Origin of the sequence: Aquibium microcysteis (genome assembly GCF_014495845.1) — a bacterium.
Taxonomy (GTDB): Bacteria; Pseudomonadota; Alphaproteobacteria; order Rhizobiales; family Rhizobiaceae; genus Aquibium; species Aquibium microcysteis.
The window spans coordinates 232672-288985 of sequence record NZ_CP061080.1 but is presented as its reverse complement, the minus strand read 5'-3'; the positions used below and the strand labels follow the sequence as shown (position 1 = coordinate 288985).

The 56314-nt window shown below is 66.2% G+C and carries 54 protein-coding genes and 1 pseudogene (1 of these 55 cut by a window edge); 22 read left to right on the top strand and 33 right to left on the bottom strand.

Translation table 11 applies throughout. The annotated features are described in order from the left end of the window. The 4 genes from IAI54_RS01325 to nirK form a co-directional block, all read right to left on the bottom strand. Positions 1-6, bottom strand: partial view of an NnrS family protein gene (locus IAI54_RS01325; RefSeq protein WP_187970649.1) — the beginning only. 1230 nt of this gene lie to the left of the window's left edge; 6 of the gene's 1236 nt are visible here — the first part of the coding sequence; the start codon lies at positions 4-6; its stop codon lies off the left edge, out of view. Beyond that, entirely contained in the window at positions 3-377 is a 375-nt protein-coding gene (locus tag IAI54_RS01320; RefSeq protein ID WP_187970648.1) for a hypothetical protein, read from the bottom strand. Before IAI54_RS01320 ends, IAI54_RS01325 begins: the two co-directional genes overlap by 4 nt. A gap of 11 nt (positions 378-388) precedes the next feature. After that, positions 389-1282 carry a formylglycine-generating enzyme family protein gene (locus tag IAI54_RS01315; protein WP_187970647.1) on the bottom strand — a complete coding sequence of 298 codons (894 nt, stop codon included), beginning with the start codon at positions 1280-1282 and terminating at the stop codon, positions 389-391. 67 nt (positions 1283-1349) lie between these two features. Beyond that, entirely contained in the window at positions 1350-2453 is a 1104-nt protein-coding gene (gene nirK / locus IAI54_RS01310) for a copper-containing nitrite reductase (RefSeq protein ID WP_187970646.1), read from the bottom strand. 432 nt (positions 2454-2885) lie between these two features. On the opposite strand from nirK, the gene IAI54_RS01305 reads away from it, so the two are divergent. Continuing rightward, the gene (locus IAI54_RS01305; RefSeq protein ID WP_187970645.1) at positions 2886-4592 is read left to right on the top strand and encodes a sensor histidine kinase; all 1707 of its coding nucleotides are present in this window, start codon (positions 2886-2888) and stop codon (positions 4590-4592) included. 233 nt (positions 4593-4825) lie between these two features. After that, positions 4826-5332 (top strand): YciE/YciF ferroxidase family protein, encoded by a 507-nt coding sequence (locus IAI54_RS01300; RefSeq protein WP_187970644.1) that lies wholly within the window; start codon positions 4826-4828, stop codon positions 5330-5332. 630 nt (positions 5333-5962) lie between these two features. Here the strand turns inward: IAI54_RS01300 and IAI54_RS01295 are convergent. The 4 genes and pseudogenes from IAI54_RS01295 to IAI54_RS01280 form a co-directional block, all read right to left on the bottom strand. Beyond that, positions 5963-8869 carry a bifunctional diguanylate cyclase/phosphodiesterase gene (locus tag IAI54_RS01295; protein ID WP_187970643.1) on the bottom strand — a complete coding sequence of 969 codons (2907 nt, stop codon included), beginning with the start codon at positions 8867-8869 and terminating at the stop codon, positions 5963-5965. Positions 8870-9104: 235 nt separating this feature from the next. After that, complete coding sequence (locus IAI54_RS01290) at positions 9105-9464, bottom strand: ATP-binding protein (RefSeq protein WP_187970642.1); 360 nt, start codon at positions 9462-9464, stop codon at positions 9105-9107. 10 nt (positions 9465-9474) lie between these two features. Further along, complete coding sequence (locus IAI54_RS01285; protein ID WP_187970641.1) at positions 9475-10167, bottom strand: histidine kinase dimerization/phosphoacceptor domain -containing protein; 693 nt, start codon at positions 10165-10167, stop codon at positions 9475-9477. A gap of 887 nt (positions 10168-11054) precedes the next feature. Then, positions 11055-11811 (bottom strand): annotated as a pseudogene (locus IAI54_RS01280) (IS5 family transposase). Between the two features lie 164 nt (positions 11812-11975). On the opposite strand from IAI54_RS01280, the gene IAI54_RS01275 reads away from it, so the two are divergent. Both IAI54_RS01275 and IAI54_RS01270 read left to right on the top strand, forming a co-directional pair. Further along, complete coding sequence (locus IAI54_RS01275) at positions 11976-13568, top strand: PcfJ domain-containing protein (RefSeq protein ID WP_187970640.1); 1593 nt, start codon at positions 11976-11978, stop codon at positions 13566-13568. Further along, a complete protein-coding gene (locus tag IAI54_RS01270; protein WP_187970639.1) occupies positions 13543-13785 on the top strand; it encodes a hypothetical protein in 243 nt (80 codons plus the stop codon). The genes IAI54_RS01275 and IAI54_RS01270 overlap by 26 nt, the downstream gene beginning before the upstream one ends. A gap of 498 nt (positions 13786-14283) precedes the next feature. On the opposite strand, the gene chrA is transcribed toward IAI54_RS01270, so the two are convergent. The 6 genes from chrA to IAI54_RS01240 all read right to left on the bottom strand — a co-directional run bounded on the left by chrA (position 14284) and on the right by IAI54_RS01240 (position 19404). Beyond that, on the bottom strand, positions 14284-15687 hold the full coding sequence (gene chrA, locus IAI54_RS01265; RefSeq protein ID WP_187970638.1) for a chromate efflux transporter: 1404 nt from the start codon (positions 15685-15687) through the stop codon (positions 14284-14286). Further along, complete coding sequence (locus IAI54_RS01260) at positions 15684-16508, bottom strand: chromate resistance protein ChrB domain-containing protein (protein WP_187970637.1); 825 nt, start codon at positions 16506-16508, stop codon at positions 15684-15686. The genes chrA and IAI54_RS01260 overlap by 4 nt, the downstream gene beginning before the upstream one ends. A gap of 115 nt (positions 16509-16623) precedes the next feature. Then, positions 16624-17340, bottom strand: a complete 717-nt coding sequence (locus IAI54_RS01255; RefSeq protein ID WP_420838285.1) for a HoxN/HupN/NixA family nickel/cobalt transporter — start codon at positions 17338-17340, stop codon at positions 16624-16626. Continuing rightward, positions 17340-17780, bottom strand: coding sequence for a YqaA family protein (locus tag IAI54_RS01250; RefSeq protein ID WP_187970636.1), 441 nt, complete (start codon positions 17778-17780; stop codon positions 17340-17342). The genes IAI54_RS01255 and IAI54_RS01250 overlap by 1 nt, the downstream gene beginning before the upstream one ends. A gap of 29 nt (positions 17781-17809) precedes the next feature. Beyond that, positions 17810-19129 carry an MFS transporter gene (locus tag IAI54_RS01245; protein ID WP_187970635.1) on the bottom strand — a complete coding sequence of 440 codons (1320 nt, stop codon included), beginning with the start codon at positions 19127-19129 and terminating at the stop codon, positions 17810-17812. Next, positions 19129-19404: a metal-sensing transcriptional repressor gene (locus tag IAI54_RS01240; RefSeq protein WP_187970634.1), complete on the bottom strand. Its 276-nt coding sequence runs from the start codon at positions 19402-19404 to the stop codon at positions 19129-19131. The genes IAI54_RS01245 and IAI54_RS01240 overlap by 1 nt, the downstream gene beginning before the upstream one ends. A gap of 93 nt (positions 19405-19497) precedes the next feature. On the opposite strand from IAI54_RS01240, the gene IAI54_RS01235 reads away from it, so the two are divergent. From IAI54_RS01235 to IAI54_RS01225, 3 genes are all read left to right on the top strand, one after another. Further along, positions 19498-19869: a hypothetical protein gene (locus tag IAI54_RS01235; RefSeq protein WP_187970633.1), complete on the top strand. Its 372-nt coding sequence runs from the start codon at positions 19498-19500 to the stop codon at positions 19867-19869. Between the two features lie 114 nt (positions 19870-19983). After that, positions 19984-20658 carry a HupE/UreJ family protein gene (locus IAI54_RS01230; protein WP_210321260.1) on the top strand — a complete coding sequence of 225 codons (675 nt, stop codon included), beginning with the start codon at positions 19984-19986 and terminating at the stop codon, positions 20656-20658. A gap of 16 nt (positions 20659-20674) precedes the next feature. Beyond that, positions 20675-21322 carry a transmembrane anchor protein gene (locus IAI54_RS01225; RefSeq protein ID WP_187970631.1) on the top strand — a complete coding sequence of 216 codons (648 nt, stop codon included), beginning with the start codon at positions 20675-20677 and terminating at the stop codon, positions 21320-21322. Here IAI54_RS01225 and IAI54_RS01220 read toward each other — a convergent pair. After that, entirely contained in the window at positions 21306-21632 is a 327-nt protein-coding gene (locus IAI54_RS01220; RefSeq protein ID WP_187970630.1) for a helix-turn-helix domain-containing protein, read from the bottom strand. The genes IAI54_RS01225 and IAI54_RS01220 overlap by 17 nt on opposite strands. Before the next feature lie 330 nt (positions 21633-21962). On the opposite strand from IAI54_RS01220, the gene IAI54_RS01215 reads away from it, so the two are divergent. Further along, the gene (locus tag IAI54_RS01215) at positions 21963-22469 is read left to right on the top strand and encodes a cytochrome b (protein WP_187970629.1); all 507 of its coding nucleotides are present in this window, start codon (positions 21963-21965) and stop codon (positions 22467-22469) included. Here IAI54_RS01215 and IAI54_RS01210 read toward each other — a convergent pair. From IAI54_RS01210 to copM, 3 genes are read right to left on the bottom strand one after another with little or no spacing between them, the layout of a single operon-like run. Next, positions 22438-22917, bottom strand: coding sequence for a c-type cytochrome (locus IAI54_RS01210; protein ID WP_187970628.1), 480 nt, complete (start codon positions 22915-22917; stop codon positions 22438-22440). The genes IAI54_RS01215 and IAI54_RS01210 overlap by 32 nt on opposite strands. 49 nt (positions 22918-22966) lie before the next feature. Continuing rightward, the gene (locus IAI54_RS01205) at positions 22967-23593 is read right to left on the bottom strand and encodes a class I SAM-dependent methyltransferase (RefSeq protein ID WP_187970627.1); all 627 of its coding nucleotides are present in this window, start codon (positions 23591-23593) and stop codon (positions 22967-22969) included. Between the two features lie 11 nt (positions 23594-23604). Continuing rightward, positions 23605-24015 carry a CopM family metallochaperone gene (copM, locus tag IAI54_RS01200; RefSeq protein ID WP_187970626.1) on the bottom strand — a complete coding sequence of 137 codons (411 nt, stop codon included), beginning with the start codon at positions 24013-24015 and terminating at the stop codon, positions 23605-23607. A 189-nt stretch (positions 24016-24204) separates the two neighbouring features. Here copM and IAI54_RS01195 point away from each other — a divergent pair, with 189 nt between their 5' ends. The 9 genes from IAI54_RS01195 to IAI54_RS01155 all read left to right on the top strand — a co-directional run bounded on the left by IAI54_RS01195 (position 24205) and on the right by IAI54_RS01155 (position 32729). Then, a complete protein-coding gene (locus tag IAI54_RS01195; RefSeq protein ID WP_187970625.1) occupies positions 24205-26691 on the top strand; it encodes a heavy metal translocating P-type ATPase in 2487 nt (828 codons plus the stop codon). A 21-nt stretch (positions 26692-26712) separates the two neighbouring features. Further along, positions 26713-27111 (top strand): Cu(I)-responsive transcriptional regulator, encoded by a 399-nt coding sequence (cueR, locus tag IAI54_RS01190; RefSeq protein ID WP_126700827.1) that lies wholly within the window; start codon positions 26713-26715, stop codon positions 27109-27111. Positions 27112-27137: 26 nt separating this feature from the next. Further along, positions 27138-27632: a hypothetical protein gene (locus IAI54_RS01185; protein ID WP_235679216.1), complete on the top strand. Its 495-nt coding sequence runs from the start codon at positions 27138-27140 to the stop codon at positions 27630-27632. Between the two features lie 89 nt (positions 27633-27721). Beyond that, entirely contained in the window at positions 27722-28129 is a 408-nt protein-coding gene (locus IAI54_RS01180; protein WP_187970624.1) for a hypothetical protein, read from the top strand. Between the two features lie 316 nt (positions 28130-28445). Then, the gene (locus IAI54_RS01175; RefSeq protein ID WP_187970623.1) at positions 28446-29897 is read left to right on the top strand and encodes a TolC family protein; all 1452 of its coding nucleotides are present in this window, start codon (positions 28446-28448) and stop codon (positions 29895-29897) included. A 16-nt stretch (positions 29898-29913) separates the two neighbouring features. After that, positions 29914-31275: a multicopper oxidase family protein gene (locus IAI54_RS01170; RefSeq protein ID WP_187970622.1), complete on the top strand. Its 1362-nt coding sequence runs from the start codon at positions 29914-29916 to the stop codon at positions 31273-31275. A gap of 35 nt (positions 31276-31310) precedes the next feature. Then, the gene (locus tag IAI54_RS01165) at positions 31311-31790 is read left to right on the top strand and encodes a cupredoxin domain-containing protein (RefSeq protein WP_187970621.1); all 480 of its coding nucleotides are present in this window, start codon (positions 31311-31313) and stop codon (positions 31788-31790) included. An 18-nt stretch (positions 31791-31808) separates the two neighbouring features. Then, positions 31809-32093 carry a copper-binding protein gene (locus IAI54_RS01160; RefSeq protein WP_187970620.1) on the top strand — a complete coding sequence of 95 codons (285 nt, stop codon included), beginning with the start codon at positions 31809-31811 and terminating at the stop codon, positions 32091-32093. Between the two features lie 180 nt (positions 32094-32273). Then, positions 32274-32729: a DUF411 domain-containing protein gene (locus tag IAI54_RS01155; protein ID WP_187970619.1), complete on the top strand. Its 456-nt coding sequence runs from the start codon at positions 32274-32276 to the stop codon at positions 32727-32729. On the opposite strand, the gene IAI54_RS01150 is transcribed toward IAI54_RS01155, so the two are convergent. Beyond that, positions 32720-35218 (bottom strand): heavy metal translocating P-type ATPase, encoded by a 2499-nt coding sequence (locus IAI54_RS01150; RefSeq protein ID WP_187970618.1) that lies wholly within the window; start codon positions 35216-35218, stop codon positions 32720-32722. The two genes, IAI54_RS01155 and IAI54_RS01150, sit on opposite strands and share 10 nt — an antisense overlap. 158 nt (positions 35219-35376) lie before the next feature. Here IAI54_RS01150 and IAI54_RS01145 point away from each other — a divergent pair, with 158 nt between their 5' ends. The 4 genes from IAI54_RS01145 (at position 35377) to IAI54_RS01130 (ending at position 39636) form a co-directional block, all read left to right on the top strand. Beyond that, a complete protein-coding gene (locus tag IAI54_RS01145) occupies positions 35377-35571 on the top strand; it encodes a heavy-metal-associated domain-containing protein (RefSeq protein ID WP_126700834.1) in 195 nt (64 codons plus the stop codon). A gap of 66 nt (positions 35572-35637) precedes the next feature. Continuing rightward, on the top strand, positions 35638-36399 hold the full coding sequence (locus IAI54_RS01140) for a glutaredoxin family protein (RefSeq protein WP_210321196.1): 762 nt from the start codon (positions 35638-35640) through the stop codon (positions 36397-36399). A gap of 1 nt (position 36400) precedes the next feature. Next, positions 36401-36898 carry a DUF305 domain-containing protein gene (locus IAI54_RS01135; RefSeq protein WP_187970617.1) on the top strand — a complete coding sequence of 166 codons (498 nt, stop codon included), beginning with the start codon at positions 36401-36403 and terminating at the stop codon, positions 36896-36898. 1232 nt (positions 36899-38130) lie between these two features. Continuing rightward, the gene (locus IAI54_RS01130; protein ID WP_187970616.1) at positions 38131-39636 is read left to right on the top strand and encodes a site-specific integrase; all 1506 of its coding nucleotides are present in this window, start codon (positions 38131-38133) and stop codon (positions 39634-39636) included. Between the two features lie 321 nt (positions 39637-39957). Here IAI54_RS01130 and IAI54_RS01125 read toward each other — a convergent pair whose 3' ends face one another. The 12 genes from IAI54_RS01125 to IAI54_RS01070 are packed head-to-tail and all read right to left on the bottom strand — an operon-like array spanning position 39958 to position 53209. Beyond that, positions 39958-40845, bottom strand: coding sequence for an SMP-30/gluconolactonase/LRE family protein (locus IAI54_RS01125; protein ID WP_187970615.1), 888 nt, complete (start codon positions 40843-40845; stop codon positions 39958-39960). Next, positions 40842-42008: an acyl-CoA dehydrogenase family protein gene (locus IAI54_RS01120; protein WP_187970614.1), complete on the bottom strand. Its 1167-nt coding sequence runs from the start codon at positions 42006-42008 to the stop codon at positions 40842-40844. Before IAI54_RS01120 ends, IAI54_RS01125 begins: the two co-directional genes overlap by 4 nt. After that, positions 42005-42832, bottom strand: coding sequence for an oxepin-CoA hydrolase, alternative type (locus tag IAI54_RS01115; protein WP_187970613.1), 828 nt, complete (start codon positions 42830-42832; stop codon positions 42005-42007). Before IAI54_RS01115 ends, IAI54_RS01120 begins: the two co-directional genes overlap by 4 nt. A 12-nt stretch (positions 42833-42844) precedes the next feature. After that, complete coding sequence (locus tag IAI54_RS01110) at positions 42845-44083, bottom strand: CaiB/BaiF CoA transferase family protein (RefSeq protein ID WP_187970612.1); 1239 nt, start codon at positions 44081-44083, stop codon at positions 42845-42847. Further along, on the bottom strand, positions 44076-45599 hold the full coding sequence (locus tag IAI54_RS01105) for a tripartite tricarboxylate transporter permease (RefSeq protein WP_187970611.1): 1524 nt from the start codon (positions 45597-45599) through the stop codon (positions 44076-44078). Before IAI54_RS01105 ends, IAI54_RS01110 begins: the two co-directional genes overlap by 8 nt. 1 nt (position 45600) lies before the next feature. Next, on the bottom strand, positions 45601-46047 hold the full coding sequence (locus IAI54_RS01100) for a tripartite tricarboxylate transporter TctB family protein (RefSeq protein WP_187970610.1): 447 nt from the start codon (positions 46045-46047) through the stop codon (positions 45601-45603). Positions 46048-46085: 38 nt separating this feature from the next. After that, positions 46086-47330, bottom strand: a complete 1245-nt coding sequence (locus tag IAI54_RS01095; protein WP_187970609.1) for an SDR family oxidoreductase — start codon at positions 47328-47330, stop codon at positions 46086-46088. Between the two features lie 25 nt (positions 47331-47355). Beyond that, on the bottom strand, positions 47356-48108 hold the full coding sequence (locus tag IAI54_RS01090; RefSeq protein ID WP_187970608.1) for an SDR family NAD(P)-dependent oxidoreductase: 753 nt from the start codon (positions 48106-48108) through the stop codon (positions 47356-47358). Further along, complete coding sequence (locus tag IAI54_RS01085; protein ID WP_187970607.1) at positions 48098-49102, bottom strand: acyl-CoA dehydrogenase family protein; 1005 nt, start codon at positions 49100-49102, stop codon at positions 48098-48100. Before IAI54_RS01085 ends, IAI54_RS01090 begins: the two co-directional genes overlap by 11 nt. Positions 49103-49105: 3 nt before the next feature. Beyond that, positions 49106-50299 carry an acyl-CoA dehydrogenase family protein gene (locus IAI54_RS01080; protein WP_187970606.1) on the bottom strand — a complete coding sequence of 398 codons (1194 nt, stop codon included), beginning with the start codon at positions 50297-50299 and terminating at the stop codon, positions 49106-49108. Then, the gene (locus IAI54_RS01075; protein WP_235679215.1) at positions 50296-52497 is read right to left on the bottom strand and encodes an acetate--CoA ligase family protein; all 2202 of its coding nucleotides are present in this window, start codon (positions 52495-52497) and stop codon (positions 50296-50298) included. The genes IAI54_RS01080 and IAI54_RS01075 overlap by 4 nt, the downstream gene beginning before the upstream one ends. Beyond that, positions 52436-53209 carry an enoyl-CoA hydratase/isomerase family protein gene (locus IAI54_RS01070; protein WP_187970605.1) on the bottom strand — a complete coding sequence of 258 codons (774 nt, stop codon included), beginning with the start codon at positions 53207-53209 and terminating at the stop codon, positions 52436-52438. Before IAI54_RS01070 ends, IAI54_RS01075 begins: the two co-directional genes overlap by 62 nt. Positions 53210-53399: 190 nt before the next feature. Here IAI54_RS01070 and IAI54_RS01065 point away from each other — a divergent pair, with 190 nt between their 5' ends. After that, positions 53400-54374, top strand: a complete 975-nt coding sequence (locus IAI54_RS01065; RefSeq protein ID WP_235679214.1) for a Bug family tripartite tricarboxylate transporter substrate binding protein — start codon at positions 53400-53402, stop codon at positions 54372-54374. A 192-nt stretch (positions 54375-54566) separates the two neighbouring features. Here IAI54_RS01065 and IAI54_RS01060 read toward each other — a convergent pair whose 3' ends face one another. After that, entirely contained in the window at positions 54567-55178 is a 612-nt protein-coding gene (locus IAI54_RS01060; protein ID WP_235679213.1) for a TetR/AcrR family transcriptional regulator, read from the bottom strand. A 159-nt stretch (positions 55179-55337) separates the two neighbouring features. Next, entirely contained in the window at positions 55338-56279 is a 942-nt protein-coding gene (locus tag IAI54_RS01055) for a LysR family transcriptional regulator (RefSeq protein ID WP_187970604.1), read from the bottom strand. Positions 56280-56314: the final 35 nt, after the last annotated feature.

The window sequence follows — 56314 nt, the reverse complement described above, 5'->3', positions numbered from 1 at the left end:
CATCATGCGTTCCTCTGTCCGGCTGCCCGGATGGCAGCTGTCGCCCCGTAGGCGGCGAAGTCGGCGACGTCCTGGAACAGGCCCGCGATCTCGTGGAACGCGCTGCGGTCCGGTTCGTCCGGCATGAGGTCGTCCAGTTCGCCCAGAAGGGCGAGAACGATCACGATCGCATCGCGCATCTTCGTCGCGTCGGCGAGACCGCCCGCGCGCCGCACGAGTTCCTCTTCCAGGCTTGCCCGGTCGAGCACGTCGTTGGCGGCCTCGCGGCAGTTGCAGTCGAGGCCTGCCTCGGCCATGCCGCGCCGCAGCCGCTCGACGACGGATTCGTGGCCCGCGGGCAAGGTTTCGGCGAGCGAGGCCCGCATTCTCGTTCTCATGGAATGATCCTTCAGGCGGCGTCGTGCGTGGCGGGCCGGAAAGCTGCGCGAAGCCATTTCTCAGCCCTGGCAATCATCGAATCCTCGTCGCGGACGAGACGGAAGCCGAGGTTCTCCGGCGGCGTGCCGACGGCGCAGCCGCCGCTCTTTCCGTCGCGGACGAAGTTCGACATGGTGGCCCGGTGCCGCCCTTCGAGCACGTGTACCCCGCAGTTGTCGGTGACGCTTTCGAGCGAGCCGTCGGCCGCAATCGTGGTCCGCGCGTAGCAAGTCGACGTCCATTCCCAGACATTGCCGCCGAAGTCTTCGATGCCGCGCGTGTTCGGGCCGTAGTGGCCGCGCCGCTTCGGTTCCGGATCGGCGGGGCGCTTCGCCGCCGCCTCCTCGCGGTATCGCCGCAGCCACCGCACGGAAGGATTGGAGGCATCATCGGCCGCCGCCGAAAAGGACTCCCCGCCGAAGCGTTCGGCTGCGTAGGTCGCGGCCTCGATCGCCGACGGCAGCCGCCAGGCCTGACCCGTGGCTTTCGAATACCACCGAGCATAGGCTTCGGCGTCCAGGAAGCTGACCCCGGTGACGGGCACATCCTGATGGGTCGAGGCGGCGTCCGCCGGATCGCACGCGCCATCGGCGACGCAGAGGCCGTAGTCGGCCAGGCTCACCTGCTGCTGCATGACATGGAAAGCCGGCACGGCCGTCTTCTCGACGGGGGCTGCCGCCGGGGTTCCGCCCGCGAGGAACTCGCCGGGCAACGGGTAGTCGAGGACCGTCTCCGCGATCTCGATCATCGGGCGCACCTCGAGCGGGATTCCTTTCCGGGCTTCGCCGTTCATCCCGATTATGGCCGCAGGCACCGCAAGGGCTGCTACCGCGCCGACCGCCGCTTCGTAGAGGTGGAGATGCATGACGGGTTCCTCGAACGGCGGTCCGGAATGTCCGAACCGCCGCGTGCCAGGGTTAAGGTGCCGAGGCTCAGTTCACCGGGATCGGACCGGGCGCCTCGACCTGCTTCATCAGGTCGTCGTCCCATTCGCCCTCGACCAGGAAGTGCGCGGTCGCTCCCAGTTCCACGGCCTCGATGAGGTTGTGGTTCACGTAGGCGTACACGCCCGGCTGCAGGAAGGTGTAGAGCGCCGCTCCCGCCGAGCCGCCGCGGATGAACCAGGTTTCCAGGTCCTTGGCGGGCGGGTTCGCGAACTTGCCCTCTTCCCAGACGTAGTCGCCATGGCCGCCGATCAGGTGTGGACGCGTGTCCCGGTTCGCCTGGCTGTGGACGATCAGCACGGTCTCGCCGACCTTCGACTTCATGGCTTTGTCGCCAGTCAGCGCGCCCTTCGCTCCGTTGAAGACGACGTGGGTGGGGATCAGGCCCTTCATCACCTCGAGCGTGTCGGCGTAAGAGTCGCCGTGGCTCTCATAGGTCTTGAAGTTGCCGTCTTCGTCGCGGGGAACGTAAAAGTCGTTCTCGCCGATGTAGAAGACCTGGTCATACCGGACCGGCTCGCCCTTTTCGTTCTTCAGGCCGTCGCGCGGCAGCACCATGATCGTGCCGCTCATGCCCGACACGACGTGCCAGGGGATCATTGGGCCTTCGGGGGCGCAATGGTAGACAAAGGTGCCGCTGCGCGTCGCCTTGAAGCGCAGCTTCACCTGCTCGCCGGGATTGATGTAGGTCAGCGCGCCTCCACCCAGTGCGCCCGTGGCGGCGTGGAAATCTATGTTGTGTGGCATCGAGTTCGTCGCGGGGTTGATCAACGTCAGTTCGACATAGTCGCCCTCGTGCACGACCATCATCGGGCCGGGCATCGAACCGTTGAAGGTCATTGCCTGGAACTCGGTCCCTTCGTCGTCGATGACGACCATCTTCTCGACGATCGGCATAGTGAACTCGACGACCTTCGGCCCGCCCGTGGCGACCTGCTCATGGGTATGCACGAAGGGCGGCGCGACAAGCGTGACCCTCTCGCGCGGAAGCGTGGCGATTTCGGTTTCGTTGGCCGCGGCTGCGAGCGGCGGCATCGCGGCCAGCATGGCGGCCGCGGCCGCTCCCAGAAGTGCCTGGCGACGCGTGAACATTTGGGTTCTCCTTCTTCGATCCATCGTTGTCGATGAGGAGAAGCTACGGCGCGCCTGCCCGACCTTCTTTGTGCGCCAACAAACTCGCAACACATTTATCGCGGGGAACGCTTTAGAGAAGTCTGATGAATACTGGTATTCGTATCCATCCTGGTGACGTTACGGGTCAGGTCGTTCTAGGTCGCATCGCTCAATGTGCTTGCGGGGGATACGGCGGGAAGCGTCGGTGGAGAACATGACAGGGACCAGAGCGCAGACGTTCCCCAGAGGGTGCAGGCTCAACGGCTGGACGTGACCTACCGTCGCGAACTAGCGTGGCCTCCCTCTGCCGGCGCGCGTGGACCCGCACATAGCATTGTCTCGAGGGCGGGCGTATACGCTCATGACGGCAATGTCGGAGGTGGTAACCACTTCGGCGGGATCGGGAGGACGATGGACGCATCGCGCATATTTGCAGAGGTGGGGGAGCGAACGGGTCTGGGCGTTTTCGCCTGGTCGATGCTCGGAGAAACGGAGGCCTTTTGCTCGCCCCAGGCCAGGAAGATATTCGCCGCAGACGTCCGCGACGGCGAAGCGCTGAAGGCGTTGCTCGATCACCAAGACGGCGAGCGGCTCTCTGCCGCGCTGGGAACGCTCGGTGATTTCTCGCTCGACCTCAGACTGAAGAACGCACGCTGGATTGCGTTGAACGTCGTCTGTCGGTCGGAAGACGACCGCCGTGTTTTCGTCGGGACTGTCGCCGATATCACGCATCGCGTTGCCCGCCACTCGACAAGGGCGGCGGGTGAAGATCTCTATAGGACGCTGGCAGAAAATTCTCCCGCCATGCTGTGGATGGGAGATGAGACGGGCAAATGCGTCTTCCTGAACTCCGCGCTTCGCGAGTTCTGGGGCATCGATCCGCAGGACCTTTCGACGTTCGACTGGTCGTCAACCACACATCCGGACGACGTTCAGAAGCTGGCAACGCCCTTCCTGCAGGCGATGGCCGACCAGGCATCCTTCAAGGTCGAGGCCCGCTATAGGCGGGCGGACGGTGTATATCGCACGATGAGGACCGAAGCTCGCCCGCGTTTCGATCCGCTTGACGGGTCCTTCCTGGGGATGAGCGGCATCAACATAGACATCACGGAAAGGCTGGAGGCAGAGCAGCAGGTCGCGGAAAGCACCCGGCTGAGAAACGCCATCATGCTGGTCTCTCCGGATGCGATTGTGTCGGTCGATGAACAGGGACGCTTCCTGGATCTCAACGCCGGCGCCGAGCGCATCTTCGGGCACGCCCGATCGTCCGTCATCGGCAAACCCATGGAAGACCTTATCGTGCCGGAAGCTCACAGAGCGAGGCACGTCGAGGGGATGAAGCGATATCTCGAGACAGGCCAGACGCAAATCCTCAACCGACGTGTAGAGATGTCCGCATTGCGTTCCGACGGATCGGAATTTCCTGCCGAGATCGCCGTGGTAAGGATTCCCGACAGCGACCCCGCCGTCTTCACGGCGTTCATCCGGGACATCAGCGCGCGGAAGGCTGCAGAAGAACACAACCGCATGCTGATGGGTGAATTGAACCATCGCACGAAAAACATCCTGTCCGTCGTTCAGGCCGTTGCCCGCCAGACGGCGCGACACGCCGCCCCGGAAGATTTCAATCGGACCTTCAACTCGAGGCTTCTGGGACTTGCTGCCAGCAACGATCTGCTCGTGAAATACGACTGGGCAGGCGTGGATGTCGCGGAGCTGCTCGCGGCGCAACTGAGCTACCTGAACGACGCCGTCGGGACGCGCCTGATCCTGAGGGGAAGCGCTGTCAGGATCGAACCCAAGGCCGCGCAAACCCTCGGCATGGCAATTCACGAGCTGTCCACGAACAGCCTCAAATATGGAGCCCTCGGACAGTCGGAGGGCCGTGTGGATCTCCACTGGACAATCTCGCACGAGTCGGGGGCGCCACGCCTCACGATGTGCTGGCGGGAAACGGGGCTGGTGGGGGTCGTCGCTCCGGCGAAAAAGGGATTTGGCCACTCTGTGATTGTCGACATGGCGGGTGCGGCGCTGGACGCCGATGTGGAGGTGGAGTTCGCGGACTCCGGTTTCCAGTGGACGCTCCGGACCCGTTCGTCGGAGGCTCTGATCCGCTGACTTCCGGCCGTAGACGGCAACGCAACCGGCTGGCCTGCCGGGCTTGTTGATGCGATTCCACTAGACGAGGCTTTTCGCGCGCCCTGCGTCACCGATCCGAAACGCTTCGCCGCAACAATTGAATTGTTTGGATGGGGACGGAACGGCATCGACGGCGCTTCGTTTAAACCGCAGCGATCACGTCCTCGTGAGCGCGGGGACCCAACACGGAACTTCGCGAAAGGGACATCGACATGGCCAAGGAAAAGACGCTCGAAGACCTCTTCCACGACACGCTGAAAGACATCTACTACGCCGAACGGAAAATCCTGAAGGCGCTGCCGAAGATGAAGCGCGCTGCCCAGTCGGACCAGCTGAAGGCCGCCTTCGAAAAGCATCATCAGGAAACTGAAGGCCAGATCGAGCGCCTTCAGCAGGTGTTCGAGCTCATGGGCAAGCGCGCCCAGGGTAAGACCTGTGACGCCATCGAGGGCATCATCTCCGAGGGCGAGGAAATCATGGACGAGTTCAAGGGCACGGCCGCACTCGACGCGGGCCTAATCTCCTCCGCGCAGGCCGTCGAGCACTACGAGATCACCCGCTACGGCACGCTCAAGCGCTGGGCCACGGAGCTTGGAATGACGGATGCTGCAAAGCTTCTCGACGCGACGCTGCAGGAAGAGTCCAAGACCGACGTCGACCTGACGAAACTCGCCGACTCATCCGCCAATGACAGGGCGAAAGCACGCAAGGCAGCTTGAGCCACCTACGACCCGGGAGATTGCCTCCCGGGTCGCTTCGTTTATGCTTCGGTGGCATTCTATGCATCCCCCGGCACTGCAACAGACCACCCGCGCTGGTGACAGGCTCGCGCCCGAAGTTCTCCAGCCCTTCTGCTCGTGAAGCAGGCAGCCGACCTTCGGATCGTTCCTCTATGGCGTTTCATCCCCCAATTCCGGAGATCGCCGGCGCCTCGCCGGACCAGGATTCATCAGGGCATTCGCAGCACACGCTTGGAAGCCGAAGGGGATCTCGCTCCCACCGTCAAGCCGGGGCAGACAGCCACTGTGAGTCCTGTACGCCCTCCATAGCGTGAGCGGCCGGACCACATCCTCCTCTTGCTCAGGTTGAATGGATCGCCTTCGGCCAAGACATCGAGGCGTCATGGTCAGCAGGGCGCGCAGTGCGTGTCGAGCACGAACGCCATCCGCCTCTTCGTCAGCACGGGCCGCCGACGCTTCTTGCGGCCGTAATCCCGCCTCTCTCTCCGGCGGGCAATCGGAGTCCCGCAGCAGTTTGGTGGACTTCATTGGCACGTTGGCGATGCTGAACAGCAAGGGGCGGATTGTACCGGGGGCGGATAACCACTGATCGCTGGCGCCCTTACCCGGCTACGCCCTGCGCAGATGCTTTGGTCTTGGTCCGCGAATGTCTTCGACTTCCCAGTTCCCGAAGGGCTGAGCTGTCATGAGCGAAGGCACCGCGCTCGCCGCGATGGGGCGGCTGAAGAAGTACCCCTGCCCGATGGTGCATCCCCGAGCCCGAAGATAACGCGCCTGCTCTTTCGTTTCGACGCCTTCGGCAACCGTCTGCATGTTCAGACGCTTGGCCATCTGCAGGACAGCGTCCACCACCGCGGTAGCCTTGGCGTCTCCCCCTTCAAGCCTGTCGAGGAACGACTTGTCGATCTTGATCACATCTACCGGAAACTGTTGGAGGTGAGTGAGAGACGCATATCCGGTACCGAAATCGTCGAGCGCGACCATGACTCCCAAGGTTCGCAGTTCTTCGAGCATTCGCGACACTTCCGGACCGAGCTGTCCGATCAAGACACCCTCGGTCACCTCGATGTCGATATTCGCCAGCGAGTTCGCACAGGATGCAGCGTGCGCCTTAAGACGGGAAGACAGGCCCTGCAGTCGGAAATCGCCTGCGGAGACGTTGACCGCGATCCGGCCTGAGTCGATGCCGAGCGATCGCCAGTTCGAAATGTCCTCAAACACCCTCTCCAGCATTCGATCGGTGATCCTCACCGAGAGGTCAGCGTCGCCGAATGCAGCCTCGATCTGTGCGGGAGAAAGCACGTTGCCATCCGGCGATACGACGCGGAGAAGGGCTTCCCAACCCATGATCCGCCCTGACTGAAGGTCGATCTTCGGCTGGTAGAAGGGAACGACATGGTCGTCATCGAGTGCGGATCGGGCAAGGTCCAGCATTCGGGAGCGAAGCTCGGATGCCGCACGCAGGGAGGGAACAAACTCCTTGATGGTGCCGGGCATTTCACCCTTGGCCGCATAGAGGGCCAGGTCGGCGGAGATAAGCAGTTCACCTGGCTCCCTTGCGTCGCGCGGCCAGATCGCCACCCCCGCACAGAAACTGATCGGAACCCGCATGCCGTCGATCGTTGTGGCTGCCTTGAGGTTGTCCGCCAAGACCGTCGTCACCTTGCCGTAACCATCTACAGTCTCGAGATCGGGCAGGATGATCGCGAATTCATCGCCACCCAGTCGTGCGACCGTCGCGTCGATCGGAACGCTGTTCACCAGCCGCTGCGCCGTCTCCTCCAGCAGGGTATCGCCGGCGGCGTGGCCCAGTCTGTCATTCAGGCCCTTGAAGTCGTTGAGATCGATGGTGACCAGGCCAACGAAACGACCCTTCTCCTCTGCCGACTCGATCGCCGCGCGTAGCCGCGCGCGGAATAACGCTCGGTTGGGAAGCCTGCTCAAGGGATCGTGGTGCGCCGCCCAGTTCAGCTCCGCTTCGGCTTTCTTCTGCTGGGTGATGTCTAGCATCGAGCCGACTAGACGGACGGGAACGCCGTCGTCGTCGCGCACGATGACACAGCGGGACTTCACGTCGATCCAGTCGCCCGTCGCGACGAGGAATCGATACTCTTCGCTCCAATATTCAGCACCGGCCTCCAGGGCGTCGGACTGGCTGGAAAGGACGCGGGGCAGATCGTCTGGATGGATCCGGTCGTGCCACCAGCTCAGGTCCGTCCCACCTTGCAGTTCGGGGTAGCCCAGGACCTTCTTGTGTGCCCCTGCCCAGGTGGCTCGCTGATCGGCGAAAGACCAGTCCCAGATGACGTCGTTTGTGGCCCGAGAGGCCAGGCGGTAGCGTTCTTCGCTTGATCGCAGGGCATTCTCGGCGAGCACCTGTTCGTGGATGTCTTCGAGACTGCCGTACCAGGCGACGACGTCGCCCGCCTCATTGCGACGAGGGCGCGCACGTGCACGAAACCACCTGTAGCCGCCGTCTACGAGCCGGATGCGGTAACGAACATCGGCCATATCGCCATCGCCACTGGCTATGGCTTCGCGCCAGACCTTTCCGACGCTGGAAAGATCGTCTGGGTGCACCGGCCGTGCCCAGCCATCGCCCAAGGCCTCGGAGCGCGGCACGCCGACAAGCTCTTCCCACAGCGGCGCTATTTCCGTCACCCGGCCGTCGGCATCGGCAACCCAGGCGATCTGCGGATTGAGTTCCACATATGCCCGGTGATGATCTTCTGTCCGGCGCAGATGCTCAAGTGCAACGATCAGCCGTCGCTGCTCTTCGGCGCTAGCCCGCGCGAGGCTTTCCGAATGCCAGGTGAAGACGATCGCCGCGGAAAGAAGGATGAGGAATGCGACGACGACGACCGTTGCCAGTTGGTCCGGTGTTGCGGTTCCCTCGATATCCCAGGGCCCGGCGTGGCCGGGAAGGATGGTCACCCCCGACATGGCGATGAAGTGAAGGGATGTCACCGCCATGAACAACGGCAATGTCGCCGGCCACGCAAACGTAAGGTGTCGGGTTCTCTTGAACGTTTCCGCGCTCAGGCAAACGAGAGCGATGCCTGCGATCACAGCGACCAGCGAGGTCGCATGGTCGTGGTGAACTGTCCCAGCCACACGCAACGCCATCATGTCCACGAAGTGCGCGACGGCAATACTCAGCCCTACGAGCGACCCGGCCAGAAGCACCCTCTCCCGCTCACGGAAGCCGAGCATCCATCCCGTCATAGATATCGGGATGGCCAGCAGGATTGAGAGTGAGGCGATGGTCAGGTCGAAGCGGACGTCGAGATCGTTCCGATACCCAAGCATGGCCGTGAAATGCGTCGTCCAGACCGCCAGTCCGGTCACCAACCCCGCAAGGGCCAGCCATCGAACCCTCGATGCCTCGGCCTCGGGTTTGAAGGCATGTTGGGCGATCGCAACCGAGGTCAGGCTGCCAAGCGCACAGATGCCCGCCGCAAGCGAAACGAAGCGGAGATCATGCTCGACAGCGATCGTTTCGAACAGGGTCGACATCCCGGTTTTCCACGTAGGACCGTCGTCGGGAATATCCGACAAAGGTGATCGGAGTCTGAATCCGGCACTTCGTTGTTGAACAACCCGGAGTACGAATCCTCTATATGGTCCCGGTGTACGTCCGTTTCCTGTTCGCCCTTGCAGTATTTCGGTGGATGGGGCCTGTTGTCGCCAGCCTTACGCAAGGAAACACAAAGCCAAGCCAGGGCCCGCCCTCGGCAGCGTCTCGATCCCGTTACAGGCGTGAGCTTCGCCCTGGTGAGATCCGTGGCGCTATTGACTGCTCCTCGAACTCCAGGACGAACCGCGTCCCGCCGCCGTCGCGAGCGAGCCAGGTCGCGACGGCGGCGAGCTGAACGGCAAGCGCTTTGACGAGCGTCCTGCCGATGCCGTCGTCGGCCGCGGGATCGATCCCCACGCCATCGTCACAGACCGTGAGAGAGCGTGACGAGCCGTCTATTGCGAGAACGATCTCCACGCCTCCTCCCCGGCCCGCCGGAAACGCGTGTTCCAGCGCGTTCACGATCACCTCGTGCGCAATGAGGGCAAAGGACGTCGCGTGATCGAGCGGGACCGAGAAATCGTCGCCGCGCACGTCAATCGTGCTAGCCGGCCGTCCATGCGATTTTCAAGCGACCTCGCGAGGGCGGTGATAAACGGCAAGGCATGTAGTGACGCTGTGCAACCTCTTCCAGTTGGCCATGAACGGACGCGATCGCGCCAATTCGATCGCGGAGGTCCTTGAGACCGCCGACGGATTCGCCCTGACGCCGCTTTACGTGGAGTCCCACAAGGCTGGCGACCACCTGCAGGTTGTTCTTCACGCGGTGATGGACCTCGAGCAGAAGAAGCCGCTGGTGTTCGAGGGCGGACTGAAGCTCGGCAGTGGCAGTCTCGACCGCCGCCTCCATCCTTCGCCTTGCGGCAGCCGGCGAAGCCAATGCGAGAATGCGCGGGAGCAGAAATGTAAACCCCGCCGCAGTTGTCAGGGACACTACTGCAGTTGCCACCAGCATTCCTAGCTCTGCTCCCGAATGCGGCGATGAGGACCGCAAAGCGTGGAGTGCGTGCATCACGTGACTGATGCCGCATGCGCTAATGAACAGTACGAAGCCCACCCAAAGCCAACGATAGGGCAGCTCCTCCCGCCAGCGCAGGAAGACCACGGCCATGACCGCGGGAATCCAGAAATAGGCCAACGCGGTCGCAAGATTGGCGCCGAACGCAATCTCGCGCCAACGCGCGGGAGCCTCCCCTGAGGTGCAGATCGCATAGAGCAGCTGCAGCCACTCAAACACATAGTTCTCCGGGAATCGTTTTGGTGAATTTTGCCTCTCTCGCTCGCTTGCAGATGTTCCCATCGTGGTCAATTCGGCGGAACAGGTTCCGACACGTTCGACGGTGAATGGTTCCCGAGTCGGATCAAGTTCCGATCCGGCCCTCGCGCATCGAGGCTCCCTTCTGGTGGTTGGCGACTTTGATCAGCGGGCAAATGATGGCAACGCCGGCTGCCCCGCCAGTCGCGTGAAGCACGCACAACCTCAAGACCTCCACGACCAGGAGGCGCATCGCGAGCTCGTCAGGTCCTTCCAAGCCTTACTGGGAAACCTCAAGCCCACCATCGACGTGTGGCCTGACCGCATGGCAGGATCCTTCGCGCCTGCGCGAGGCTGTCCTGACGCGACAAGGCCTTGCGCGTCGTGTTCCCGATGGCATTGTGACGGTCAAGTCCGTACACCAAAGCGCAGCACTACGGATAGAAGGACCGGACCCCCATCCCGGCCCGGTGCTGGCACTTACGCAAGACGAGCCAGTTCGTCACGAAGGTCCTGACAGCACTTCAACAGGGCGTAGATCATCAGCCTCGCAGGATGAAAAAATGCGCGCCATCGGTGTTCGGCTGTCAGCCATAACAGCGACAACCGCGCACAAGTCGTTCCAGATCGACAGAGACCAACTTTGGGTCGGCCTAGTCGACAGAACGCTTATCCCGTTCGCACAGGCATGAAGCCGTGAGCGACGGCGGCTTGTCGCTATTCCAGCGCGCGGGGAACAGGCTGCTCATGGCCGCCCCACAGTGGAGGGCTGCCGAAGTGTCATCCGGTATCGCTAGGTATGGTGACCGCCTGTGCGGACCGGATGGGTTATCGGCAGTTTGCTTGCATGGTCTAGGGTCGAGACTCATTCAGACCCAGAACGCGACGAGGGTTGCGTGCGCCATGGCCGATAGGAAGTTTCGGGCGAGCTTGTCGTAGCGGGTGGCGATGCGCCGGAAGTCCTTCAGCCTGCAAAATGCTGCCTCGATGCGCCAACGCCCCTTGTAGCTGACCTGGTCGTAGTCGATCGGCACCTTCCGGTTCGAGCGCCCTGGAATGACGACATCGGCACCTTCGGCATGCAGGCGTCTGCGCGGCGCGTTGGCGTCGTAGCCGTTGTCGGCGATCAGGCACAGCGCACCCGACCGGCCGCGTCCATCAGCGGCTCGGCCATGGTGACGTCGGCGACGTTGCCGGCCGTCAGCCGCAGAATGGCCGGGCGGCCGAGAAGGTCCGTCACCGCATGGATCTTGGTGGTCTGGCCGCCGCGCCAGGGCCCGATGGCTTGCGCCTTCGCCCCCCTTTTCCGCTATGGGCGGAGCGGTGGGCCCTCACGTAGCTGGAGTCGATCGACGCCGACAGCGCAAGCACGCGCCTGGCAACAAGGGCATCAAGGATACGGCTCCACAGCTGCCGGCGAGACCAGCGATTGAAGCGATTGTAGATCGTCGTCGGCGGACCGTATTCGGCCCGGCAGTCCTGCCAACGGCAGCCGGGCTTCAGCACGTGCAGGATGCCGCTGATGACGCGTCGATCATCGACCCTGCGCGCACCCGGCTGGTTCTTTGGAAGGTGCGGCTCGATCGCCGTCCACGCCTCGTCGTCCAGGCAGACAAGCCTGCTCACCATCGCCCCCGTCGAAAAACGACGGCAGGGAATCTGATTTGCGACGGACCTTCAATACCCTGATTGGGTTTCGACCCTTGGACGGATGAGTCCGAGCGGACGCTTACTTGGTCAAAGCCGCCGGCCGAACAATTCTTGTCACGAGGACGCATCATGGGGAGAAGATGAATCTGAAGGCGCTGACCGACGCGCAGGTAAAGTACTTGCGCGACTACTTGGAAATGAACGTTTTCTCTGATGATAGCCCGGTCATCATGCCGCTGCTCGAGGCTTCAGTGGGTCGCATCCTGGCGCACCGCACGCGAGCGGTAGACCGCACGCTGGCCAACCGGGGCGACATCACCAAGAACGCCCAAATGGCTCACTTTGCCGTGCGCGCGGCGATATCGGACATGCCGCCAGACGCGCTCGATCACATCACCGACTGGCTCAAGGCCAGTTTTCTGACGGGCGCGGGATGGCTCCACAACGTCGACGGTCTAGGGCGACCGAAGAAGTTGATGAAGTGCAGCTCGATCGCTGACCTCGTGCGGGAGGCCGACAAGGCGATGGACCGCCTCAACGCCCAGCGCGCCCGAAGCCTAGGCGGGAACGACGAGCGGCACGTCGCCGACCTCGCGGACGGCTACACGCTCGTCAGGCTGCTGACCCCGGCGGCCCTCGATCTCGAGTCCAGCCGCATGCACCACTGCGTCGGTCACGGAGCGTATGACGGCGATGTCGAGTCAGGATACTCGGAAATCTACAGCCTTCGCGATCGGCTGGGGCGGCCCGTCATCACGATGGAGGTCGGCGCTGACCACTACGCGGACCTCGCCGGGGGACACGTCGAGAGACGCATCCGTCAGGTCCAGGGCAAGCGCAACGACGATCCCGCGGACGAGCATCTTGCGATCCTGAAGCCCTTCATCCTGGCAAGCGGCTGGGAGGGCGAGTACGGTTACTGGCCCCGTGTGAAGGACATCGCCGGCACGGTGCACGATCTCTATGACATCCCGGCCGGGACGCCGTTCAAGGACTTGCAGGTATGCGTGACAACCGACCACGGCGACATCACCCTGCCGGAGGGGCTCGTCGTCGAGGGCGAACTTGAGCTCAGGCCGTATAGGCGGCGTATCGAGGTCGGCGAGCGGACCAGCGTCGGCAGCCTCCGCATTCTGGTCGTGGACGGCGACGAACCTATGGTTCTCCCAGAGAGCCTGCAGGTCGCAGGCGAGATAAGCGCGCCGCCGGATGGCGAGGGGATCGTGTGCGTGCCGGCCCATCTAGCGGGCAAGGTGCGCAGACGGGAGGCGAGGCCGACCCTCGGAAGCACTCCCACCTTCGGAAGGTCAATCATGTGCTTCCGCGGCGCAGCAGAGCGCGAATGGACCGAACTGGATGCCGCCGAGCATATGAGGATTGTCGATGAATACCACTCTCGCGGATGGGAAGAAGTGCCGATCAGCCTGACCGCGCACCCAGTTGGGTGGAGAGAACACGCTATGCGCCAGATGGACGACCTCCGGGAATATTACGCGGCCGAGGCCCTTCGCCTCCCGGTCGTCCCTGCCATCGTCAGGGAACGCGCCCGCGCTCGAGTTCGACGCGTAGAAACGAGTGAATTGCGCGCCTTTGTCGAGAACGCCATCATCGGCGAGCCATGGCAGCCCCTTCTGGCGGGCATCAAACCATTGCCCCCCGCCGACACCGTGCCATTGTCCGACGATGACGACATGGACAGTGGACTTTATGGACCAGCAGGCCCCGCTCGATAGCATCCCCGACCTCGAGCCGCTGGTAGGCGGCCTGCGGCGGCGCGTCGAAGCAGCCCTCGCCAGCGCGCGCGATCCGGACACCCTGGAAGGGCTGGAGTGCGTGATCTACTCGGAGTCGGAAACCGAGTGGGGCATCCGGTTCGAAGGAACGCCCGAGGCCGTGCAATATGCGATGGACCTCGTCGGGGACCTGAAGCAGCCGGCAAAGGCGAACTGACTGGAAGCTTTCGAGCCGGGGACGCATGGTCCAAGTGTCGGCAGACAACGGGGCTTCCAGAAGGGTGGCTGCCGAGAGCGCACCCATAGAGGTCGGTACACCACGGTAAGGCGCACCCGTGCGGTGGAGAGGAGCGTTGGACGCGCGCCGGGTTTGGCTACGGCACGATCCGGCAGTCAGGCGGTTCAGCGGGAGGTCTCATTCGAGGCGGTCGATGTGATCAGGGACCCTAGCGGCACCATGGCAACGATGGCGGAGACATCACAGGAGGGAGGCTTCGGCCTCCCTTTTTGTTTTCGCCATCAGGTAGGAACCGCCACCAAGGTCCCCGATCGACCCCATTCCGGTCGTTCGGCCAAAAATTCTCCCACCCCAAAACCCGCCATTCACATGCTGGATGACGTTCAACGGCAGCGATGCGACAGCCGACTGCAAGGACTTGCGTTCCAATTCCCCTGAATGGCATCTCCCTTCCGCATAGCTCGGTCGCCGAGCCCGTTACCCGATTATCCTGAGACCAATTCCCGCCAGCGCGCAGGCGGCCAGCACCCAGCCCATCGATACGCCGAACCTGAATATCGCCAGCATAGCAGCCGCCGTCAGCGCAATCGCGGCCCAGTTGGCGCTGGAGAAGACCGGAACGTCGAGCGTCAGGCCGAGGACCCGGGTCTCCACGACCGTGGCGAACAGCACATGCAGCGCGAACCAGATCGCGAGGTTCAGGATCACGCCGACCACCGCTGCCGTGATCGCGGACAGCGCACCGGAGAGTGCGGCATTGCCGCGAAGGCGCTCGACGAAGGGCGCGCCGAGGAAGATCCACAGGAAGCATGGCACGAAAGTCACCCAGGTGGTGAGCACGGCGCCGAGCGTCGCCGCCAGCAGCGGGGCGAGCCCGCCGGCGTCCCGGTAGGCGCCGAGGAAGCCGACGAACTGGACGACCATGATGAGCGGTCCGGGTGTCGTCTCGGCCATGCCGAGCCCGTCCAGCATCTCGCCGGGCCTGAGCCAGCCATAGGTCTCGACAGCCTGCTGCGCGACATAGGCGAGCACCGCATAGGCGCCGCCGAAGGTGACGACGGCCATCTGGCTGAAGAACAAGGCGATGCGGGAGAACACATTGTCCCCGCCAAGCGCGGCGACCAGCGCGACCACCGGGACCAGCCACAGGGCGAGGAAGATCGCCGAGATGCGCAGCGACCAGCCGATATCCGGCCTGGCATGCGCAGGAACGCCTTCGCCGAGCGCCGATTCCGCGTCGGACAGGACGGGACCCGAGCTCGCGCCATGGCCGCCGCCGACCTTGAAGGCGACCAGCCCAGCGCGCCCGCCAAGATAGCCGATCACGCCCGCGGCGAGCACGATCAGCGGAAACGGTGCGCCGAGGAAGAAGATCGCAAAGAAGGAGGCCGCGGCGATGGCCAGCATCAGATTGTTCTTCAGCGCACGCTTGCCTATGCGCTGGACGGCGTGCAGCACGATGGCCAGCACCGCCGCCTTGAGGCCGAAGAACAGGCCCTCGATCAGCGGCACGTTGCCGAGGAGAACATAGAGGTAGCTCAAGGCGAGAATAGCGACGAAGCCGGGCAGGATGAACAGCGCCCCGGCGACAAGACCGCCCTTCGTCCTGTGGAGCAGCCAGCCGATGTAGACGGCGAGCTGCTGCGCCTCGGGGCCGGGCAGGAGCATGCAGTAGTTGAGCGCATGCAGGAACCGGTTCTCGCCGATCCACCGCTTCTCCTCGACCAGGATGCGGTGCATGACGGCGATCTGGCCGGCGGGACCGCCGAAGGAGAGCGCGGCCACGCGTGCCCAGACTCGCACTGCCTCGGAGAATGGGATGCCGTGGTCGTGGGCCGCGGAGCCGGGGGCGACAGTCGTGGTTTCCTCTGCAGTGCTCATGGCTTGCCTCCGGCCTTGGCCGAAGGCCAGTTGTGCGCCTCGCCCGTCGCGTCGCGCGCCCAGCGATAGTAGGCGTCGTAGAGCGTCATCCCTGCTTCGAGCTGGGCGAGATCCTCGGAAAACATGCGCGACATACCGAGCGATGCCGCCAGCAGGCCCGCCGCTTCCGGTTCCAAGTCGAGGCGGGCGGTGTCGGCGGCCCGCACGATCCGCGCCAGCCGCAGCAGCGGCACGGTCGCGAGGCCGAACTCTTCGACCATCACATCGAAGGTGCAGAGTTCGCCGCGATGGCTCCAGAACACGTTCTCGATGTCGAAGGGTGTCGCACCGAAGCGCTCGGCGACCGCTTCAACCTCCTGCGGCGCGACGAACAGGAACACCGCTTCCGGATCGACAAAGCGGCGGACCAGCCAGGGACAGGCGATGCGGTCGATCTTGGGCCGCGCCCGGGTCACCCAGATCGAGCGGCCGTCCCTGTCGCGGGGTGGGATGCGCTCGGCAGGCACGACAGGATGACCCGCCGCCGTCCAGGCCTCGAAACCGCCTTCCAGCGCCTCGGCTTCGATACCGCCGTGACGAAGCCAGGCGGCGACGCCTTCGCTGAGCTTTCTGCCTTTCTGGCAGATGACGATCGCGGACGAAGCGTCCAGGCTGCCGCTCCAGTCCGAGACGGACGCGTGCGGCCTGCGGATCGACCCGGGGACCAGCTGGGGATCTGCGGCGAAGTCTTCATCGGTCCGGACGTCGATCAGCGCCGGACAGCCGGGCGTCCCGAACAGGCGGGCAAGCTTGTCGACGGAAATGGTGGTGGGAGATGGCATGGCGCGTCCTCCGTTGCCGGGTTGATGGACGCGATTCTTGGGCCGGAGCCTCGTGGGGAGACCGCGGTCCCCATGAATGCCTTGTCGCGCCGACGACACCGATCTGTCAAGCGTGTCAGCCGCGGATCGCATTCGCCGCGACGATCACCAGAACCAGTCCGGCGAGCACCTGGATCGAACGCGTGACCGCGTCGACGGCGCGGGGCCGCGTGGCCAGCAGACGCAGGAGCTGCTGGCGGAACAGCACGGCCGCAAGTGCCACCGTGCCGAGAACCATTGCGACGCCGATCATCATCACCGCCGCGAAGGCGACGCCCGCCTCCGGCACGCCCCGTGAGATCGCGAAGGTCATGACGAACAGGGTCAGTGGGCATGGGATCAGCCCGGCGGCAAATCCTGCAGCCACCCCCTGGCCGTGGGCGTGCCCGGTTCCACGCAATCCTTGGCCGAGCATCCACAGGCCGATCACCCCGAGCAGCCCACGACTGATGTCTTCCAGCAGCGGCGCGCGGCCGACGCTGCCGAGCGCCACGGAGACCAGAGGCAGCGAGAGCAGTGCGATCAGCACGGACATGCCGACATGGACGAAGGAGAGCACCAGCGACACCGCCAGCCCGCGCGGCACGCTGGCGGTCGAGCCAGTCAGATACGTCGCCAGCACCGCCTTGCTGTGGCCCGGCGTCAGCGCATGCACCGCGCCGAACAGGATTCCCATCAGCAGATAAGCGGCGAGCAGCGTCCAGTCGCCCGTCTTCGCGAAGTCGCCGATCCGGTCGGCGAAGGCGAGGTAGATCTCGCGCTGGATGGCGACGAGGTCCTGGAACAGGCCCATCATTCGAGCACGCCAAGCGTGGCAGCAGCGAGCACCACATATCGCGCCGTCTTGGCGATGGTGACCAGCACGACGAAGCTCCACAGCGGCTCGCGCAGGACTCCCGCGGCAACCGTCAGCGCATCGCCCCCGATGGGCGCCCAGGAGAGAAGCAGGCTCCAGCGACCCCACTTCCGGTACCATCCCGTCGCCCGGCCGAGCGAAGCCGGACCCACGGGGAACCATTCTCGGTCGCGAAATCGCTCGACGCCGCGCCCGAGCGCCCAGTTGACGATCGCGCCGAGCAGATTGCCCAGACTGGCCACCGCCACCAGCAGGACCGGTGAATGGGTACCGGCGACGAGAAGCCCCACCAGCGCCGCCTCCGACTGCGCCGGAAGGATCGTTGCCGCGACGAAGGCGATGGCGAACAGGCCACCCAGAACGGCGAGGTCATCCATCGCGACAGCGTCGGACGCGTCCGCCGATCTCACCGCGCATGCGGCCATGCGGAATGCAGGTCGTCGATGACATAGGCGTGGGCGTGGTTGTTGCGACCGTCGGCGATGCCCTCGTTCCAGTGCGGATGGCCGGCGGGCAATCCTTCATGCGAATGCTCGACGATCTCGGGATCGTCGGCGGGCCAGAGCCATGCGGCTGTCGCGACGGCACTTCCCGCGATCAAGGCCAGGATCACCGACGTCGCCGGAAGCCCGAAGGCCGCGCCCGCCCAGCCCGCGAGCGGATAGGTGATCAGCCAGCAGGCATGCGACAGCGCGAACTGGGCCGCGAACAGCGCGGGGCGGTCCTCCGCGTGCGACGAGCGCCGCAGGAGACGCCCTGATGGAGTCTGCGCCATCGAATAGCCTGCGCCGATGATGAACCAGAGCGGCAGCAGCCAGCCATAGGACGGGATCGCGGCCGCGATCAACGTGGCAACTGCCAATGCCGATGCGCCCGCCAGCATTGCGGTCCGGTCCGGGATGCTGTCGAGAAGCCGCGGAAGGACCAGCGCCACCAGCATCGAGCCGCCGCCGAAGGCCGCCAGCGCCAGAGCCGTGTCGCTCTGGCCGAAACCAAATGTGGCTTGCACGTAGACGACCGTGTTGACGATCACCAGCGCACCCGCCGCTGCCACCGCCATGTTGATCGCCAGCAGCCCGCGCAGGCGCGGCGTGGCGAGATAGATGCGGATGCCGCGGGTCGTGCGGTCATAGATGCCGCGCGGGATCGACGGTTTCGGGCTCGGCAGCACGACCGAGACCACCAGTGCCGCCGAGACGAGGAAGCCGACGACCGTTCCGGCGAACAGATTGTGGTAGGAGATGACGGTCAGCAGTGCCGCCGCCAGCATCGGGCTGACGAGGCTTTCGAGATCGTAGGCGAGCCTCGAAAGCGATAGCGCGCGGGTGTAGTCCTTCTCGTCCGGAAGCACGTCCGGGATCGTCGCCTGGAAGGTCGGCGTGAAGGCGGCCGAAGCGGCCTGCAGCACGAAGATCAGGACGTAGATCTGCCAGACCTCGGTGACGAAGGGCAGGAACAGCGCCACGCCTGCGCGTACCAGGTCGAGCACCACCAGCATGGCCCGGCGCGGCATGCGCTCGGCGAAGGCCGATGCTATCGGCGCGACACCGACATAGGCGATCATCTTGATGGCGAGCGCCGTACCCAGCACCGCTCCTGCTCTCTCGCCAGCGAGTTCGAAGGCAAGCAGCCCCAGCGCGACAGTCAGCAGCCCGGTGCCGAGCAGCGCTATCACCTGCGCGGCGAACAGATGACGGTAGGTGCGGTTGGCGAAGACGGCCAGCATCACAGGTATTTCGCGATTTCCCTGAACTCGTCGACCGAGCCGCGCTGTTCGAGCGATAGCGGGCCGACAGTCTCATCCAGGCAGTGGTCGAGATGATCGTGGATCAGCGTGCGCTTGGCCTGCGCCACCGCCTTCTCCACCGCATGGAGCTGCTGGGCGATATCGAGGCATGGCTTGCCGCCCTCAACCATGGCGACGACGCTGCGCAGGTGGCCTTCGGCGCGCTTGAGCCGCTTGACGATCGCAGGATGGGAGGCGTGACGGTGATCGGACATGATCCCCTCCTATCCTCCCCCTGGGGATAGTGTCAAACACGTACTACCTCCCTGCCTTTACCTTGCCTTGTCCGTGCGCTTATACCGCTCGGGATGATGCCGGATCGAATCGCGACCGCCAGGACCCTGCTGATCTGCCTGCTTGCGCTGGCGGTGCTGGGGTTCCGCGCGCCTGTCACCGATCCTTCCGGCCTGACACAGATCGCGTCGGTCGCGAGCGACCATGTCGGCCATTCGCACGATCATCACGGCCATTCCCACGACGACGAGGACGAACTGTCCGCGACCTCGGGCCATGACCACGACCGTTTCCATGTCGGCGATCACAGCCACGACACGCCGGCGGCCGCCGTGCTGATCGGCTTCCGCTTCGGGTCCCCGAAGGACCAGGGTCCCGGCACGCCGGACGACCGCGTCGCCTCGCGGCCTACCTCACCCGGCGACCGACCTCCCCGAACGGCATGATGGACTGACTCCGGCTTCGGCCGTCATCCTTCACTGTAATTTCGGAACGACACCATGACATCTCATCCGCCCGAGGGCGGACGGTTCGCCGCGCGCGATCCGTTCGTCCTCCCGATGGCCATCCTGTCGGTCGTCCTGGCCATGCTCCTGTCCACCGGCCTCGCCGCGGCTCACGCCGTCGCCGAGGGGGACAAGGGCTACATCCAGGAGATCTACGGGGTCCACCTTGTCCCGTTCATGTATCTCGGGGCCAAGCACATGGTCACCGGATACGACCATCTGCTGTTCCTGCTGGGGGTGGTCTTCTTCCTCTACCGCCTGCAGCACATCGCGATCTATGTGACCCTGTTCGCGATCGGCCATTCGACGACGATGATCCTCGGCGTCTGGTTCGGCTGGAACGTCAGCGCCTACCTGATCGACGCGATCATCGGCCTCTCGGTCGTCTACAAGGCGCTCGACAATCTCGGCGCCTATCAGCGCTGGTTCGGGGTCCAGCCGAACACCAAGGCAGCCACGCTGATCTTCGGCTTCTTCCATGGCCTCGGTCTCGCGACCAAGATCCTGGAATACGACATCGCGCAGGACGGGCTCCTGCCCAACCTGCTCGCCTTCAATGTCGGCGTCGAACTCGGCCAGCTGATCGCGCTCGCCATGATCCTCATCGCGATGGGGTACTGGCGGCGCACCACCAGCTTCTGGAAACACGCCTACACCGCCAACGTCCTCATGATGACCGCCGGGTTCGTGCTGATCGGATATCAGCTCACCGGCTATTTCGTCGCCTGAACAAGGAGAACCTCAAATGTACAATTCCGACACTCCCACCCGCGCCGAACTGCCGACCTCGGCCCAGCTTCTGAAATCGACGATCATCGCAATCGTCGCGGCTATCGCAATCCTCGTCGCGATCGTGCTGCCCTCCGAATACGGCATCGACCCGACAGGCGCCGGCCGTGTGCTTGGACTGACCGAGATGGGCGAGATCAAGACCCAGCTCGCCGAGGAAGCTGAACAGGATCGCATCCGTGACGAGCAGAATGCGGTACCGACAGCACCGGCCGCTCCGCAACAGGGTTCTAACCTTCTCGACCGCATCTACGCTGAGTTCCTCGTCGGCACCGCCCACGCACAGGAGACGCGCACCGACGAGATGTCGGTGACGCTCGCGCCCGGCGAAGGCGCGGAGATCAAGCTCGTCATGGTCAAGGGCGCGCAGGCAAACTTTGCCTGGACCGCCAATGGCGCCCTGGTGAACTTCGACACCCACGGCGACGGTGGCGGCGAGAACATCTCCTACGAGAAGGGTCGCGGCGTCGCCGAGGACGAGGGCGTGCTGGAAGCCGCCTTCGACGGCAATCACGGCTGGTTCTGGCGCAACCGCACCGACGCGCCCGTCACCGTGACGCTGAAGACCAGCGGCGCCTATTCCGACATCAAGCGGATAATCTGACCTCTTCGCGCCGCGTGGCCAGGCGCCGGTATCCCGCCGGTGTCGGGCCAACCGCCGCGCGGAAGGCGCGCTGGGGCTGGCCGCTGTAGCCCGCGAGCAGCCCCACGAGCGCAAGCGGTGTGTCCGTTTCGGCAAGCAGCCGCGTCGCCAGATGGACGCGTGCGGAGGCGACGATGTCGCCCAGCGTCCAGCCCACTTCGGCCAGCCGTAGCTGAAGCGTTCGCAGGCTGAGCCCCACTGCGCGGGCAATGTCGGCCGTGCTGTGGCGTCTCGTCGGTGCACCGAGCTGTTCTGCAAACAGTTGCGCCACATGGGGATCGATTATGCTTCGCCCCGCGTAGTGCACGGCCGGGACCAGTCCGTCGCCCTATTCTGAAGGAGCCTCGGGGTAAGGCGTGAATCCTTGCCAAGAGGTTCTCCAGATATGGGTCTGGGCGGCCGGGAAGTCTGGTTCACCGAGCGCGGACGCGTCGTCGAAGCTCAACGCGGCACCCTGCGCCCATGCCCCCTAGAATGCCCAGGATCAAGCCTGCCACGGCGCTCTCCTAGACCAAGCGGACTGGTTCGGGCGCTCTGCTATCGGTTTACCGCTCGAAAAGGCGTTCGTGGCAGTTTCGTCTGCCAACATGGGGCTCAACCGATGACCGCATACTCGAAACTGCAGATTGGCGTCCATTGGGCCGTGGTCGGCATGATCGCCGTCCAGTGGACAACGTCTGGCGCTATTCCGCGCACGCACAATCCGCTCCTTCCGGCCGCGCCAGTGGACCTGTTTCTGCATGTGGTCCACAACTACAATGGTATGGCGATCGGTTGCCTCGTCCTCGTCCGGATTGCTCTGCGGTTGTCGCGGGGCACCGACGGACCACAGCCTCGCCGCATACCGATGGAACTGGCGGCGCTTGCGGTTCACTGGGGCATCTACGCCTCCCTGGCCGGACAGGCCGCGACGGGGTTCATCGCCTCGTATCTTTGGGGACCGGCCGCGGGTGTCCACAAAGCGATCTGGAACGTCACCCTCGTTCTGATCGCTTTGCATGTGACGGCTGCCGCCTGGCATGGCTTTCGGCGCGACGGCGTGGTCGGCCGGATGCTGCCCCTATGGACGAGAACGATCAGCGACGAGCGTCAGCGTCCCGTTCGTTGAGGAGGTCGTGGCGTCGACGGATGTCATCCGGCCATTGCGCCTTGATGAAGGAGAGCACGGCAATGATCTCGTCGTCGTCAAGAACGCCTTCGAACGCAGGCATCCGCGTCTTGTAATCCGGCAGGTTCGCCGCGACCCCCACGCCAACCTTTGTGATGTCAAAGAGAAGGCGATCGGGATGATGCCAGGTGTGCCCGGTGGCGTCGTGTGGTGGTGCGAGGGCAAAGCCTTCGGCGTCGCGGCGCTGCCAGACCTCTGCCTGACCCTCCAGCGACGCGCCGTGACAGGAAGCGCAGTGGATGCCGTACAGCTTCGAGCCCATGGCAACGAACGAGACATCGTCCGGCTTCAGGATCCCGGGGGGCGAGGATCGGGCCATCCCCCATACGCCGAGAGCGACACCAATCGCCAAACCCGTCGCAATCAATCCGATGGCACGGAGCGTCATGCGACGCATCCAGGATCGCTCGTGCTCAACGTTTTCTGGCCCAAGCAGATCAACTCACCCTCGCCAGCACGCTGAACTTGAACGCCTGCGTCGACCCCAAAGGGGTCTGATGCTCATGACGCATACTGTTCACGAGCGTGAACCGCGGACCGAGCGTCGCGGCGAGGGTTTCAGGGCTGTAGCGCTGCACTGGCAGCCCGCTGCAGCGTTCCGGGCCGTCAAGGGCGAAGGTCGCGATGATGGCGTGTCCGGTGTCTGAAAGCGCAGCGTCGAGCGTCTCGACATAGGCGGCCCGGTCCGCCTCGTCGGTGAGGAAGTGGAACGCTGCGCGATCATGCCAGACGTCGTATCGCCGTCCGGGCTTCCAGGTCGTCACATTGGCAACGATCCACTCGACGCGATCGGCCTCGCTGCCCATCGCAGCCTGGGACCGGGCAATCGCCTCGGCAGACAGGTCGAGCACCGCGACGTGCCCGAACCTCAGCCGAAGAGCATGGGCGGCGAGGCGGGACGCCCCGCCACCCACGTCGATCAATGAATCCTTCGGTCCAGACAAGGCCTTGATCAGATAAAGCGAGACCGTGGGCGTCTCCTCGAACCAGCTGACGCCGGCCTCGCCCTTCTGGACATAGGCCTCGTCCCAATGTCGGCGGTGGTCGAGATCGCTGGCGTCCACACCGAGTCTTCCTACTTGCGGTTCTTCTCCAGCCAGGCCTGCATTTCCGCGATCTCGCGTTCCTGCGCGGCGATGATCGCCTCGGCCAGCGCCTTCGTCTCCGGATCGGCGCCATGTTCGAGCGCGACCTTCGCCATGTCGATCGCACCCTGGTGATGCGGGATCATCTTGAGACGGAAGTCGACGTCTGCGTTGCCCGTATATTCGACGGCCATGCCCTGCATCATGTCCGTGTCGGCCTGCTTGAAGGCCTTGGTGGACTCGGAGTCGCCCTCGGCGGGCATCATCGATTCCATCATGGACTGCATCTGGTCCATGTTCATCATGCCACCGCCATGGGCGCCGTGGTTCATCTGTGCCCAGGCGACTGCTGCCACCGTGGTCAGCGCGGCGGCTGCCGCGATCGTCTTCAACGTCTTCATGGTAGTCTCCTTCGACATCCTGCCGGGGACCGTCGGCGATACGCGCGGGCGGTCCTGGACTCCGTCCGGGGGACGGCATGTGACCAATGTCCGCCTTCCAGCAGGTGGAAGGTCAAGCCCAAGATAGTGCTTGACCTTCCAGTGACTGGAAGCGCGAAAGATGTGCCATCTTAACAGGAGGCGACGACGATGCCCTCTCACAACCCTCATGCCCATCACGCACCTGCGCCGCACGCCGAAGGAGAGATCGTGCGCGATCCGGTCTGCGGGATGACGGTCGACCCGGAGGCAGGCAAGCCGAGCGCCCAGCACGGCGGACGCATGTTTCACTTCTGCAGTGCTGGCTGCCGCACCAAGTTCATGGCCGAACCGGACGCCTACCTTACCGCTACCGATCCGGTCTGCGGGATGGACGTGGATCGTGCGTCCGCAGAGCACTTCCACCGCCACGAAGGCGAGAAGATCTACTTCTGCTCGGCAGGCTGCAAGGGCAAGTTCGAGGCAGAGCCCGCGCGCTATCTCGGTGATCGGCCCGCCGCAGCGCCAATGCCCAGGGGCACCCAGTACACCTGCCCGATGCACCCGCAGATCGTGCGCGACAAGCCGGGCTCCTGCCCGATCTGCGGCATGGCGCTCGAGCCGATGGGCGTGCCGACAGGCGACGAGGGTCCCAACCCGGAGCTCATCGATTTTACGCGCAGGTTCTGGGTCTCCGCTGTCCTGTCGCTGCCGCTGCTCGCCATAGCCATGGGGCCCATGCTGGGCATTCCCGTTCGCGACTGGATCGGGGAGTCCCTGACCGCGTGGCTGGAGCTGGTGCTTGCGACGCCCGTCGTGCTGTGGGCTGCGATCCCATTCTTCCACCGTGGCTACGAGTCCTTCGTCAACCGAAGCCCGAACATGTGGACGCTGATCTCGATCGGCGTCGGCACGGCCTATCTCTACAGCGTCGTCGCGACGTTCTTCCCCGACCTCTTCCCGCATCAGTTCCGGGGGCATGGCGGCTCGGTTCCTGTCTATTTCGAGGCGGCCGCCGTCATCGTCGCGCTGGTCTTCCTCGGCCAGGTCCTGGAGTTGCGGGCACGCGAGCGGACCGGGTCGGCGATCCGCGCCCTGCTCGACCTCGCGCCGAAGACCGCGCGCCGCATCGCGGCCGACGGCTCCGAAGCCGACGTGCCGCTGGACGAAGTCAAGCAGGGCGACCGCCTGCGCGTTCGCCCTGGGGACAGCGTTCCCGTCGACGGCAAGGTCGTCGAAGGCCGCACGTCGATCGACGAATCCATGATCACGGGTGAACCCGTGCCAGTGGAGAAGACGCCGGGCGACGCGGTTACCGGAGGAACTCTCAATCGCAACGGCACGCTCGTGATCACCGCCGAGCGCGTCGGGTCCGAGACGATGCTGTCGCGGATCGTCGAGATGGTCGCCAAGGCCCAGCGCTCGCGTGCGCCGATCCAGGGGCTCGCCGATCGCGTCTCGTACTATTTCGTGCCGACCGTGGTGCTGGTTGCCATCCTTGCCTTCGTCGTCTGGGCCCTGTTCGGTCCCGAACCCAGCATGGTGTTCGCCATCGTGTCGGCCGTGTCGGTCCTCATCATCGCCTGTCCCTGCGCGCTCGGCCTCGCCACGCCGATGTCGATCATGACGGCGACCGGGCGCGGCGCCCAGGCGGGCGTGCTGATCAAGGACGCGGAGGCGCTTGAGCGCTTCGCCAGCGTCGACACGCTCATCGTCGACAAGACGGGCACACTGACCGAAGGTCGTCCGAGACTGACGGACGCAATTCCGGCCGAAGGATTCCATGCAGGTCAGCTTCTCTCGCTTGCCGCCTCGCTCGAGCGCGGCTCGGAGCATCCGCTGGCCGAGGCGATCGTCGAAGGCGCATCTGAGCGCGGCGCGACGGTGCATTCGGCCTCCGAGTTCGAGGCGGTCACGGGCAAGGGCGTCAGCGGCACCGTGGAGGGCCGGAAGGTGGCGCTCGGGAATGCCGCCATGATGGCGGACCTTGGCGTCGCAATCGACGGCATCGTCGGACAGGCCGACGCCCTGCGCGCCGAGGGAAAGACCGCAATGTTCGTTGCCGTCGATGGAGCAGTCGCCGGCTTCGTCGCGGTCGCCGATCCGGTCAAGGCAACGACCGTGGAGGCGATCCGTGCCCTGCACGACACGGGCCTCCGCATCATCATGGCCACCGGCGACAATGAGCGAACCGCAAGGGCCGTCGCATCGAAGCTCGGCATCGACGAGGTGCGCGCCGACATGCTGCCGGACGGCAAGCAGCAGCTCATCGAAGAGCTCCAGGCCAAGGGGGCGAAGGTCGCGATGGCGGGAGACGGCGTCAACGACGCGCCAGCGCTCGCGGCAGCCGATGTTGGCATCGCCATGGGGACCGGCGCGGACGTCGCGGTCGAGAGCGCGGGCATCACCCTGGTGAAGGGCGACCTCAACGGTATCGTGCGGGCGCGCACGCTGGCCCAGGCGACGATCCGCAACATCAAGCAGAACCTCTTCTTCGCCTTCGTCTACAACGCGCTCGGCGTGCCCGTCGCAGCAGGCGTCCTCTATCCCGTCTTCGGTACGCTGCTCTCACCCATGATCGCGGCGGCCGCGATGAGCCTTTCGTCCGTATCCGTCATCGCCAACGCGCTCAGGCTGCGCACCGTGCGGCTCGGCTGAACCCATCAGGGAGAACTCGCCATGAACATCGGCACCGTCTCGGTAAAGTCCGGCCTCCCGGCCAAGACAATCCGCTACTACGAGGACATCGGCCTGATCAGGCCGGATCGTCGCGACAACGGCTATCGCGATTATTCGATGGAGGACGTGCATCGGCTGCGCTTCCTCCAGCGCTCGCGCAGCTTGGGCTTCTCCGTTGAGGAATGCCGACAGCTTCTGTCGCTCTACAGCGACCGTGACCGTGAGAGCGCCGAGGTGAAAGCGCTCGCATCGACGAAACTCAGCGAGATCGAGCGCAAGATCGTGGAGCTCCAGGGCCTGCGCGACATGCTCAGGCACCTCGTCGCCAATTGCCATGGAGACAACAGGCCGGAGTGCCCGATCATCGACGGGCTGTCGGGCAAGGCTCCCGTTCACTAACGCGGCAAGGCCGAGGATTCTGCGCCATGACGAACCCAAAGAAAGGACATGGCGCTGCGGTGAGCGATCCACGTTCGCTCATAAACGCCCCGGAGCTCCCGGTGGCGATGTTCTCCTTCCTGTTGCACTTCGTCTGGGAGTTTCTGCAGGTGCCGACCTATGCGGGCATGGCAGAGATGGCGCACTGGCAGGGCATCAAGCTCTGCACGTCCGCGACCATCGGTGACGTGGGGTTCGCCCTGACAGCATTCTGGACTGCCAGCCTCGTCGCGAGGACACGTCACTGGATCGGCGACCAGGTCGCGCTTCCGGTTCTCGTCTTCCTCGGGACGGGGATCGCGCTGACCGTCGGCTTTGAGTTCTACTACACCCAGGTCACCCAGCGCTGGACCTATTCGGACCTGATGCCGCTCGTTCCCCCATTCGGGACGGGGTTGAGCCCGCTCCTCCAGTGGATTGTGATCCCGCCGCTAGTTCTGTGGCTCAGTCGACGATACCGGGCCAGCAGTGCTGCCCGGTAGAACTGCGAGTGATCACGTTCCCTCATCTTCGCCCTCATCCGGCCGTTGATGCTTGACTTGCGGATGCGACCTATGGCGGAAGTGAAGGTATGAAGGATTCGAGCAGACATGGCGGAGTGAGGGGGGCGGTCGTTCGCGCGCTTTTCGCCGTCGCCATGCTCGTCGTTTCCTCGCTTCAGCCCGGCATGGTCGCAATGGCCAAGTCGGCGATGCATCCCGCGCAGACCGAAACTCTGCAGCAGATCGAAGACCACGACCACGATGCCGCTCACGGCGATCATGCCGTCGAACAGCCATCGTCTGCAAATGACGCGAGCCATCACGGCGGCACGACAGCCGCCGACCTCTGCTGTGACATGCACTGCATGCCAGCCACAGGCGCCCCGCCGTGCCTTTCCGATCTCGCGCATCCGCCCTCAGGAGCATTCGGCCGTGTCGCATCCGGTGCTTTGACGCCGGGCGAGACGCACGGTCTGATTCGTCCTCCCCGAACCTGATCTGACCCGGAGCGCCGTGTGGCGCTGAGGCACCCGTGCGTCCGCGCATGGGCCATCCTTCCCTGTCAGTTCCAAGGTTCAACATGCGAATTCCAGCGATCGCGGCGCTCTTGGCGTCGCTCTCAGCAGCAGGCTGCGCGGCGTCTTTGCCGCCGGACGTGCTGCCCATCTTCAAACCATCTTATCCTGTCATGGGACTGCGGGACGCCCGATATTCCCCGGTTCTCGGCGACTTCCACCCAAGGCGGCCGACCGGTCCCCAGAACTGGAGGCGGCTGAACGACGAGCTGTCACCAGCGAAAAGGGGGGCAGGTTCATGAGGCGCGCGGTACGCCGCATCCTGGCGCTCTCGGCGCCGATCTTCGTCTCGGCCTGCGTCACCACCGCGGACGGCCTCGACGATCCGCTCGCAGGCTTCCAGACCGTCTCGGCCAAGACCGCTTCCGTGACGGGTAAGGAGACAGTCTGGGTGCAGTCCAGCGGCGAGGCCCGCGCCCTCGCGGAGCGGGTCACCGCGCTGGTCAGGGGAAAGACGCTCGGACCGGACATCGCCGTGCAGGTCGCGCTCCTCAACAACAAGGGACTGCAGGCCGCCTATGCCGACGTAGGCATGTCATCGGCCGAGCTGTGGCAGGAGTCCCTGCTGGTCAATCCCCGCGTATCGGTCGGCATCATGGGGATAAACGCCGGACGCACGGTCGAGACCGCCGTCGTCTCGAACATCCTGGCTCTGGCGACACGACCCCGCCGCATGGCTGTCGCGGATGCCCGCTTCAGGCAGGCGCAACTGAGGGCCGCCGAAGCGACGCTGCGGCTCGCCGCGGACACGCGCCGGGCCTGGATAGATGCCGTCGCTGCCTGGGAGCGGGTAGCCTACCTCAACCGGGCTCAGGCGGCCGCAGACGCCGCGTCGGCGCTGGCAGAGAAACTCGGACAGACGGGAGCGTTCACGAAGACCGGGCAGGCCCGCGAGCATGTCTTCTACGCCGAACTGGCGGGTCAGACGGCCGAAGCCCGGCTGCAGGCTCGGATGGCCAAGGAGGCGCTGACGCGGCTGATGGGCCTCTGGGGCTTCGACGTCGACTACCAGGTGCCGAACTCGCTTCCCTCGCTTCCCGCCAACCCGCTGGCCCGCAAGGACATCGAGGCGCAAGCGCTCAGGAACCGTGTGGACCTGGAGATCGCAAAACTCGAACTGGAGGCGCTCGCGCTCTCCTACGGGCTCACCGAGGCGACCCGCTACGTGTCGGACCTCGAACTCGTGACCGGGGCCGAGATCGAGCGTGAGGAAGCGGAGGACGGAGGCACCGAGACGACGGTCTCGCTGAACGCCGAATTCGAGTTCGTCATTCCGATCTTCGACAGCGGGCAGGCCCGCATGCGCAAGGCGGAACTGGCCTACATGCAGGCGGCCAACCTGCTGGCCGAGCGCGCGGTCAACGTCCGCTCCGAAGCCCGCAGCGCGTATGACGGCTACCGCTCCACGCACGACATCGCACGGCACTACCGTGCCAACGTGGTGCCCCTGCGGACTACCATCGAGGAGGAGTCGCTCCTCACCTACAACGGCATGATCACGAACACGTTCGAACTTCTCGCCGACACGCGGGCGAAGGTGAACTCGATCATGCTTTCCCTCAACGCCAAGCGCCAGTTCTGGCTGGCCGACGTCAACCTCGGTACCGCCGTCCATGGCGGGGGCGGCAGCGCTCCCTCCGGAGGCGGCGCCGAGGTTGCGGCTGCCGACGACGGCGGCGGCGGACACTGACCAGGAGAACGAGACAATGATCACCAGAAGACAGATCCTCGGAGGCGGCGCGTTCCTGGCGAGCGCCGCAGCGTGGTCGAAGACCTCGGCCATGGGACTGCCGGACGCGCCCGTCATGGAATCGCCGGACATGCAGCCGCCGATCTTTCCGTCGAGCGGGCCGGACTACCAGCCCGTCGTCACCCTGAACGGCTGGACGCTGCCGCATCGAATGACCGGTGGCGTCAAGGAGTTCCATCTCGTCGCCGAGCCCGTCGAGCGCGAACTCGGACCCGGCATGACGGCCTATCTGTGGGGCTACAACGGCCAGTCCCCCGGCCCGACCATCGAGGCCGTGGAAGGCGACCGGGTCCGCATCTTCGTGACCAACAGGCTTCCGGAACACACGACGATCCACTGGCACGGCATGATCCTGCCCTGCGGCATGGACGGGGTCACAGGCTTGACTCAGCCCGGCATCCCGCCCGGCAAGACCTTCGTCTACGAGTTCGATCTCGTGAAGAGCGGGACCTTCATGTACCACCCGCACGCCGACGAGATGGTCCAGATGGCCATGGGCATGATGGGGTTCTTCGTCATCCATCCGAAGGACCCGAAGCTCCACCGCGTCGACCGCGACTTCGTCTTCCTGCTCAACGCCTTCGACATCGAGCCGGGCTCCTACGTGCCCCGGGTCATGGAGATGACCGATTTCAACCTGTGGACATGGAACAGCCGGGTGTTCCCGGGCATCAGCCACCTCGTCGTGAACAAGGACGACCGGGTACGGGTGCGGGTCGGCAACCTCACCATGACCAACCACCCGATCCACATGCACGGCTACGACTTCGAGGTGACGTGCACGGACGGAGGCTGGGTGAGGCCGGAAGCCCGCTGGCCCGAAGTCTCGATCGACATCCCGGTCGGCGCGATGCGCGCCTACGAGTTCGACGCAAAGTATCTCGGCGACTGGGCGATCCACTGCCACAAGTCGCACCACACGATGAACGCCATGGGTCATGACGTCCCGACCTTCATCGGCGCGGACAAGACCGAGGTCTCCCGGAAGATCCGCACCGTCCAGCCTGAATACATGGCCATGGGCAACCGCGGCATGGCGGACATGGGCGAGATGGAGATGCCGCTCCCCGACAACACCATCCCCATGATGACGGGCTGGGGGCAGTTCGGCGCGATCGAGATGGGCGGCATGTTCTCCGTCGTGAAAGTCCGCGAAGGCATTTCGGCCAACGATTACGCCGATCCGGGTTGGTACGAGCACCCGGAAGGCACCGTCTCCTACGAATGGACGGGCGACGTCCCGGCTCCGGCCAAGGCAGACGGAACGGAAACCATCACGCCGTCTCCCGCACACGGCGCTCATGGGACGAAGGGATAGGCAAGTTGACCATCATCAAACACAGGAGACCACACATGAAATCAGGCTTGATTATCGCGGCATTGATGTCGCTCGCCACCGCTTCCGCGTTCGCGGCCGGCAGCGGCGACCACAGTCACGACGAACTCAAGATCGGGCGCGCAGGCAAACCCACTGAGGCGACGAGAACCATCGACATCGTGATGATGGAAACCGATGACGGGAAGATGGTGTTCGAACCCGCCACCTTCACCGTCAGGCAGGGTGAGACGCTCAAGCTCAGTTTCGTCAACCAGGGTGAGGTCGACCACGAATTCGTGATGGACGGCCACGAAGCCATTCTCGAGCACAAGGAACTGATGGAGCGCTTCCCCGAGATGGAACACGACGATCCCAACGCGATCCGGCTTCAGCCTGGTGGCAAGGGAGAGATCGTCTGGACGTTCGCCACGGCGGGCGAATTCTCCTTCGGCTGCCTAATCCCCGGGCACTACGAGTCCGGAATGAAGGGCGACATCGATGTCGTCCAGAACTGATCGATGAAAGGAAGAACCATGGATACCATCATGAAAGTCGCGCTCGTGCTCGGCATTGCCTTGGGGCTGGCGGGCGCCGCTTCTGCCCAGGAATACACGTCCGGCGAGGTCACGAAGATCGACGCCGCGCAGAAGAAGCTCACCATCAAGCACGGCGAACTGACGAACCTCGACATGCCCGCGATGACGATGGTCTTCGTGGTCGCCGAGGATTCGATGATCGAGGAGGTCGAGGTAGGCCAAAAGATCGAATTCACCGCGGACCGGGTCAACGGCCGCATCACGGTCACCGACATCAAGTAGGATGACAGGGCGCGGGCTGCGACGCCCGCGCCCGTCTCGGAGGTGAACCAATAATGGAAAACGGAATGGATGGCGGCATGATGTGGGGCATGGGACTGTGGGGCCTCGTCGGCCTCGTGGTCGTCGCCCTCGTGATCGCCGCTCTCGTGAAATACGTGTTCTTCAGGTAGGAGACGGACGATGAAGACATTCAACAGGCTTGCCCGCGCTGCATCCTTCACGGCCCTGGCGCTGATTAGCCAGGCGGCCTGGGCCGCGGGCTCGATCGAGGTGCTGAAGTCGGCCTCGTGCGGATGCTGCGTGGCGTGGGGCAACCACATGCGGGAAGCGGGCTTCACGGTCGCCGAGCGCGACCTTCCGCTGGCGGACCTCAACGCCGCAAAGGTAGAAGCCGGACTGAAGCCCGGCCAGACATCCTGCCATACGGGAAAAATCGACGGTTACGTCATCGAGGGCCATGTGCCCGCGCGCGAGGTCAAGCGCCTGCTCGAAGAGCGGCCGGACGCGATCGGGCTGACCGTCCCCGACATGCCCTACGGTTCGCCGGGCATGGGCGACATGGCCGATGCCGATCCGTACGACGTGCTCCTTCTCAAGCGGGACGGTTCGACTGAAATCTACGCCAGCTATCGCTGAGGCGGAGCCGACGCCACCCCCGCCCTGCGGCCATGCGCCCTGAGCCTCAGCGCGTTCCCGAGCACGAACACGCTGGAAAGCGCCATGGCACCCGCGGCCAGCGCGGGTGAAAGCAGGACCCCGTAGGCCGGGTAAAGCGCCCCCGCCGCAACGGGGATGAGCGCCGCGTTGTAGGCGAAGGCCCAGAACAGGTTCTGGCGGATGTTGCGGATCGTGGCCCGCGAGAGAGCGAGCGCGGCGGGCACGCCTTCCAGGCTTCCCGACATCAGCACGATATCCGCCGCCTCGATGGCGATGTCGGTGCCCGTGCCGATGGCGATCCCCACGTCGGCTTCGGCGAGCGCGGGTGCGTCGTTGATGCCATCGCCCACGAAGGCGACGGCCCCGTGTTCGACCTTCAGCTGCCTGACGGCCGCCACCTTGCCGTCCGGCATGACCTCGGCGACAACGTGGTCTATGCCGAGCTTTCGGGCGATGGCGTCGGCCGTGCGCCTGCTGTCGCCAGTCACCATCGCGACCTTCAGGCCAAGCGCATGCAGCGCCGCCACGGCCTGCGGCGTGGATTCCTTCACAGGGTCAGAAACTGCCATCACTGCGGCGATCCTGCCGCCCACGGCGACGTAGAGCGGCGACTTCCCTTCGTCGGCGAGCCGCTTGGCATCTGAGTCCAGCGCGGAAGGGTCGAGTCCGAGCCAATCCATGAAGCGTGAGGAGCCCACTTCGACGCGTTCGCCCGCGACTGTGGCCGTGACCCCCAGTCCGGTGATGGAGTCGAAGCCGTCGGCCTCCCGGACCGCAAGACCCCGCCCTGCTGCCGCGCCGACGATGGCGCGTGCGACAGGATACTCGGACTTCGCCTCGACGGCGGCGGCCAGAGCTAGCACGTCATCGTCCAGAAATCCTTGCGTAGCCCGCAGATCGGTCAGGACCGGCCGCCCCTCGGTCAGGGTCCCGGTCTTGTCGAGCGCGATCACCCGGGCGTCCCGCAGCGACTGCAGCGCTTCGCCCTTCCGGTACAGCACGCCCAACTCGGCGGCGCGGCCGGTCCCCACCATGATGGAGGTCGGGGTCGCGAGACCCATGGCGCAGGGACAGGCGATGATGAGGACCGCGACCGCGTTGACCAGAGCGAAGGTCAGGGCTGGTTCCGGTCCCAACAGGAGCCAGGCGACAAAGGTGAGCGCCGCGAGGCCCATGACGGCGGGCACGAACCACATGGTCACCTTGTCGACCATGGCCTGGATCGGCAGCTTGGAGCCCTGCGCCTGCTCGACCATGCGCATGATACGGTACAGGACCGTGTCGGCTCCTACCGCGGTGGCGCGAAACTCGAACGCACCCGTCTGGTTCACCGTGCCTCCCGTGACCGGACTCCCGTCCCGCTTGGCCACGGGCACGGGTTCGCCCGTCACCATGGATTCGTCCACATAGCTCTCGCCGGAGACCACTTCCCCATCGACAGGCACGCGCTCGCCCGGGCGGACCTCGACCACGTCGCCGGGGACGACTTCGGCGATGTCGACCTCGACAACTCCCGGTCCACGCCGGACCCGCGCCGTCTTCGGCTGCAGTCTTGCCAGGCGCCGGATAGCCTGCGACGTGCGGCCCTTCGCACGGGCCTCCAGATAGCGGCCCAGCAAGATCAGCGTTACGATCACTGCCGCAGCCTCGAAGTAGACGTTCACGGTTCCGGCTGGCAGCAGGCCGGGCGCAAAGGTCGCGACGACCGAATATATGTAGGCCGCCGACGTGCCGACCGCGACCAGCGAGTTCATGTCGGGCGCGAGCCTGAGGAGGGCCGGAAATCCCTTCTCGTAGAAGCGCCGTCCCGGAAATGCGAGCACAAGCGTCGCGAGGATGAACTGGACCTGCCAGCTTCGCTCCATCCCGAGCGTCGCGTGGACGAGGTCATGGACGGACTGGAAGAGGTGCGAACCCATTTCCAGGACGAAAAGCGGAACCGTCAGGCCTCCTGCGACGAGGAGATCCCGGCGAAGTGCAGCGATCTCAACATCGCGCCGCGCCTCCATCTCGTTAGTACCACTGCCAGCAGCCCCGATGACCGTGGCATCGTAGCCGATGTCCTCGACCGCCTTCCGCAGGGCCGCGGCGTCCGCGATGCCCGTGACCTTCGCCCGTTCCGTCGCCAGGTTCACGCTGGCGGTGGTCACGCCCGGGACGGCAGCAAGCGCCCGTTCGACCCTGCCGACGCAGGACGCGCAGGTCATGCCTTCGACGGCAAGCTCGAAGGTCGCAGAGGGTACGCCATAGCCGACCTCTTCGACGGTCTGCGCCAACCTGGTCCTGCTGACCGACGGCGCTGCCTCGACCTCCGCCGTTTCGGTGGCGAGGTTCACCCGGGCTTGGACGACGCCATCGACGGCTTTCAACGCCCGCTCCACGCGGCCGACGCAAGAGGCGCAGGTCATGCCCTCGATGGCGATGGTAAGAGTTCTGATGTCCTCGGTCAGGCGAAGCGGCGCGTTCATCGATGTTCCTTCAGGTCGGATTCCGTTGTCGCCGCGACAGATGGGCCTTCCAGCCTCTGGAGGGTCAAGGTCAAGGCGATGAAAAAAAGCCGCTTGACCTTCCAGAGACTGGAAGGCGGATGAAGGGCGCATCCGCTCAAACCACGAAGGAGACCCGGATGCGATTCCACATCGAGAACATGACCTGCGGCGGCTGCGCCCGGAGCGTCACGAAGGCCGTCGAAAGCGTCGACCCGAAAGCGAGGGTCGACGCCGATCCCGTCACGAAGACGGTAACGGTCGAATCCTCCGCATCGACCGACTCCATCTCCAGGGCGCTCGCCGACGCCGGCTACCCCGCGTCAGCGGCGTGACCGCCGCCCCGTCCCGCCCGGAACAACATCCGGGGCGGGACGGTTTCAACATGAAAGGATACCTGAATGTCGTCCGCTGCCGCACGCAAGGCCGAACTCTACCGGATGGTCACCCCCGAGCACACCTGCCCCTGGGGCCTCAAGGCGCTCGACCTCCTGAAGCGGGAAGGATTCGAGGTCGAGGACCATCACCTGACGTCCCGCGCCGAGACCGACGCCTTCAAGGCCGAGCACAAGGTGGACACCACGCCGCAGACCTTCATCGGCGGCAGACGCGTCGGAGGTTACGACGACCTGCGGGCCTGGCTCGGCAAGGAGGTCAAGGACAAGGACGCCGTCACCTACACGCCCGTCATCGCGCTCTTTGGCATGGCGCTTGCCATGGCCCTGGCAGCCAGTTGGTCGGTATACGGCAGCGTCCTGACCGTGGCTGCCGCAGAGTGGTTCGTGGCCTTCGCCATGTGTCTGCTCGCACTCCAGAAGCTGAAGGACGTCGACGGCTTCGCGACGATGTTCCTCAACTACGATCTGCTTGCGCAGCGCTGGGTTCCCTACGGACGGGTCTACCCTTTCGCCGAGGGGTTCGCAGGCGTGCTCATGGTCTCCGGCGCGATGATGTGGGTATCGGTCCCGGTCGCGCTCTTCATCGGCGGCATCGGCGCGGTGTCGGTCTTCAAGGCCGTCTATGTCGACAAGCGCGAACTGAAGTGCGCCTGCGTCGGCGGCGACAGCAACGTTCCCCTCGGGTTCGTGTCGCTGACCGAAAACCTGCTGATGGTCGGCATGGCCATCTGGATGATCCTCAAGCCCGCGGGCCTGGGGCACTGACATGGAGAAGACTGAGATGGAGCACGATCACCGGAAACACGAAAGCCGCGGCCACGGCCGCCCCTACTTCATGTTCTGGGTGAACATGATCCTCGGGCTCGTCGTCATGTACGTCGTGATGTTCACGATGATCGACGGCATGGGCGACTTCAGGAACAACCTCAACATGTTCTACATGGCGGTGACCATGTGGGCGCCAATGGGCATCTTCATGCTGGCGACCATGCCCGGCATGTTCCCCAACCGACAGGCGAACGTCGCGCTCTACGTCGCCTTCGCGCTCCTTACGGCAGGCTCCTTCTGGGCGACGCGAGCGCAGGCCTTGATCGACGACCGCCAGTTCATCGCCTCGATGATCCCGCATCATTCCGGCGCAATCCTCATGTGCCGGGAGGCCAGCCTTTCTGATCCGGAACTCGTGACGCTCTGCGACGAGATCACCAAAGCGCAGCGCGAAGAGATCGACCAGATGGAGGCGATCGCGGCGCGGCTGCGCTGAGCCCTTCCCGCGCAACGGCCCGGCGGCCGACTGGACCTGACAGGCTCCATTTGGTTATTCGAAGTCGGGGCTATTGCTCCCCATTGTTGATGTGGCTCCAGCGTCCGCGTCGGGGGCAAAGCACCTTGCTGCCACCACCGCATTGAGGGCGCATTCCGTCGGAGCTGGTTGATCCTATGAAGGGCAGCTTTCCCAACGTAGGTGCCAGAACCGGATAATCCGTTTACCACCCCACTGCGGACTATTGGCTGCGGAGATGAAAGGTTGGTGGCGGTTGCTACCTAATAACAATTGTTTTCGTGCCGGCAGCGCAACATGTCGTTACCGCGAGGTTGGAACGGCCTCCTCACGCCCCTGCAAACAGGGAAAGTAGTCACCCGGAGTTTCCTGGATGCGCAGGTCTCAAAACGATCAATGGCGAAGAGGTCCAGAAGTGGCATCCGGCGCGGTCATCTTGGGTCTGTCGTCTAGTGGCAGGACAGCGCTTCGGGCTGAAGACGCACGGTTCAAATTCGTGCCGAACCCATCCTCTTCTTGACGTCATCATCCGGACGCCACATCAAGGAGCCACGGGCCTGATCAGCCCGGCCAGCCGCGCCTGCGGGCGCAACTGGCTCCGGAACGCCTCCGGGGTCCAGGCCGCACCCTAGGTGCCAGCAGGGAGGTCCTCGGGCCTCCCTATTTTGTTTGCCCCCTCGGCACCTTCCTGATATTCGGCTCCCCGACATCCTGAGGCTGCGCTGCAGCTTGATGGGGTAGTCCCACCCGGCACCGCCGGGCCGCGCATCGGCGGCATTTTAATCAATCACACAACCGGGCCCTAACGGGCCGCAGGCTATGCCGACTCCGGGGCGCGTGCGTCTCGCGGGGCGTGGGGACGCTATGAAGAAGCAACTGGACATCACCGCCGAGCTGGAATTCGAGATGCTCATGCTCGACGGCGTGGACGTGCTCGTCAGCATGGACGAGACCATCGCCGATCTCGAGCGGCATGCGACCGGCGCGCTGCCGGCCGACCTGCACGACGAAGCGCCGCTGACGCTGGAGCAGGCTGTGCGCCTGCCGGAACTCGGGGGCTCCTATACGATCTCACCTGATCTAAGGTCGCCCTCCGAAGCCTTCACGGTGAAGACGCTTCGGACCGCCATAGACCGGGGGGCGCTGCAGTGCGTCCGCCCCAACTCGAAGAACCTCTACGTGACGCGTCGCCAGATCAGGGAGTGGCTTGAAAAGTGCCGAGACCAAAGAACCCCGACCCCAAGCTCAAATTCCGGAAGGCCCGTTACGACAAGAACGGCAAGCTCGAGAGCCGGGGCTACTGGTTCGTCTACGACGACGGCCGACAGGTCACCCACGACCTCGCCTGGGGGTTCGACCTCCGCGGACTTGGCGAGGGAGACCGTGAGGCGGCTGAGGGAGCGCGCCGCGTTTACATCGCGAAGAAGTACGCCGAAGACCTGACCAGTGGGCCGCCGAAGCACACCCCGGCGTGGCAAATGCCGATCGCCGACGTGCTGGCCTACTACAGCGTCGAGACCGAGCCGCGCTACCTGCCGACCAACGAAAACCCCAGGGGCAAGCGCAAGCAGCACAGGGACTTCCTCAACCGCATAGAAGCCCTGCTGGAGTTCTGGGGGGCGAAGATGGTGTCCGAGATCAACAAGAAGTCCTGTAAGGCCTACGCCGCGCGGCACACCCCCTCAACGGCGCTCCGGCATCTGCAGGACCTGAGCGCCGCGGTCCACCTCGCGATGGACGACGAGGAGATGGAGCAGGCCGTCGTCAGTTTCTGGTACCCTCCGGCCCCCAAGTCCCGGTTCCGCTTCTTCACGCGCTCCCAGCTGGCGGAGTTCGTCTGGACGGCCTACCGAAAGCGCGGCACGTACACCCACTCCGGCAAGCGTTCCCGTCCGGAGAACCGGGGCAAGACCGTCGTCACCAATGCCCGGCCGCGGCGGCACGTCGCCCGGTTCGCTCTTTTCGGAGCTGCCACCGGGACCCGCAAGGACCGCATGGAGCAGACCACCTTCGTCAAGATGGAGGGGCATCCCTGGATCGATCTCGAGAACGGCATCTACTACCGCTCGTGGGACAAGGAGATGGTCCCCGACAACAAGAGGGCCAACCCGCTCCGGCTTCCGGACCGCATCCTTGCGCACTGCCGCCGCTGGCACCGAATGGGAGCGATCTACCTGATCGAGCGGCCGACGACGAAGGGCGGCAACAAGGAACCGGAGCCGATCGAAAACTCGTACTTCCGCCATCTCAAGGAAATGATCCCGGACGATGCCGAGCGGAAGGGGCTGAACATCCACGCTCTGAAGCATACCTGCGCGACATGGCTTTGCGTCGCCGGCGTGCCGATGCACGAGATCGCGGACTACCTCTCGACGGACGAGCGTACAATCAGGAGGGTCTACGGACAGAATCATCCTGACCACCACGGCGGGGTCGGCGAGGCCATGACCAGAGGCACGGCGGGCCGGCCGCGCTCGCGTCGGCAGAAGGAGGGCTCGCCGCAGCGCCAGACCACGTCCAACAGCCCGGCGGTCGCAGCCGAGGCGCGGCAGGGCATCCGCGACCTGCTGGACGTAGCCGATGCCCCAAGCATGGCGTTCACCGTCCTCGACGGCACGCCCGACGCGGGACTGGTCGTCCTGCGGGAGCAGGTGAAGCGCGCAGCCCGCTCCAAGAACTGGGGCGAGGTACTAGGTGTCGGGGAAGCAGCTGAAGCGTGAACGCCGCCACGTTTTCCCACGAAAACAACAGGGATTAACGGGAACGAACGGGAACAAACGCCGGAAAAGATGAAGTAAAATCAGTTATTTGCCTAAAGCGACACTCGTTTACACCGAAGATGTCGGGAGTTCGAGTCTCTCATCGCCCACCATTCCCCCCGACGCCTCGGGCCGACGGGTCCATGTCTCCCATGATCGCCGCGACGTCGACAGGCCGGCTGTTGCTGCGGGCGGGGTCGGATACGGGGGCCGGGCTCGCGACGGGCTGCCGCCATCGCCTTCCATCGGGAGCCAGACGCATACCGCGCCGGCCCGCTGCCCTCAGGGGTTCGCGACCCGTCGGAACGGCGTCTCGGCGATGCCGCGCACGCCGAGGCCGGTCAGCGCATGCAGGCAGCCGCCGCGCGGGTGGGTGGAGACCGCCCGGCCCGAGCCCGAATCGCGGATCGACGTCACGAACAGCGTCTCGAGGCCGGATCCGCCGAAGGCGAGGCTGGACGGCAGGTCCGTCGGCGCATCGATCAGCCGGTCGAGCACGCCCTGCGGCGTGAAGCGGGCGATCAGGCCGGCGCGGATCAGGCAGGTCCAGACGCAGCCTTCCGCATCCACCGTCGCGCCGTCCGGTCCCGAATTCCATTCCGCCGTGTCGGCGAACACCCGTGCCTCGCCGACAGCCGCCCCGTCAGCGCCGTAGGAATAGGCGCGGATCCTGCGTTCCAGGCTGTCGGCGAAGTAGAGGACGCGGCCGTCGGGGCTGAAGCAGAGCGCGTTGGAGATGCGGATGCCGCCGACGAGCGCCTGCGCGCGGCCCGTCTCGCCGACGCGCCACAACGTGCCGAGCGGTTCGGCATGGACGCCCATCGATCCGCACAGGAAGCGGCCCTGGCGGTCGGTCTTGCCGTCGTTGAAGCGGATCGCGGGGTCCGGCGGATCGGGCCTGAACAGCGGGTCGAACGTGCCGCGCGCCAGATCGAGCATCCAGATGCCGTCAGCCAGGCCGCAGACGAGGCTGCCCTCCCCCGCCAGCGCGATGGAGCCGACCGTCGAGGGCGCGGTCCATTGCCGTCGCTCGCCGCTTTCCGGGTCGAGGCCATGGATGCGGCGCGCCACCCCGTCGACCCAGAACAGCCGGCCGGCGCGATGGTCCCAGACCGGGCTCTCGCCCAGGAGGTCGGGGGTCTCCGACACGAGGTGGACGGCAGGGTTCACGCCCGGGCATCCTGCCGGCGCCTGCGCATCTGCCTGACGATGTTGAGCTGGTGGATCTGGCTCGTCCCCTCGTAGAGCCGGAACAGCCGCACGTCGCGGTAGTAGCGCTCGATCGGCGCATGGTCGGCGACGTAGCCCGCGCCGCCGAACACCTGGACGCAGCGATCCGCCACGCGGCCGCAGGCTTCGGAGGCGAAATACTTGCAGATCGAGGCCTCGAGCGCGATGTCGCGGCCGTCGTCGCGGGCGCGCGCGGTCTGCAGGATCAGCGCCCGGGCCGCCTCGATCTCGGTCTGGCAATCGGCCAGCATGGCCGCGACGAGCTGGAAGTCGATGATCGCCCGGCCGGACTGTCGGCGCTGCTCGGCATGGTCCATCGCGAGGTCCAGCATGCGGATCGCGGGGCCCGTGCACAGCGCCGCGAGATGGATGCGCTGCTTGTTCAGCACCTTCATGGCGGTGCGGAAGCCCTGCCCTTCGACGCCGCCGATCAGGTTGCGGGCCGGAACCCGGACGCCCTCGAACCGCACCTCGCCCACAGGCGAGCCGGCCTGGCCCATCATCCGGTAGGGCGCCGACGTCGTGAGGCCGGGCGTGTCGCGCTCGACGATGAAGGCCGAAACGCCCCGCGCGCCGGTCGAGCCGGGATCGGTCCGCGCCATCACCGTGAACAGGCCGGCGATGGGCGCATTGGTGATGTAGCATTTCAGGCCGTCGAGGACGTAGTCGCCGCCGTCGCGCCGGGCGGCGGTGGTCAACGCGCTCGCGTCCGAACCGGCGTCCGGCTCGGTGAGGGCGAAGCTTCCCGTCACCTCGCCGGTCGCCAGGCGCGGCAGGTATTCCGCCTTCTGCTCTTCGGTGCCGTCGGCCACCAGCGCCTCCGAGCCGATGCCGGTGTTGGTGCCGACGCGGGCACGGAAGGCGACGGCGCATTGCGACAGCTCGAGCGCCCCGAGGACGAGTTCCTCGGTGGTCAGGCCGAGCCCGCCATAGGCTTCGGGGATGGACCAGCCGAAATAGCCGCGCGCGGCCATGTCGCGGACGATGTCGTCCGGCACCGCGTTCGTCTCGGCCACGCGGTCTTCGGCCGGATGCGCGACGTCGCGCACGAAGCGTCGCACGTAGGCCAGTAGCGCGTCGAGCCTCGCCTGATCGCGGATCATGCGCCCTCTCCCCCGGTGCCGCCGTTCGGGAAGCGGGGCCGCCGCTTCTCCAGGAAGGCCGCCAGTCCCTCGCCTGCCTCGTCGCCATAGCGCGCGGCGTTGATCCCGCGGCTCTCGATCTCGATCTGCGCGGCGAGCCCCTTTCCCGGCGCCTCCTCGATCTGCGCCTTGATGACGCCGATGGCGCCGGCCGGCCCCGCCGCGCAGGCGGCGGCGAGTTCCATGGCGGCGTCCAGCGTGCTGCCCGCCGCCGCGATGCGGTTGATCGCGCCGGCCGCATCCAGCCGTTCGGCCGAGACCGGCCGTCCCAGCATGCAGAGCTCCGACACGAGCTGCCGCGGCAGCGCCTCGCGCAGGAAATGCAGAGTTCCGCCGTCGGGCGTCAGGCCGATCTTCACATAGGCCACCGTGAAGGCCGCGCCGGCGGCCGCCACGACCATATCGCAGGACAGGGCGAGCGCGACGCCGAGCCCGGCCGCGCCACCCTCCACGGCCGCGATCACCGGTTTCGGGCAGGCGCGGATCGACAGGATCATGGCCGCCAGCGCATCGGTGTTGCGGGCGACCTGCGCCGGGCTCTGCCGGCGGCTTTCCTGCAGGGCCGCGACGTTGCCGCCCGAACAGAAGAAGCCGCCCTCGCCGCGCAGCACCACCGCGCGCACCGCGCGGTCGCTGCCAGCCTCGCGGACCGCATCGCGCAGCGCTTCGTACTGGACGCGTCCGATCGAATTGCGCGTCGCGGGGCCGTCGAGCGTGAGGAGCCGGATGCCGGGCACCGGCGTCTCGGCGCGGATGATGGTCGTGCCCGTCGGCGTGTCGGTCATTCCGGTTCCCCTTCAGACGATCCCGCGGTCGCGCAGGTCGGCGATCTCCTGGTCCCCGTAGCCGAGATCGCGCAGGATTTCGTCGGTATCGGCGCCGAGCCGCTTGGCCGCCCAGCGGATGCGCCCGGGGTTGCGGGTGAGCCGGGGCACGACGTTCTGCATTCCGACCTGGCCGAAATCCTCGTCTGGCGCCTGGGTCACAACCGCGCGCGCCTGGACCTGGGCGTCGGCGAAGATCTGCTCGACGGAATAGATCGGGCCGATCGCGCCGCCTTCGCGGGCGAAGGCGGAAAGGACTTCGTCGAGCGTGTGGCGCTGCATGTAAGCGGCGAAGACGGCGTCCAGCTCGTCGCGATGGGCCAGGCGCTGGCGGTTGGTCGCGAAGCGCGGGTCGTCGACCAGGTCGGCGCGGCCGACCGCCCGCAGGTTCGCCGCCGCCATGCTGTTGGTGGAGCCGGTCACCGTCACGAAGCGATCGTCCGCCGTGCGGAACACGTTCGCGGGCGCCGTGTACTGGTTGTTGTTGCCGTCGCGTTCGCGCACCAGGCCGAGCTGGTCGTATTCGATGGCGATGTTTTCCAGGACGCGGAAGGTCGCCTCCGTCAGCGCGAGGTCGATCTCCTCGCCCTTGCTGCGGCCGCGGTCGATGCCGTAGAGGGCCGCCATCACCGAGAAGGCGCCGAACAGCGCGCCGATGCTGTCGCCGATCGGATAGCCGGGATGGACGGGGGTACCGTCCTTCATGCCGGTTATGTAGGTCAGTCCGCCCATGGCTTCGAAGATGCGCGCGAAGCCGCCGAGGCCGGATTTCGGACCGGTCTGGCCGAAGGCGGAGACGCGCAGGATGACCAGCCGCGGGTTGATCGACCACAGCGTGTCGCGGTCGAGCCCCCATCTGGCGAGCGTTCCCGGGCGGAAGTTCTCGATCAGCACGTCCTGCGTGGCGATGAGCTTCTTGATGATCTCGAGCCCCTCGGGGCGGCGCAGGTCGAGCGTGCCGTAGCGCTTGCCGCGATTGGTGACCTTCCACCACAGGGGCTTGTCGTCGCGGAACGGCGGAAAGCCGCGCAGCCCGTCGCCCTGGCCGGGAATTTCGAACTTCGTCACCTCGGCGCCGAAATCGGCCAGCAGCGACGCCGCGAAGGGACCGGCGATGATGGTGGCGATGTCGAGCACCTTCAGTCCGGCCAGCGGGCCGAAGGTGCCGGCGCCCTCGGCCTCGCCGGTCGTTCCGGAACGCTCCTCAGCCATGGGTCGTCGCCTCCCGCCGGCGTGCGGCGTAGCCCTTCCAGAGCGCCGATCCGATCGCCCAGACCAGGATGGCGGCGATGATCGCCACGATGGAGGCCGAGATCGGCCGTTCGACGAAGGTCCCGAAGTCGCCGCCCGCGACCACGAGCGAACGCCGGAAGTAGACCTCGATCATCGGCCCGAGGACGAAGCCGAGCAGCAGCGGCGCGACCTCGAAGTTGAGGGCCCGCATGCCCAAGCCAAGGAAGCCGAAGGCGAGCAGCACGAAGATGTCGATCACCTGGTAGTTGACGCTGTAGATGCCGATGCAGGTGAAGGCGACGATGACCGGGAAGAGCAGGTTGTAGGGGATCTTCAGGAGCTTCACCCACAGGCCGATCATCGGCAGGTTGAGCACCAGCAGCATGAAGTTGCCGATGACGAAACTCACCACCAGCCCCCAGAAGAGCCCGGGATTGGACTGGATCACGTCGGGCCCGGGGATGATGCCGTGGATCATCATGACGCCGAGCATGATGGCCATGACCGCATCGCCGGGGATGCCGAGGCTGAGGGTCGGGATGAAGGCGGCCTGGACCGAGGCGTTGTTTGCCGCCTCGGGCGCGGCCACGCCCTCGATGGCGCCCTTGCCGAACTCGTGCGGGCGCTTGCTGACGCGGCGCTCGACCGCATAGGACACGAAGGTCGCCACCAGCCCGCCGGTGCCCGGGAGCGCGCCGAAGAAACCGCCGATCACGCTGCCGCGCGCCATCGGCATGGCCGAGCGCCGCCAGTCCTCGCGGGTGGGCGCCATGTCCTTCATGCGGATGCTGCCCTGCTGCACCTTCGGCAGTTCGGTGCGGCCGGCATTGGCGATGATCTCGGGCAGGCCGAAGAGGCCGATCGCCACCGCCACCAGCGGCAGGCCGTCGTAGAACTCGGTGATGCCGAAGGTGAAGCGCGCCGCGCCGCTGTTGAGGTCGAGGCCGATCAGGCCGATGGCGAGGCCGAGCGCCACCGCGACCAGCGAGCGCACCGACCGGCCGGTGCCGATGACCGCCGCCGCGACGAGCCCGAGCGTCATGAGCGCGACGTATTCCTGCGGCCCGAACTGGAGTGCCGCCCGCGAGAGCGGCACCGAGAAGCCGGCGAGGAGCACGACGCCGAAGGAGGTGCCGACGAAGGAGGCGATCGCCTTCATGAACAGGGCCGGCCCCGCCCGCCCCTTCAGCGCCATCGGGTAGCCCTCGATGCCCGTGACCGCGCTGGTGGCGGTGCCGGGCAGGTTCATCAGGATGGCGGCGGTCGATCCGCCGAAATCCGCGCCGTAATAGATGCCGGCAAGCATGATCAGCCCGAAGGTCGGGTCGATGTGGTAGGTGATGGGCATCAGCATGGCCATGGTCGACATGATGCCGATGCCGGGCAGCACGCCGACGACCGTGCCGAGGAAGACGCCGAGGAAGCAGTAGAACAGCCCGGCCGGCGATGCCGCCACCGACAGGCCGAGCGCGAGATCGGACAGAAGCGTGCTCATCTCAGTAGGCCTCGATCTGGAGGCCGAGACCGACCCGGAAGACCAGGGTGGTGACGACCGCCGTCGCGACGGCCAGCGCCGCCGCCGTCACGACCGAGGTGTTCCGGTTGCCCAGGGCCGACAGGAACACCACCAGGAACACCGACACCAGGAGGCCGGCCGCCTCCACGGTGAAGGCGAAGGCGAGGAAGGCGGCGGTGACGAAGAGCGTGCCGCGCAGGCGGTCCATGCCCATCGGCTGCGGCACCGGACCGGGTCGGGCCGTCACGATCATGAAGACGGCCAGCACCAGCATGACGCCGCCGAGGATGATCGGGAAATAGCCCGGACCCATGTTGCGCAGCGTTCCCAGCTTGTAGTGGGAGGCCTCGAAGATGATGAAGGCGCCGACCGCCGCGGTCACGAGACCGGCGATCAGGTCCTCCATCCGTTCCGTCACGTATCGCATGGATTCCTCCCTTGGGATCGGATGCGTCCTGTGGTTCGTCAGGAATGCAGACCGGCGGCAATCTCCTGCCCGGTGATCATCCCCGCACCGTCGCCCGCGAGATAGCGGCAGAGGGGCTCCAGACCCGCGACCGCCGCGCCGCGCCAGACGACGGCATTGACCCGCATGCCGGCGGGTGCCCATTCGAGCGCGAGCGTCCGCGCCAGCATGCCGCCGGCTGCCGATGCGGCTGCAAGGCCCGGGTCGCGGCCTTCGCCGTGGACGAAGAGGAGCGAGAAGTCGGCGGTGCGCGCGGGATGCGCCGCGCAGGCGATCGCCGTCCTGCGCACCCGGCGCAGCGTCTCGGCTGCGCCGCGCGGCTGCATCAGCCCGCGCATGTCGATGACTGCGGCAAGCGGGCCGGCGGCGGCAAGGCCCGCGGGGTCGTCGATCCTCGCAACGTCACCGTGCCCTGCGGCGAAGACGGCGTCGGGCGCGCCGATCACCGCGATGCGGCCATGGCCTTCGCGGCCGGGCTGCGGCGCAGCGCCTGCCGGCGCCGGACCCGCGAGGCCGCCGCCGTCGACCTGGATCGTCTCGCCCGCGAGCACGCCACCCGCCGGGCTCGCCATGAAGACGATCGCCGAGGCGATATCTTCGGGCGTGGCCATGCGGCCGAGCGGAATGCCGGCGATGACCTTGTCGAGGTCCACGCGTCCGGTCCGGTGGAGTTCCTCCACCAGCGGCGTGCGGGTATAGCCGGGCGCGACGGCCGAGATGGCGATGCCCTGCGCTGCGAAGGGATCGCGGCTGGCGCGGGTCAGCGCGGCGATGCCTGCCTTCGTCGCGCTGTAGGGGCCGCGCAGCGCCAGCGGCTTGAACGACGCACCGGAGGCGAGGTTGACGATCCCCGAGCCCGGCTGAAGCACCGTGCGCGCAGCCGCGCAGATCGCCTCGACCGCCGAAAGATTGAGATCGACGAGGCGGTCGAACGCCGCCTCAGGAAGCTCGACCAGCGAGCGCCCGGAACTGTCCGTCACCCCGGCATTGTTGACGACAACGTCGAGGCCGCCGAGCAGGGCCGCGGCGTGCCCCGGCAGGGCGGCAGCCCTGCCACGCTCCGTCAGGTCGATCGCAAGGGCCACATGGCCTTCGCCCAGCGCCTCTGCCCGCTGCCTGGCCACGGTCCCGTCGATGTCGGCAACCGCGACGCGATAGCCCTGGCCGGCGAGCGCGCGGCATGCGGCCCAGCCGATACCGCTGGCGCCGCCTGTCACCAGCGCCCGTCTGCTTCCGGCCTTCATCTCCTCCCTCGTCATCGCCGGCCGCTCAGGTGATCGCGATGCCGATGCCGCCGTCGGCCGACAGCACCTGCCCGGTGATGAAATCGCTCTCGGGTTCCATCAGGTAGACGATCGCGCGTGCGATGTCGTCCACCGTGCCCAGCCGTCCGAGCGGCGTGTTGGCGATGCGCCTGGCGTCGCGTTCGGCATTGCGGTGCTTTGCCGTACCCTCTGTCGGGACCGCGGACGGCGCGACGGCATTGACGCGGATGTTGCGTGGACCGAGCTCGACGGCAGCCGCCCGCGTCAGGCCCATGACGCCGGCCTTGATGCCGCTGTAGACGAGCGAGTTCGGCGCCGAGCGGAAGCCTGCCGCCGATGCCACGTTGACGATCGTCCCGCCCCGCTCGGCATCCATGGCGGCAGCTGCCGCCTTGATGCCCCAGATCACGCCGGAGAAGCCGATCGCCAGCATGCGTTCCACCGTTTCGGGCGCGATGTCGGGGATCGCCTGGTAGCGCACCCAGGCGGCGTTGTTGACCAGGCCGTCGAAGCGCCCCGTCTCCCGCACCACCGCCGCCACTGCGGCATCGATGCCCTCGGCCGTCGCGACGTTCTGAACGACGGGGATGGCGATGCCGCCGGAGGCGGAGATCTCCGCGACGGCCTCTTCGACGAACTCCGGCTTGAGATCGTTGATCGCGACCGTCCAGCCGCGCGTGGCGAGATGCTTCGCGGTGGCGCGGCCGATGCCGTGGCCCGAGCCCGTGATGAGCACGGTCTTGCGGTCAGATTGCATGGTTTGCCTCCCCGTACCATTCGTTCGAGGACGAGGCGATCAGCGCCGCGCCGAATTGCTCCAGCCGGTCGGCCGCCGCGCCGTAGCTGCCCTGCGCCCGCATCTGCCGCAGGTGGCGGTGCAGCGGGACCTCCCAGGTGAAGCCCATGCCGCCGAAGATCTGGATGGCATTCTCGGCGACGTCCGGCCCAGACCGCGCTGCGTTCAGCCACGCAGCCTCGCGCACCAGGTCGGCGTCCTCGCGATGCGCGGACAATGTGCGGGCGATGCCGTTCCTGATCGTCTCGATCGCCAGCGCGTCGCGCGACATCTTGTGGCGCAACACCTGGTAACTCGACAGCGGCCGGCCGAACTGCTCGCGCCCCTGCGCATGCCCGATCGCCAGCGACAGGCAGTGCGATGCCGAACCGAGGATGTGGGCGGCGCGCAGCAGGTCGGCGTCGGCGCGCAGCGTGCGGACCGCGTCGGCGCCGAGTTCGAGCCCCGCCACGGGTCCACCGATCCGCACCGAAGCGGAAGGCAGGTCGACGTCCCACGGGCTCGATGGCGGCTCGACCTGCCCGAGATCGCTCGCGGGCGAAAGGACGGCGCTGCCATCGGCGCGGAAGATCAGGATGCGGTCGGCCTCCCCGGCCAGCGGCGCGTTGCCGACGAGACCATCCTCGGCGACACCGCTCCAGGCGATGGTGGCGATGCTCTCGCCGCCGAGGATCCGGGCGGCCTCGCCCGCATCGACGCCTGCGAGCGCCCTGGACAGCACCAGCGCCTCGATCAGCGGATAGGCGAGCAGGCCTGCCCCCGCCGCAGCGGCCACAGGCACGGCGTGGCGCAGGGACAGGCCGAGCCCGGCCGCGTCTTCCGGCACGATCACGCCGAGGAGCCCGGCCTCGGCGAGGAGATGCGCACGGGCGCGGCCGTCGGTCGCCTTCGCGCAGGCCTCGACCACGGCACGGGCGGTGTCTTCGAAATCCCTGGGATCGATCTCGTCAGTCATGGATCAGGCCGCCTTGGACAGGTTCAGGATGCGCTTGCCGATGATGTCGAGCTGGATCTCGGTCGTTCCGGCATAGATCGTCTCGGCACGGCTGTGCAGGTAGATCGCCTCCATCCGCGCCCTGACGTCGAGGAGCGCCTGGCCGGCGGTCGCCGGGAAGCGCGACACGATTTCGTGGGCGATCCGGGCGAAGCGCTGGTGCGATTCCGACCAGTAGAGCTTGGGGAAGCTGCCGCGAGGGCCGATTTCCTCGCCGGCCAGAAGGCTCTCCACCAGCGTCTCCACATGGCCCTTCAGCATCTCGATCTCGACGCGGATCTGCGCGAGGTCGCGGGCATAGCCCTGCAGGATCGCGAGGCTGCGCGCGTCCGTGCGGCAGGCGGCGATCAGATGGTCGAGCTCGCTCTCGAAGCGCCAGGCCCGGTACATGCGGTTGGTCGCGCGCTCGATGGACAGCACCCGCGTGGCCGCCGGCCAGCCCTGGTCCGGCGCCCCCAGCATGTCCGCCTCGTCGACGATGACGTCGCTGAAGAAGACCTCGCAGAAGGAGCGGTCGCCGTCCATCGAGCGGATCTCGCGCACCTCGATGCCCGGCCTGTCCATCGGCACGGCAAAGAGCACAAGGCCGCGGTGGCGGTCTTCGGGAACGCCGGTGCGGGCGAGAAGCAGGCAGCGCTGCGACTTCGACGCGCCGCTGGTCCAGATCTTCTGGCCGTTGATGCGCCAGCCGTCGGCGCAGGGCTCGACGCGGGTTCGCAGGCCGGCGAGGTCGGAACCGGCGCCCGGCTCGGAAAAGCCCTGACACCAGATGGCGCTCATGTCGAGGATCGCCGGCAGGAACTGCGACTTCTGGCGCTCGTCGCCGACGGCCAGCACGATGGGTCCGACGAGTTCCTTGCCGATCGAATTGACCGCGTTGGGCGCCGGCGCGAGGCCGATCTCCCGGTTGGCCTCGAGATGCTCGCGCAGCGTCAGGCCATGCCCGCCATAGGCCCGCGGCCAGGTGATCCCCGCAAGGCCGGCCCGGTAGAGCGCGGCCTCGAACCGCTTCAATTCGTCCAGCGTCGCGCGCGGCTCGTGCGCGCGGTCGGTGCGCAGGCGGTCCGTCAGGTTTTCCTGCAGCCAGCGCCGGGCATGGGCCGCATAGGCTCCGGGCCCGTCGGCGGCGTGAATGCCTTTCACGGCGGCAATGGTCATGTCTGGGCCTCATGATGCTGCCGTGCGGCGGGGACGATCAGCGCGTCGAGCGCGACCACGCCCTGCCCTTTCGGGCGCACGAGCAAGGGGTTGATGTCGATTTCGGCAATGTCTGCGGCGTGCCGGGCGGCGAAGCGCGAGAGCGCCGCGATCGTCTCGCACAGCATGTCGACGTCTGCCGGCGGGCGGCCGCGGGCGCCGTCGAGCAGGGGGAACGCCTTCAGTTGCCGCAGCATGTCGAAGGCCTCCGCCGCCGTCACCGGAGCCATGCGCAGCGCCGTGTCCTGGAAGATCTCGGCGAAGACGCCGCCGAGACCGACCATCACCGCCGGCCCGAAGGTCGGATCGCGCGTCACACCGAGAATGAGCTCGGTGCCGCCCGACGTCATGGGCGACACCAGCACGCCGTCGATGCGCGCGCCGGGCGCCCGCTCTGCCGCGGCGGCCTGGATCCGGCCGAAGGCGGCGGCCGCCGCCGGCCCGCCGGGCACGTTCAGTTCCACGCCGCCGATGTCGGTCTTGTGCTGGATGTCGGGCGACAGGATCTTCAGCGCGACCGGCCCGCCGAGGGTCTCTGCGGCGAGGCGCGCCTCGTCGGGGGTCGTGGCGACGACATCGGTGACGAAGGGGACGCCGGCCGCGCCGAGTGCCGCCTTGGCGGTCGCCTCGTTGCGGAAGACGGAGGGAGGAAGCGGCGCGGCTTCGGCGGACAGGGGTAGGGCATCGGCGCCCGCCGACCGGCCGAGCGTGGCGATCGCGGCGATGCCGGCCATGGCCGCGTCGATGGTGGGGAAGCAGGCGATGCCCATGGATCGCAGCTGGGCGATCGCGTCCGCAGGACCGGGAATGCAGGCCACGATCAGGCGATCGGGATGGCGGTCGATCACCCGCGAGAAGGCGGCGGTGAAGACGGTGCGCAGGCGGGGGATTTCCATGCCGAGCGCCAGCATCAGGCAGACGACGTTGTTGGCGCCGTCGGCGACGGTCGCCTCCAGAAGCTGCTCCATGACGTCGGGACTGGCCGACATCTGCGCCGTCGCGTCGATCGGATTGACGGCCGAGGCAAGCGGCAGGGCCGCCTTGATCCGCGCCTGCGCCGCGTCCCCGAGCGGCGTCACCGCGATGCCGTTGGCCGAAGCCGCGTCCGCCATCATGACGCCGAATCCGCCCGACGCGGCGATCAGCGCGACCGACGGCGCGCCGGCGATCCGCCGCGCGCCGATGGCCTCGATGGCCGCCCCGACCTGGACCAGCGCCTCGAGCGAATGCACCCGGATCGCGCCATGACGGGCAAAGACGGCGTCGAACACCCGGTCGCTGCCGGCAAGGCCGCCGGTATGCGACAGCGCCGCCTTCTGTCCGACCTCGGAGGTGCCGATCTTGAGGATCACGACCGGCTTGCCGGCCGCCCTCGCCCGGTCGAGCGCCTGCATCAGGCGCGGACCGTCGCGGCAGGTCTCGAGGCAGCACAGGATCACCGACGTGTCCTCGTCGTCGGCGAGCCAGGCGATGGCGTCGCCCGCCTGCACGTCGGCCTCGTTGCCGGTGGCGATGAAGCGGGCCACGCCGGCGCCGCTGTCGCGCAGTTGGCGCAGCGCCGCACTGCCCACATTGCCGCTCTGCGACACGATCGACACGCCGCCCTCGCCCGGCATCTCGTTTTCGAGCGCCACGGAGAAGGTGCCGATCGCCCGCTCGCGCACGCTGACCGAGCCGAGGCAGTTCGGCCCGACGATGCGCATCCCCGAGGTCCTTGCAAGGTCCGTCACCCTGGCCTGCAGCGCCGCACCCTCGACGCCGCTTTCGGCGAAACCCGCACTCAGCACGATGGCTGCGCCGGCGCCCCGTTGCGCCGCGGCCTCGAGCGCGGCGACCGCCGCAGCGCCGGGCACCGCCACGAGAACGAGGTCGGGGGCCTCGGGCAAGTGCTCGATCGAGGCGTAGGACGGCAGCCCCTGGATGACGTCGGCCCTGGGATTGACCGGATAGATCGCGCCGGGAAAGCCATGCCTGACCAGCAGGTGCACCGGCCGGCCACCCGTCTTGGTCGCATCGGATGAGGCGCCCACCACCGCGATCGATCGCGGCCGGAACAGCGGATCGAGCCTCGGCCGCTCGAAGGTCGACGCCGGCATGTCAGCGACCCTTGAACACCGGCGATCGCTTTTCGAGGAAGGCCGTGCGGGCCTCCAGCGCATCCTCGGTCTTCGACAGCGCCATGGTGAAGTTCTGCTCCATCCGATAGCCCTCGCGCTGCGGCATCTCCTCGACCATGTTGGAGGTCTGCTTGGCGTATTTCATCGCCAGCGGCGCCTTGGTCGCAATCTCCTGCGCCACCGCCATCGCCGTCGGGATCAGGTCCTTCGCGCTGGTGACCTCCTCGATGATCGAGCGCTCCTTCAGTTCGGCGGCGGTCAGACGGACGCCGGTGAAGAACATCCGCCGCGCGGTCGAACGGCCGAAGAGCGCGTGCACCATGGCGGCTCCGCCGGCCAGGCCGACATTGATCTCCGGCATGCCGAAGCGCGCCTCCTCGGAGGCGTAGTAGATGTCGCAGGCGGCCATCAGCCCCAGCCCCGCCCCCAGCGCCACGCCATTGACGGCCGCGATCACCGGCTTGTCGCATTCGCGGATGGCGTTGCCGGTCTCGCGGACGGCGCGGTTGTGGGCCAGGAAGTCGCCGGGGCTGTCGGACTTCGGACGATCCTTGAGATCGGCGCCCGCGCAGAAGCTCTTCCCCGCCCCGGTCAGCACCGCACAACGGATGTCGTCGCGCTGCGAGATTTCATCGAAGACGGCGATGAGTTCGAAACGCGTCGCCCGGTCCAGCGCATTCACCGGGGGGCGGTCGAGCGTCACCAGGGCGACGGCTCCATCGAGTTCCACGCGCACGTTCCTGTGGTCGAACATTCCACCCTCCTCCTGCGGATCTGCTCCTGACCGGTCGGTCAGTCACTCCATTTCTTATCGAGCGACCTCGGCCTTTGCAACGGGCGCCGGCGAAATTTCAGGGCCTTGACTGACCGCCCGGTCAGCCCTACGCTTTCGACAGTCCGCGGGTCATGGAACCCGCCGTCGATCCAAGGGAGGAGTTCTGGACATGAGACTTTTCAACCGTAGAACCGCCATGGCCGCGCTGGGCCTGACGGCCGGCCTGGCCTTCGCGCCGATGACCGCATCGGCCGCGGACGACCCGATCCGCCTGGTCATCCCCTATGGCGGCGGCGGCCTCATCGACGGCCTCGTGCGCGAAATGGCCGACACCATGAGCGCGGAACTGGGCCAGCCGGTCATCATCGAGAACAAGCCGGGCTCGAACGGGATCATCGGCGCAGCCTACGTCGCCGCGGCCAAGCCCGACGGCCTCACCTATCTCGTCGGCGCCACCGGTCCGCTGTCGCTGAACGTGCTGCTGCGCAAGAACCTGCCCTTCAGCATGGAGTCCTTCGAGCCGGTCGGCACCATGTTCAGCGGCCCGCTGACGATCGCCGTCCCCGCCAAGATGGGCGTGGATACGATCGAAGGCCTCAAGGCCTGGGGCGAGTCGGGCAAGCCGCTGCGCTATGCCATGCTCGGCCCCGGCAGCGTGACCCATCTCTTCGGCATGGTGCTGCAGGACGTTCTCGGTACCGAACTGGTGCCCGTCGCCTACAAGGCGAACCCGGAGATGATCATCGATCAGATCGGCGGGCAGGTGGAACTGAACTTCTCGACCCCGATCTCGCTGATCAAGCACGTCGAGTCCGGCGACCTGCGCATCATCGCGATCTCCACCGAGAAGCGGATGGACCAGTATCCGGACATCCCGTCGGTCACCGAACTCGGTTATCCGCAGCTCGTGTCGTCGTTCTGGTTCGGCCTCGTCGCTCCGGCGGGAACGCCGCAGGAGGAGAAGGACCGGGTCGCCGCGGCGCTGCAGAAGGCCGTCAGCGTCGAAACGCTGCAGCAGAAGATGATCAATGCCGGCATGACGCCCGAAGTCGGCGGACCCGATGCGATGAAGGCCCAGCTCGACTGGGACGTCGACTTCTGGGGCAGCGTCATCTCGAAGAACAACATCGCGCTCGACGACTGAGCCTTCGGCCCTTCAGCGATCGCCGAGACTGGAGGCCTCGCCCGGCACAACCGGCGAGGCCTCTCCGCATTCGGGCGCCCGTGTCGTCCCGTGGCGAGTGGCGATCGTCCGGCTTCCCCCCGCACGTTTTCGGTCGATGGCGCATGTCTTTCGCCAGAACGGGTGCCCACCGGCGGGAGACATGCTTTGGCGTCAGCGCTTGTGGAGCCCGCCAAGCAGGATGTCGGCATACTGGTTGACGATCTCTTCCGCCGTCAGGCCCTTCTCGGGATCGTACCAGCGGTGCATCCAGTTGATGCCCGACAGGATCAGCCGCCCGGCCATGGCCGGATCGACAGCATTGAACTCGCCGTTCTCCACCCCCTCGCGGATCAGGTCGCGCAGCCTGCGTTCGAACTGGCGGCGCCTGGCGATGCGCGTCTCGAGCCGGTGCCGGTCGGGATCGGACCAGAAGGCGTTGCTGGCGGCGATCCAGGCCGAGCGATGGTCCGAGAAGAAGGTCGTCGCCGCGACCATGAAGGCACGCACCTTCTCGGCGGCGCTGCCCTCCGCGGGGATGCGTTCCTCGACGAAGGAGTAGAGTTTCTCCGTGGCAGAAAAGGAGATCCGCGCGTAGATGTCTTCCTTGCTGGCGAAGTGATGGTAGAGCAGCGCCTTGGACACGCCGGCCGCACTGGAAATGTCGCGCATCGAGGTCGCCTCGTACCCCTTCTCCGCGAAGATCCTGGCTCCGATATCGAGCAGCGAGCGTGCCCGATCGCTGGTCTGAGCATCGGCCGCGCGCGCATCGAGATCTTCGCTCACGTCCATCATCCTCTGAATGCCCTGTCGCCATGATGCAGGCTGACCGCCTGGTCAGCGACCTTAGCCTCCCGCCCGAAGCCGCTCAAGGCGCCATGCAGCCGGAATCGCCCGCAGACGCCCGGTTCTCGGGGCTGGCGACTGCGGCCTTCGCACCCAACCTCATGCGCGTCCGCCGCCGGCGTTCCCCTCCGGCATGCGACCCAGCCGCCGCGGCAGTTCCGCGACCACATGGTCGAGGAAGACGCGGATCTTGGCCGGCACGTACGGTGTCTCGAGATAGGTGGCGAAGATCCCCTCGTCGAAGGTGGTGTTCGTCACGCGATAGTGCGGAAGGACGCGCACGAGGCGACCGGCCGCGATGTCGGCCGCCACGGTATAGTCGTCCAGAAGCGCGATGCCATGCCCCTCCCGCGCGGCGATCAGCAGCACCTGGCCGTTGTTGGTCGCGAAGTTGCTCGGAACCGGCACCTCGACGTCGGCGCCGTCCAGCCGGAACCGCCAGTAGGGGGGATCGGCTCCGAGCCAGTAGGCGAGGCAGCGATGTGCGGCAAGGTCCAGCGGCGAGGCGAGCGGCGGCGCGGCGTCCAGATAGGCCGGCGCGGCAACGAGGATGCGCTGGCTCGACAGGAGGCGCCGCCGCACCAGCCCGCTCTCCTGCGGCGGAGCGATCCTGAAATCGATGTCGAACCCGTCCTCGCGCAGCCGGGCCGGCCGTTCCGACAGGTGCAGTTCCACCGTCAGGTCGGGATGCATGGCGGCGAATCCCGCCTGCGTCCGGGCGAGAAAGGTGACGCCGAACATGATGCGCGAATGTATGCGCAGCACGCCCTTCGGCGCCTCCTGCAGCGCCGAGATGCCCGCGTCGGCGCGCGCGACGGAGGCGAGGATGTCCCGCGCCTGCGCGACATAGGCCTCTCCAGCCTCCGACAGCGCCAGATTGCGGGTCGAGCGGTGGATGAGCGTGACGCCGAGATGTTCCTCGAGCTCGCTGATGCGCCGCGAGACGCTGGCCGTCGACATGCCGAAGCGCCGCCCGGTCGCCGAGAAGCTGCCGCTCTGGGCGGTGGCGACCAGCAGATCCATCGCGCGCAGCTTGTCCATGCGGATTTTTGCATTTTCCTGAAAGGTGAGGCGCG

Bases quoted from the DNA above. Each gene is read 5' to 3' on its own strand.
- IAI54_RS01320 (WP_187970648.1), bottom strand. From the start codon at position 377: ATGAGAACGAGAATGCGGGCCTCGCTCGCCGAAACCTTGCCCGCGGGC.
- IAI54_RS01315 (WP_187970647.1), bottom strand. From the start codon at position 1,282: ATGCATCTCCACCTCTACGAAGCGGCGGTCGGCGCGGTAGCAGCCCTT.
- nirK (WP_187970646.1), bottom strand. From the start codon at position 2,453: ATGTTCACGCGTCGCCAGGCACTTCTGGGAGCGGCCGCGGCCGCCATG.
- IAI54_RS01305 (WP_187970645.1), top strand. From the start codon at position 2,886: ATGGACGCATCGCGCATATTTGCAGAGGTGGGGGAGCGAACGGGTCTG.
- IAI54_RS01300 (WP_187970644.1), top strand. From the start codon at position 4,826: ATGGCCAAGGAAAAGACGCTCGAAGACCTCTTCCACGACACGCTGAAA.
- IAI54_RS01295 (WP_187970643.1), bottom strand. From the start codon at position 8,869: ATGTCGACCCTGTTCGAAACGATCGCTGTCGAGCATGATCTCCGCTTC.
- IAI54_RS01275 (WP_187970640.1), top strand. From the start codon at position 11,976: ATGAATCTGAAGGCGCTGACCGACGCGCAGGTAAAGTACTTGCGCGAC.
- IAI54_RS01270 (WP_187970639.1), top strand. From the start codon at position 13,543: ATGGACCAGCAGGCCCCGCTCGATAGCATCCCCGACCTCGAGCCGCTG.
- chrA (WP_187970638.1), bottom strand. From the start codon at position 15,687: ATGAGCACTGCAGAGGAAACCACGACTGTCGCCCCCGGCTCCGCGGCC.
- IAI54_RS01260 (WP_187970637.1), bottom strand. From the start codon at position 16,508: ATGCCATCTCCCACCACCATTTCCGTCGACAAGCTTGCCCGCCTGTTC.
- IAI54_RS01255 (WP_420838285.1), bottom strand. From the start codon at position 17,340: ATGGGCCTGTTCCAGGACCTCGTCGCCATCCAGCGCGAGATCTACCTC.
- IAI54_RS01250 (WP_187970636.1), bottom strand. From the start codon at position 17,780: ATGGATGACCTCGCCGTTCTGGGTGGCCTGTTCGCCATCGCCTTCGTC.
- IAI54_RS01245 (WP_187970635.1), bottom strand. From the start codon at position 19,129: ATGCTGGCCGTCTTCGCCAACCGCACCTACCGTCATCTGTTCGCCGCG.
- IAI54_RS01240 (WP_187970634.1), bottom strand. From the start codon at position 19,404: ATGTCCGATCACCGTCACGCCTCCCATCCTGCGATCGTCAAGCGGCTC.
- IAI54_RS01235 (WP_187970633.1), top strand. From the start codon at position 19,498: ATGATGCCGGATCGAATCGCGACCGCCAGGACCCTGCTGATCTGCCTG.
- IAI54_RS01230 (WP_210321260.1), top strand. From the start codon at position 19,984: ATGGCCATCCTGTCGGTCGTCCTGGCCATGCTCCTGTCCACCGGCCTC.
- IAI54_RS01225 (WP_187970631.1), top strand. From the start codon at position 20,675: ATGTACAATTCCGACACTCCCACCCGCGCCGAACTGCCGACCTCGGCC.
- IAI54_RS01215 (WP_187970629.1), top strand. From the start codon at position 21,963: ATGACCGCATACTCGAAACTGCAGATTGGCGTCCATTGGGCCGTGGTC.
- IAI54_RS01210 (WP_187970628.1), bottom strand. From the start codon at position 22,917: ATGACGCTCCGTGCCATCGGATTGATTGCGACGGGTTTGGCGATTGGT.
- copM (WP_187970626.1), bottom strand. From the start codon at position 24,015: ATGAAGACGTTGAAGACGATCGCGGCAGCCGCCGCGCTGACCACGGTG.
- IAI54_RS01195 (WP_187970625.1), top strand. From the start codon at position 24,205: ATGCCCTCTCACAACCCTCATGCCCATCACGCACCTGCGCCGCACGCC.
- cueR (WP_126700827.1), top strand. From the start codon at position 26,713: ATGAACATCGGCACCGTCTCGGTAAAGTCCGGCCTCCCGGCCAAGACA.
- IAI54_RS01185 (WP_235679216.1), top strand. From the start codon at position 27,138: ATGACGAACCCAAAGAAAGGACATGGCGCTGCGGTGAGCGATCCACGT.
- IAI54_RS01180 (WP_187970624.1), top strand. From the start codon at position 27,722: ATGAAGGATTCGAGCAGACATGGCGGAGTGAGGGGGGCGGTCGTTCGC.
- IAI54_RS01175 (WP_187970623.1), top strand. From the start codon at position 28,446: ATGAGGCGCGCGGTACGCCGCATCCTGGCGCTCTCGGCGCCGATCTTC.
- IAI54_RS01170 (WP_187970622.1), top strand. From the start codon at position 29,914: ATGATCACCAGAAGACAGATCCTCGGAGGCGGCGCGTTCCTGGCGAGC.
- IAI54_RS01165 (WP_187970621.1), top strand. From the start codon at position 31,311: ATGAAATCAGGCTTGATTATCGCGGCATTGATGTCGCTCGCCACCGCT.
- IAI54_RS01160 (WP_187970620.1), top strand. From the start codon at position 31,809: ATGGATACCATCATGAAAGTCGCGCTCGTGCTCGGCATTGCCTTGGGG.
- IAI54_RS01155 (WP_187970619.1), top strand. From the start codon at position 32,274: ATGAAGACATTCAACAGGCTTGCCCGCGCTGCATCCTTCACGGCCCTG.
- IAI54_RS01150 (WP_187970618.1), bottom strand. From the start codon at position 35,218: ATGAACGCGCCGCTTCGCCTGACCGAGGACATCAGAACTCTTACCATC.
- IAI54_RS01145 (WP_126700834.1), top strand. From the start codon at position 35,377: ATGCGATTCCACATCGAGAACATGACCTGCGGCGGCTGCGCCCGGAGC.
- IAI54_RS01140 (WP_210321196.1), top strand. From the start codon at position 35,638: ATGTCGTCCGCTGCCGCACGCAAGGCCGAACTCTACCGGATGGTCACC.
- IAI54_RS01135 (WP_187970617.1), top strand. From the start codon at position 36,401: ATGGAGAAGACTGAGATGGAGCACGATCACCGGAAACACGAAAGCCGC.
- IAI54_RS01120 (WP_187970614.1), bottom strand. From the start codon at position 42,008: ATGATCCGCGATCAGGCGAGGCTCGACGCGCTACTGGCCTACGTGCGA.
- IAI54_RS01115 (WP_187970613.1), bottom strand. From the start codon at position 42,832: ATGACCGACACGCCGACGGGCACGACCATCATCCGCGCCGAGACGCCG.
- IAI54_RS01110 (WP_187970612.1), bottom strand. From the start codon at position 44,083: ATGGCTGAGGAGCGTTCCGGAACGACCGGCGAGGCCGAGGGCGCCGGC.
- IAI54_RS01105 (WP_187970611.1), bottom strand. From the start codon at position 45,599: ATGAGCACGCTTCTGTCCGATCTCGCGCTCGGCCTGTCGGTGGCGGCA.
- IAI54_RS01100 (WP_187970610.1), bottom strand. From the start codon at position 46,047: ATGCGATACGTGACGGAACGGATGGAGGACCTGATCGCCGGTCTCGTG.
- IAI54_RS01095 (WP_187970609.1), bottom strand. From the start codon at position 47,330: ATGAAGGCCGGAAGCAGACGGGCGCTGGTGACAGGCGGCGCCAGCGGT.
- IAI54_RS01090 (WP_187970608.1), bottom strand. From the start codon at position 48,108: ATGCAATCTGACCGCAAGACCGTGCTCATCACGGGCTCGGGCCACGGC.
- IAI54_RS01085 (WP_187970607.1), bottom strand. From the start codon at position 49,102: ATGACTGACGAGATCGATCCCAGGGATTTCGAAGACACCGCCCGTGCC.
- IAI54_RS01080 (WP_187970606.1), bottom strand. From the start codon at position 50,299: ATGACCATTGCCGCCGTGAAAGGCATTCACGCCGCCGACGGGCCCGGA.
- IAI54_RS01075 (WP_235679215.1), bottom strand. From the start codon at position 52,497: ATGCGCTGGAGGCCCGCACGGCCTTCCTCGAAAAGCGATCGCCGGTGT.
- IAI54_RS01070 (WP_187970605.1), bottom strand. From the start codon at position 53,209: ATGTTCGACCACAGGAACGTGCGCGTGGAACTCGATGGAGCCGTCGCC.
- IAI54_RS01065 (WP_235679214.1), top strand. From the start codon at position 53,400: ATGAGACTTTTCAACCGTAGAACCGCCATGGCCGCGCTGGGCCTGACG.
- IAI54_RS01055 (WP_187970604.1), bottom strand. From the start codon at position 56,279: ATGGACAAGCTGCGCGCGATGGATCTGCTGGTCGCCACCGCCCAGAGC.